The organism is Pedobacter sp. PF22-3 (assembly GCF_026239555.1).
In the GTDB taxonomy this organism is placed as follows: Bacteria; Bacteroidota; Bacteroidia; order Sphingobacteriales; family Sphingobacteriaceae; genus Pedobacter.
This window is the reverse complement of record NZ_JAPIVP010000013.1, coordinates 1-57,671: the sequence shown is the minus strand read 5'-3', so window position 1 is coordinate 57,671 and position 57,671 is coordinate 1. Positions and strand designations below refer to the sequence as shown.

At 38.8% G+C, this 57,671-nt stretch carries 41 protein-coding genes (1 of these 41 running past the window's edge); 31 read left to right on the top strand and 10 right to left on the bottom strand.

The genetic code is table 11. The features are described from left to right. From OQX63_RS16460 to OQX63_RS16420, 9 genes are all read left to right on the top strand, one after another. Positions 1-175: the 3' end of a DUF5007 domain-containing protein gene (locus OQX63_RS16460; protein WP_265851913.1), read on the top strand. It extends 950 nt beyond the left edge of the window; only the last 175 of its 1,125 coding nucleotides appear in the window; its start codon lies beyond the left edge, outside the window; it ends in the stop codon at positions 173-175. A gap of 21 nt (positions 176-196) precedes the next feature. Further along, complete coding sequence (locus OQX63_RS16455) at positions 197-3,343, top strand: SusC/RagA family TonB-linked outer membrane protein (protein ID WP_265851912.1); 3,147 nt, start codon at positions 197-199, stop codon at positions 3,341-3,343. A gap of 11 nt (positions 3,344-3,354) precedes the next feature. Continuing rightward, positions 3,355-4,875: a RagB/SusD family nutrient uptake outer membrane protein gene (locus OQX63_RS16450; RefSeq protein ID WP_265851911.1), complete on the top strand. Its 1,521-nt coding sequence runs from the start codon at positions 3,355-3,357 to the stop codon at positions 4,873-4,875. 16 nt (positions 4,876-4,891) lie between these two features. Beyond that, positions 4,892-5,632 (top strand): fasciclin domain-containing protein, encoded by a 741-nt coding sequence (locus OQX63_RS16445; RefSeq protein ID WP_265851910.1) that lies wholly within the window; start codon positions 4,892-4,894, stop codon positions 5,630-5,632. Between the two features lie 31 nt (positions 5,633-5,663). Then, the gene (locus tag OQX63_RS16440; RefSeq protein WP_265851909.1) at positions 5,664-7,286 is read left to right on the top strand and encodes a DUF5008 domain-containing protein; all 1,623 of its coding nucleotides are present in this window, start codon (positions 5,664-5,666) and stop codon (positions 7,284-7,286) included. Positions 7,287-7,324: 38 nt separating this feature from the next. Beyond that, complete coding sequence (locus OQX63_RS16435; protein ID WP_265851908.1) at positions 7,325-9,019, top strand: alkaline phosphatase family protein; 1,695 nt, start codon at positions 7,325-7,327, stop codon at positions 9,017-9,019. Positions 9,020-9,050: 31 nt separating this feature from the next. After that, positions 9,051-10,487, top strand: a complete 1,437-nt coding sequence (locus OQX63_RS16430) for a PA14 domain-containing protein (RefSeq protein ID WP_265851907.1) — start codon at positions 9,051-9,053, stop codon at positions 10,485-10,487. A 13-nt stretch (positions 10,488-10,500) separates the two neighbouring features. Beyond that, the gene (locus tag OQX63_RS16425; protein ID WP_265851906.1) at positions 10,501-11,334 is read left to right on the top strand and encodes a PKD domain-containing protein; all 834 of its coding nucleotides are present in this window, start codon (positions 10,501-10,503) and stop codon (positions 11,332-11,334) included. A gap of 424 nt (positions 11,335-11,758) precedes the next feature. Beyond that, positions 11,759-14,188 carry a glutaminase domain-containing protein gene (locus OQX63_RS16420; RefSeq protein WP_416276538.1) on the top strand — a complete coding sequence of 810 codons (2,430 nt, stop codon included), beginning with the start codon at positions 11,759-11,761 and terminating at the stop codon, positions 14,186-14,188. A gap of 754 nt (positions 14,189-14,942) precedes the next feature. Here OQX63_RS16420 and dinB read toward each other — a convergent pair. Further along, on the bottom strand, positions 14,943-16,043 hold the full coding sequence (dinB, locus tag OQX63_RS16415) for a DNA polymerase IV (RefSeq protein ID WP_265851904.1): 1,101 nt from the start codon (positions 16,041-16,043) through the stop codon (positions 14,943-14,945). Between the two features lie 65 nt (positions 16,044-16,108). Here dinB and OQX63_RS16410 point away from each other — a divergent pair, with 65 nt between their 5' ends. Then, positions 16,109-16,462 carry a DUF6717 family protein gene (locus tag OQX63_RS16410; RefSeq protein WP_265851903.1) on the top strand — a complete coding sequence of 118 codons (354 nt, stop codon included), beginning with the start codon at positions 16,109-16,111 and terminating at the stop codon, positions 16,460-16,462. A gap of 185 nt (positions 16,463-16,647) precedes the next feature. Here the strand turns inward: OQX63_RS16410 and OQX63_RS16405 are convergent, their stop codons facing one another. Continuing rightward, entirely contained in the window at positions 16,648-17,007 is a 360-nt protein-coding gene (locus OQX63_RS16405; protein ID WP_265851902.1) for a response regulator, read from the bottom strand. Between the two features lie 286 nt (positions 17,008-17,293). Between OQX63_RS16405 and OQX63_RS16400 the strand changes: the two genes are divergently transcribed. From OQX63_RS16400 to OQX63_RS16345, 12 genes are all read left to right on the top strand, one after another. Beyond that, on the top strand, positions 17,294-18,304 hold the full coding sequence (locus OQX63_RS16400) for a LacI family DNA-binding transcriptional regulator (RefSeq protein ID WP_265851901.1): 1,011 nt from the start codon (positions 17,294-17,296) through the stop codon (positions 18,302-18,304). Between the two features lie 436 nt (positions 18,305-18,740). Further along, entirely contained in the window at positions 18,741-21,707 is a 2,967-nt protein-coding gene (locus OQX63_RS16395) for a SusC/RagA family TonB-linked outer membrane protein (protein ID WP_265851900.1), read from the top strand. A gap of 22 nt (positions 21,708-21,729) precedes the next feature. Continuing rightward, positions 21,730-23,334 carry a RagB/SusD family nutrient uptake outer membrane protein gene (locus tag OQX63_RS16390; protein ID WP_265851899.1) on the top strand — a complete coding sequence of 535 codons (1,605 nt, stop codon included), beginning with the start codon at positions 21,730-21,732 and terminating at the stop codon, positions 23,332-23,334. An 18-nt stretch (positions 23,335-23,352) separates the two neighbouring features. Continuing rightward, entirely contained in the window at positions 23,353-24,369 is a 1,017-nt protein-coding gene (locus tag OQX63_RS16385) for a SusE domain-containing protein (RefSeq protein WP_265851898.1), read from the top strand. Between the two features lie 57 nt (positions 24,370-24,426). Continuing rightward, positions 24,427-26,340, top strand: a complete 1,914-nt coding sequence (locus OQX63_RS16380) for a glycoside hydrolase family 13 protein (RefSeq protein ID WP_265851897.1) — start codon at positions 24,427-24,429, stop codon at positions 26,338-26,340. An 88-nt stretch (positions 26,341-26,428) separates the two neighbouring features. Beyond that, positions 26,429-27,115 (top strand): beta-phosphoglucomutase, encoded by a 687-nt coding sequence (gene pgmB / locus OQX63_RS16375; protein ID WP_265851896.1) that lies wholly within the window; start codon positions 26,429-26,431, stop codon positions 27,113-27,115. Between the two features lie 71 nt (positions 27,116-27,186). Beyond that, the gene (locus OQX63_RS16370) at positions 27,187-29,505 is read left to right on the top strand and encodes a glycoside hydrolase family 65 protein (protein ID WP_265851895.1); all 2,319 of its coding nucleotides are present in this window, start codon (positions 27,187-27,189) and stop codon (positions 29,503-29,505) included. Further along, positions 29,502-31,310: an alpha-amylase family protein gene (locus tag OQX63_RS16365; RefSeq protein WP_265851894.1), complete on the top strand. Its 1,809-nt coding sequence runs from the start codon at positions 29,502-29,504 to the stop codon at positions 31,308-31,310. Before OQX63_RS16370 ends, OQX63_RS16365 begins: the two co-directional genes overlap by 4 nt. 233 nt (positions 31,311-31,543) lie before the next feature. Continuing rightward, positions 31,544-32,920, top strand: a complete 1,377-nt coding sequence (locus tag OQX63_RS16360) for an MFS transporter (protein WP_265851893.1) — start codon at positions 31,544-31,546, stop codon at positions 32,918-32,920. A 158-nt stretch (positions 32,921-33,078) separates the two neighbouring features. Continuing rightward, on the top strand, positions 33,079-35,010 hold the full coding sequence (locus OQX63_RS16355) for an alpha-amylase family glycosyl hydrolase (RefSeq protein ID WP_265851892.1): 1,932 nt from the start codon (positions 33,079-33,081) through the stop codon (positions 35,008-35,010). 165 nt (positions 35,011-35,175) lie between these two features. Further along, entirely contained in the window at positions 35,176-36,735 is a 1,560-nt protein-coding gene (locus OQX63_RS16350; RefSeq protein WP_265851891.1) for a S10 family peptidase, read from the top strand. 781 nt (positions 36,736-37,516) lie between these two features. Further along, positions 37,517-38,479 (top strand): acetyl-CoA carboxylase carboxyltransferase subunit alpha, encoded by a 963-nt coding sequence (locus OQX63_RS16345; protein ID WP_265851890.1) that lies wholly within the window; start codon positions 37,517-37,519, stop codon positions 38,477-38,479. 205 nt (positions 38,480-38,684) lie between these two features. Here OQX63_RS16345 and OQX63_RS16340 read toward each other — a convergent pair whose 3' ends face one another. The 3 genes from OQX63_RS16340 to OQX63_RS16330 all read right to left on the bottom strand — a co-directional run bounded on the left by OQX63_RS16340 (position 38,685) and on the right by OQX63_RS16330 (position 45,749). Then, positions 38,685-39,239 carry an REP-associated tyrosine transposase gene (locus OQX63_RS16340; RefSeq protein WP_265851889.1) on the bottom strand — a complete coding sequence of 185 codons (555 nt, stop codon included), beginning with the start codon at positions 39,237-39,239 and terminating at the stop codon, positions 38,685-38,687. Positions 39,240-39,469: 230 nt separating this feature from the next. Further along, a complete protein-coding gene (locus tag OQX63_RS16335) occupies positions 39,470-42,508 on the bottom strand; it encodes a DUF2723 domain-containing protein (RefSeq protein ID WP_265851888.1) in 3,039 nt (1,012 codons plus the stop codon). Positions 42,509-42,722: 214 nt separating this feature from the next. Then, positions 42,723-45,749: a DUF2723 domain-containing protein gene (locus tag OQX63_RS16330; RefSeq protein ID WP_265851887.1), complete on the bottom strand. Its 3,027-nt coding sequence runs from the start codon at positions 45,747-45,749 to the stop codon at positions 42,723-42,725. Between the two features lie 369 nt (positions 45,750-46,118). Here OQX63_RS16330 and OQX63_RS16325 point away from each other — a divergent pair, with 369 nt between their 5' ends. From OQX63_RS16325 to OQX63_RS16310, 4 genes are all read left to right on the top strand, one after another. After that, positions 46,119-47,060: a ribose-phosphate pyrophosphokinase gene (locus OQX63_RS16325; RefSeq protein WP_090504927.1), complete on the top strand. Its 942-nt coding sequence runs from the start codon at positions 46,119-46,121 to the stop codon at positions 47,058-47,060. A 153-nt stretch (positions 47,061-47,213) separates the two neighbouring features. Beyond that, a complete protein-coding gene (locus tag OQX63_RS16320; RefSeq protein WP_147230699.1) occupies positions 47,214-47,798 on the top strand; it encodes a 50S ribosomal protein L25/general stress protein Ctc in 585 nt (194 codons plus the stop codon). 161 nt (positions 47,799-47,959) lie between these two features. Beyond that, the gene (gene pth / locus OQX63_RS16315; protein WP_265851886.1) at positions 47,960-48,520 is read left to right on the top strand and encodes an aminoacyl-tRNA hydrolase; all 561 of its coding nucleotides are present in this window, start codon (positions 47,960-47,962) and stop codon (positions 48,518-48,520) included. A gap of 477 nt (positions 48,521-48,997) precedes the next feature. Continuing rightward, positions 48,998-49,168 (top strand): hypothetical protein, encoded by a 171-nt coding sequence (locus tag OQX63_RS16310; RefSeq protein ID WP_265851885.1) that lies wholly within the window; start codon positions 48,998-49,000, stop codon positions 49,166-49,168. A gap of 289 nt (positions 49,169-49,457) precedes the next feature. On the opposite strand, the gene OQX63_RS16305 is transcribed toward OQX63_RS16310, so the two are convergent. Both OQX63_RS16305 and OQX63_RS16300 read right to left on the bottom strand, forming a co-directional pair. After that, positions 49,458-50,123 (bottom strand): tetratricopeptide repeat protein, encoded by a 666-nt coding sequence (locus OQX63_RS16305; protein ID WP_090504919.1) that lies wholly within the window; start codon positions 50,121-50,123, stop codon positions 49,458-49,460. A 123-nt stretch (positions 50,124-50,246) separates the two neighbouring features. Then, complete coding sequence (locus OQX63_RS16300; protein ID WP_265851884.1) at positions 50,247-50,639, bottom strand: hypothetical protein; 393 nt, start codon at positions 50,637-50,639, stop codon at positions 50,247-50,249. Positions 50,640-50,759: 120 nt separating this feature from the next. Here OQX63_RS16300 and recF point away from each other — a divergent pair, with 120 nt between their 5' ends. After that, entirely contained in the window at positions 50,760-51,863 is a 1,104-nt protein-coding gene (gene recF, locus OQX63_RS16295; RefSeq protein WP_265851883.1) for a DNA replication/repair protein RecF, read from the top strand. Continuing rightward, positions 51,856-52,146 (top strand): DUF721 domain-containing protein, encoded by a 291-nt coding sequence (locus OQX63_RS16290; RefSeq protein WP_090504909.1) that lies wholly within the window; start codon positions 51,856-51,858, stop codon positions 52,144-52,146. Before recF ends, OQX63_RS16290 begins: the two co-directional genes overlap by 8 nt. A gap of 98 nt (positions 52,147-52,244) precedes the next feature. Here OQX63_RS16290 and OQX63_RS16285 read toward each other — a convergent pair whose 3' ends face one another. The 3 genes from OQX63_RS16285 to OQX63_RS16275 form a co-directional block, all read right to left on the bottom strand. After that, a complete protein-coding gene (locus tag OQX63_RS16285; protein WP_265851882.1) occupies positions 52,245-52,421 on the bottom strand; it encodes a hypothetical protein in 177 nt (58 codons plus the stop codon). Between the two features lie 271 nt (positions 52,422-52,692). After that, positions 52,693-53,466, bottom strand: coding sequence for an FKBP-type peptidyl-prolyl cis-trans isomerase (locus tag OQX63_RS16280; RefSeq protein WP_265851881.1), 774 nt, complete (start codon positions 53,464-53,466; stop codon positions 52,693-52,695). 134 nt (positions 53,467-53,600) lie between these two features. Further along, positions 53,601-54,020 carry a nucleoside-diphosphate kinase gene (locus OQX63_RS16275; protein ID WP_039479466.1) on the bottom strand — a complete coding sequence of 140 codons (420 nt, stop codon included), beginning with the start codon at positions 54,018-54,020 and terminating at the stop codon, positions 53,601-53,603. A gap of 262 nt (positions 54,021-54,282) precedes the next feature. On the opposite strand from OQX63_RS16275, the gene OQX63_RS16270 reads away from it, so the two are divergent. From OQX63_RS16270 to OQX63_RS16260, 3 genes are all read left to right on the top strand, one after another. Then, complete coding sequence (locus OQX63_RS16270) at positions 54,283-55,293, top strand: DHH family phosphoesterase (protein ID WP_265851880.1); 1,011 nt, start codon at positions 54,283-54,285, stop codon at positions 55,291-55,293. A gap of 47 nt (positions 55,294-55,340) precedes the next feature. Continuing rightward, positions 55,341-56,330, top strand: coding sequence for an FKBP-type peptidyl-prolyl cis-trans isomerase (locus OQX63_RS16265; RefSeq protein ID WP_265851879.1), 990 nt, complete (start codon positions 55,341-55,343; stop codon positions 56,328-56,330). A 197-nt stretch (positions 56,331-56,527) separates the two neighbouring features. Further along, positions 56,528-57,496: an FKBP-type peptidyl-prolyl cis-trans isomerase gene (locus OQX63_RS16260; protein ID WP_265851878.1), complete on the top strand. Its 969-nt coding sequence runs from the start codon at positions 56,528-56,530 to the stop codon at positions 57,494-57,496. Positions 57,497-57,671 lie beyond the last annotated feature (175 nt).

The window sequence follows — 57,671 nt, the reverse complement described above, 5'->3', positions numbered from 1 at the left end:
ATCTTACGCCAGGGGCGGATCAAGGGCAAAAGCAGAGCTGAGTTACTCCCGGATTGGTTTTGGTGGTACACGTACCGTGGGCAGTTTCGGCGTCGATTTCGCTATTTATAAGGCTGGCGACTGGGAAATCGTCTTTCATTTCAAAAATGAGAACCCAAAATTTGCTAACGAATAGTTGATCAATAAAGTTAATATTATGAAAAGAAATATACTTTTATATACATTACTTATTGTATGTATAATATGTTGTACGAATGCCTATTCGCAGGAAAAAAACATTATTGTAAATGGCAGGGTACTCGATAAAGATACCAAACAGGGGGTGCCAGGCGTATCTGTTGTTTTGCAAAGCACAAATAAAGGCTTAACGCAAACCAATGGCGATGGAAAGTTTTCGGTTAACGTACCTGTTGGCGGAACACTGTTGTTTAAATTTTTAGGGTACAATACCGCATCAGCCAAAATTACCGGTCAAACCAATATTACGGTTACCATTAGCGAAGACCGTAAAGATCTGAATGATATCATTATTGTAGCTTATCAAAACAGACCAAAAGAAACAACCGCTGGATCGGTAACGGTGCTTAGCGGTAAAGATGTTTCCGATGTTCCGGTATCAAACATTGAGACGCTTTTACAGGGTAAAGTACCGGGGTTAAATATCCAGAACAATACCGGTGCTCCGGGTTTTAGGGGATCGGTACAGCTTCGTGGTTTATCCAGTTTAAGCATTTCAGGCAGTGGCAACGATTCATTTTTACAACCCACATCGCCATTGTATATTATAGATGGTGTGCCTTTGGATGCAGATAGGGCGGCAGAGTTTGGTTTTCAAACGCAGGGTCCTGGTGTAAGTCCACTTTCGCTGATCCCTCAGGAAGATGTTGAAAACATCCAGATCCTGAAAGATGCGCAGGCGACTTCCATGTATGGATCCAGAGGTGCTTATGGGGTAATCATCATCACCACTAAAAGAGGTAACTCTAAAGTGCCGCGGATTAAATATGTATCGAACTTTTTCGTTAATGCTCCGCCTAAATTACGCGAAACATTAGGTGGTAATTCCGAACGTCAATTAAAAATCCAGCAGATTATTTTAAACGCAGAAACCATAGATCAGATCAGGGGAATTAGCAATACACCTTTTCTTGCCGATAGTTTAAATGCCTACTGGAATAATTCTACTGATTGGCAGGATGTATTTTATCAAACAACCTTTAACCAAAGTCATAACCTGGCTTTAGATGGCGGCGACCAAAAATTTAATTACAAAGCCAATATGGGCTATTATTCAGAAAAAGGGGTAATTAAAAATACTGGTTATAATCGTTACAATTTAAATATGAACATGGAGTTTAAACCGAATGATAAATTTAGATTTTTCGGTTTCGTTAATGGCTCGGTGGGTAAACAGAATAAAGGTAACGGTGCCGGCTTACTTCAATCGGGGGTAGCTTCAAACGGTCAGGCCTCAACACTTTTACCGCCTCCATCTTTTTACCAGGCTTCTGGCGGGGTATTATCTGCTTTGCAAACACTGAATGATAATAACTCTAGAAATTTACGGGCAAATATTGATGCCCGTTACGAATTTATACCTGGTTTGGCAGCATCTTCTACCTTGAGTTACGATTATACTTCAGATACCGAAACTACATTTACACCGGCTGCGGCCAATGGATCATTTGCCAAACTTTATGATTATAACGGCAGAAATTTCCAGTTGTACAATAGAAATGCAATTACCTACGCTAAAACATTGGGCGATAAGCATAATTTCTTTATCAATACATTTAATGAAATTTATAAACTAGGTGCCCAATCATCCATAAGCCGGCAGGAAAGAATTCCAAATGATCAGCTTCAGGGGCCACTCGGTTACGATGGTTATTATTCAAGAGGTGGCGGGGTGTTAAGTAGTTATAAAAATGCTACAATTGCCTCTTTTGCAGGATCACTATCTTATGATTATGATAAAAAATATGTAGCCGAGTTCTCTTACCGTTTAGATGGTACTTCATCAAGTGGTTTGGAAAATCCATATTCTAAAAACTCTTCAGTAGGTTTAAGGTGGAATTTTAATAAAGAAAACTGGTTAATTGATCAAAAATGGCTAGACTATGGTAGTTTAAGGTTAACATGGGGCCAAAATATTGTACCTACAGGTAATCTTCAAAGTATTTATGGTATTTATAACCTGAATGGAAATTATAACAATACGCAAACCATCGGTATCGATTACGATTTAATTCCAAATCCGGCTTTAAAGCCAACCACTACAAGTCAATACAATATTGGTTTTGATATTGGTTTCCTGAACAGATTTTCAATCGTTGTAGATAGTTATTTCAAAAAGGTAGATAATTTATTGTTCGATCGTGTTTTATCAAATACTACAGGTTTTAACAAACTAGCAAGTAACGATTTGGGTATCGCCAACTATGGTACCGAGGTCAACTTAATTGTAAAAGCCATTACCAGCAAGGATTTCGATTTATCTTTTTCAATAAATGGCGCATATAACCGTGATGTGTTGTTAAAATTGCCTGAAGAGTATAACGGACAGTATATCCGCTTCGATGGTTCTGGTTATCTGCAGCATAATGTTTTCCGAGTAGGCAGAAATACCTTATCAAACTATTTGCGAATTAACCAGGGCGTATACAAAACAGATGCAGATGTACCGGTAGATCCGGTTACCGGAAAAAGGTACCAAACCAACAACACCTTCTTTTACGGTGGAGACCCGATTTTGAAAGATGTTAATGGCGATTACATTCTGGATGGCCGTGATTACGAAATTACCGGAAACTCACAACCATTGTTTACAGGTGGTTTATCCCTCACCATGAGGTATAAAAAGTGGGGCTTAAACGTGTATGCCAGTTACACAGCCGATAGGACAATCTTAAATAATGCCCTTGCTGATCGTATTGCCATTATGCGAAATCCTTATGCATTAAATGCCGTGGTACCTTTAGGCGATTTAAATATCTGGCAGCGCCCTGGTGATGTGGCTAAATACCCATACCCTTATGATTTTGCCCGTTATGGAAATATTCAGCCACTTAGAGCCGATCAAACCTTATGGCAGGAAAGTGGTAGCTATCTGAAAATTAATAATTTAACGCTGTCTTACATGTTCGATAAGAAGTTGATCCGCAGGTACGGACTGGCCAATTTAAGGATCTTTGGTTCTACCAATAACTTAATCACATTTTCTAAATATAGTGGTCCAAATCCAGAAAACGTAACCGCATTAGGGCGCGATATTTCTAACGGTTACCCTGTACCACGTACCTATAACATTGGTTTAAACTTAGAACTTAATACAGGCAACTAAAAATATTTATTATGAAAAAAGTTATTATTTACACTTTGGTTATTGCAGCATGTTTTTGCCTGCCTTCATGTAAAAAGTTTTTAAACGTACAGCCTTTAGATAAACTAACAGGGAACAACTATTTCCAGACTAAAGAGGATGTTGTTGCCAATATTTATGATCTGTCGAGGATTGTTTTTAGCAAAATAAACGAAACACATTATGTTGGTGCAGTTGGAGAATACAGATCGGGCGAGGTGTTGCACGAAAGCCAGTCTGATAATGCCGCTTCACGCGAATATGTGGAGTACTTAGGCCGAAACGATCTGTTAAACCTGATCAGAAGGGGGCAACCCTGGGACTATTACAATTTTGATAGAATAACCGATTGGAGTGGTTATTACAGGGCAATTCAAGGTGCCAATATTTTGATTGCGAAATTAGATGAAGGTGTTCCTGGTGTTACTGATACCGAAAAAGGACAGTTTAAAGCTGAAGCTGCATTTATTCGTTCACTTTGTTACTTTACCATGGTGCGGTTATTTGGCGATGTTGTGTATTATACTGATGCATTTCATTCTACATCACTACCCCGCGAAAATTTTGTATCCGTATTAAATAAATGTATTGCCGATTTAAACAGTTATAAAAATCAGATTCCATTTACCTATGGCGATCCTGCTCTAAAAGGGGTTCGTGCAAGTAGAGGCAGTATCATTGCCTTAATGATGGAGATGAATATGTGGAATGCAGGTTTTGATGGTGCTAACGCTAGAAAATATTATCAGGCTACTGCAGATTTAGGGAAAGAATTGGTTGCCAGTAACGCTTATCGGTTATTACCACTTTCAGATTGGTCAACAGTGATCAAAGGCCGTTCAGATGAAAGCCTGTTCGAATTTTATCAAAGTATAAATTATGGTGATGCCGTGCTGAATGTTGCACCTATTGCCGATATGTTTTTGCATTATCCGTACAAAAGACCAGAATATACCCACCGTGTAAGTTTTGCTTATTACCGTGGCGAATACATGCAGAAACTTTTTCAGGATGGTGGCGACAAAAGAATTACTACCTGGTTTAATGAAGATATTTTTGCCGACAATGGCAAGTTCATGATGTTAAAGTATGCCAAAAACTCTTTTATAGTAGGAGAGGAAGATGCCAATCCTGACAACACCTTTATGATTTTTAGGTACGGTGGAGAACTCCTGCTTGCAGCAGAAGCGCTGGCCAATATTGATGAAGATGCCGAGGCCATAAGATTGGTTAATCTGGTAAGAGCACGTGCTGGCGCATCCCCGTACACCTCTTCAAACGGAGATCTTAAAGAATTTATCTTTTACGAACGTTCAAGAGAGCTGATTGGAGAAGGTCAACATTATTTCGATTTGGTTAGAACGAAGAGAATCCTGAACAGTCAGTATTCTTACAACGTGCTCACGTCAGATAAATTTAGTCGTGGTGCCTGGACCTGGCCAATTAATTCTGGTGCACTAAACAACAACCCCTTTATGAAATTGAATGATTACTGGGTTAATGGTGGTAATTAATTATAATAAAAGAGATATGAAAAAGCTAATTTTTGCTTGTGCTGCTTTACTGCTTGTATTAAATGCTTGTAAACGTGATGAATATTATCGTGATGGAGGCCTGGCTAATCCTAATTTTAATGGGAATATGCTTCAATATTTACAGGCTAAAAAAGTACCTTTTGATACCATCGCCCAGATTGTAAAGCTGGCGGGTATGGAAAGCAACTTTTCTAACGAAGACTTTACTTTTTTTGCGCCTGATGATGAGGTAATTAAAAAAACAATCGGCACAGTTAAAACCAATGGGTTAAATAATTTTCTTTTTTATTCAGGAAAAGATACCGTTAAAACGCTGGATCAGATTAGCCCGGTAATCTGGAGGAGATATCTGCAACGCTACATGTTTAAGGGTGTGAATAGGTTAAAGGACTATCAGCAGATCGATTTTGATGTTAAGAGCGTTTATCCGGGTGGTTTGTATTATTCTTTTGGGGGTAATATCTCAAATATCGGGGTAACCTATGCTACTGCAAACAATATCAAATACATAGGCTACCGCCAATTAAACTTAACTTATATTCCTGATGCTTCAAAACCTAATGATAATTGGTACATCAATAAGGTGGCATCATCTGATATAAAACCTACCAATGGCGTTGTACACACTTTGGCCTATAATGACATAAGAGGCGGCGCTTATTTTGGCTTTAACGAGAGTGATTTTTTTAGTGATGTATATTTTAGCGGTTTAGCGCCTTCTAATTCCTCAAAATAAGTCATAACTGTTTTTACCTCAAGAAAATTAAATGATGAAAAAGATTAAATTTATATTCACAATAATCACTTTACTTGCCTTAAGCTTTCAAGGGTGTAAAAAGGCTGATGATGTGATCCCTGACCCTTATGCTGATGCTAAATCGCCTTTAGGAGTAGCCATCTCTCAAACCGATGTTCCTGTTCCTGCTGTTGGGGTCGTAGGTACCTCTGTGGTCATCAAAGCTTCGGGCTTTGATAAATATAAAGATCAATTGACCTTTATGTTTAACGGCGAAAAGGCCGAGGTAGTTAATGTAACCGCCACAGAAATTACAGTTAAAGTTCCGGAAAGCGGCAGTTCGGGCGTAACATCCATCGCCATTGGCGATCAGTTATTTATTGGTCCAACTTTTACTGTAAAGGGACTCATTCAGATCGATCCTACCTTTAAAGCTGTAGCGGGTACCAACGGTTATGTAAGTCAGGTATACGAAATGGTTGATGGAAGAGCTATCGTTGTAGGTAACTTTACCAATTTTGATAACAAAGGTGGGGTGGTTCCAATCAATCGAATTGCCAGAACATCCATTGACGGAGAATACGATCGTACTTTCCGTACCGGAAAAGGGGCAAATGGTCCATTATATAGGGTTTTGGAAATTGGGGGTCGCTTTATTATTGCGGGTAGTTTTAGCGGATTTAACCAGCGTACCGAAAATATCAGCAACATTACCAGCTTGTTCACCACTGGAGCAATAGATACGGTAAAAATCCAAACGAAAAGAAAACCAACGGTTACCGATACGGTTACGCAAAAATGGTTCCCGAGGTTTAACGGTGGTACAAATGGTTATATCAACCGTTTATATGCCCATCAGGGAAAAATTTTAGCAACAGGTAATTTTAGATTTTACGTAAAAAGAACTTATGATAAGTTTAACTACGACTTATCAAGGGATACGGTAATATTGGATAGTACAGATATTCGCCAGGTTTTGCGCTTTAATTTAGATGGTAGCCTTGATAAAACATTTCGTTTTAATACTACAACCAATAAAGGGAAGGAAAGTGGAAATGGAAATATCGATAGTTATATGCATACGGATGCAGATAAATTGGAAAAACTGGTGGTATTTGGGAGCTTTAGTACGTTTGATGGTCAACCGGCCAATCGTATCGTTCGTTTAAACCCTGACGGAAACCTCGATCCCTCTTTTACGCCCGGCTCAGGGGCAGATAATACCATAAGTTCATGTACTTATAATGCTACTACAAAAAAATATGTGATTACTGGAATCTTTAGCCAATACAATGGTAAACCAGCATTTGGTATGGCGGTTTTAAATGATAACGGAACTTTAGATGAGACATTTGCTTCCAGATCATTTGAAGGTGGTTTTCCTGGTTTCGCCAAGCAGCTTAATAACGGATTAATTGTAGCAAGCGGGAACTTTATAAAATACAATAACATTACCAGAAATGGTTTTATGGTATTAACATCGACAGGGACATTGGCAAAAGGATACAATTCTACCGGTCCTTTTAATGGTGGCTTATCTGATGTGATCGAAACCAAATCTGCAGATGGTAAAAAAGCATTATTGTTAATTGGTGAATTTTATCGTTTTGATAATTTACCGTTATATCACATCATTAGGGTAACCATCGAATAATAGATTAAGCTAACCAGATATAAATTAAGATGATTATAATGAAAAAATATAGATTATTGATTGGCTTAATCGCAACAATCATAACCACGGCCATATTTTCCTGCAATAAAGAGTTCGATAGAACCATTGGGGATAAGAATGCCAGCGATACTACAACCGTTAAATACGGAAACCGAAAGGTACTTTATTTGGTGGTTGATGGGGCGAGGGGGCAATCGGTTTTAGATGCCAATACACCAAATATAGATGCAATTTTACCACATGCTATTTACACTTGGGTAGGTTTAAGTGATCCTGAAGCAACCTCAAACGCAAGTAATTGGGCAAATATGTTAACCGGGGTTAAAATGGAAAAACATAAGGTTACCAATAATGAATTAACGAATAACAATCTGCAGAATTACCCTATTATCTTTAACAGGATTAAAGAGGCAAGTGCAAAATCGAAAATCGTAACCTATACCCCTTCAGCAGTTTTTAAATCGTTAAACACGGGGGCTGATGCCAGTAATTTGGTTGCAGATGATGATGCCGTTAAAGCTGGTTTAATCAGCAATATCGGCAGCGATACCGCATCAGTTATCGTCGGTCATTTTACAGGGATTAATGCAGCAGGGGCAGCATCCGGGTATGATGTTTCTTTTCCGGCATACAAAGCAGCGATAGAAAAATTTGATACTGCAGTAGGAGAACTCCTTGCTGCACTAAAGAAAAGGCCTAATTATAACAATGAGCAATGGCTGGTTGTTATTGCATCAAGTGCTGGTGGGCAATATACCTTACCTGCAAATGCTGATGACCAAACCATTTTTAGCCAGCCCAAAGTAAATTCATTTGTAATTTATTATGCGCCAACCTACAACAAACGAATTTTAACAAAGCCATTTACCGGTAACCGGTATTTAGGTAAAACCATCCGTTTTAAGGGACAAGATGTTAGGGCACAGGTTGATGCCGCTGATGCTAATGTTTATAACATTGACGATACCACAAAGGTGACCATAGAACTTAAGGTTAAAAAGAACGAAGACAAGTTTTTCTGGCCAAGCGTTTTGGGTAAACGTAATGAGTGGTCGAGCGGCCACCCAAGTGTAGGTTGGGTAATTTATCTGGAAGAAGACTATTGGTATTTTGAATGGCGGGGTACTAAAGATGGAGATTACCACCAATGCAGGGGCGGAAGTTTTCCAAAGGGGAAATGGACAAACTTAACAGCAAAGATAGAGGTGCGCAATGGACAAAGGTTTGTTCGTACCTACACCAACGGTAGCTTTAATAATGAGGTCGAAATTACCGGTTCAGGCTCGTTGGCAAATGCTAATCCTTTAAAATTGGGATATTTAAATGGAAATGGGCACGGAGAGCCTGATGTGTATGTAAGTGATATCCGCTTTTTTAAATTTTCTGTTCCAGATGGTATGATTGGCAATTATGCCTGTCAAACTTCAATAGATCAAAGTCACCCATACTTTAATTTTCTGGTAGGATACTGGCCCGCAACAGATGGTAATGGCAATATCATGGCCGATATAAGTTCTCAGGCACATGATTTCAAATTTCAGGGCACCTATGACTGGGAGAGTTTTAACGATCTGATCTGCCCACCTGCTCCAGAAACACTGGCCATATTTGTTCCTCAAACAGCAGATATCCCGGCACAGATTATAAACTGGTTAAAAATTGCCAATAAACAAACCTGGGGGCTTGATGGCCGCGTTTGGCTAGATCAATAACAGATTTGCTGATCATTTAAAATAGTATAAAATGAAAAAAATTATATATATCGCATTGATAAGTTTAGCCATTATTGGCATTTATTCTTGTCGCAAATCAAAAATAGAAGATTTAACATTGCCCGATCCCAATACCAGGAGTATAACAGGAGAAGGTATTGTTGCCGGGAAGGTATCTATAGATAACGAATACGTTAAGGTGCCTTTTAAAATTTCTTTGACCGGCGTTGCAGAAGAGGCCTTTCAGGTGGGTTTAACTTTAAATAACGATACCGTTACGCAGTTAATTAATAATGGAACCATTACAAATGCAGTACTTATGCCATCTACAGCAGTAGAGTACCCTAATGTAATTAACGTGGCTTATGGGACCGATAACAGTGAAGGTATTGCCATTGTGCGCCGCTCTGTATTGGAGCGTAATTATGGGAAAAAAGTTGTTTTTGCACTAAGGCTTTCAGCTCCGGGCAAAGGAAATAAGATTGCTGCCGGCAAATCTACCATTATGGTGATCATCAATACTTCTGACTTGTTAAAAACTACCGATTTACATTACTTAACATTAAAAAATGCAGGTATCTATAACTTGGTGTACCAGGGAGATTACATTGTGGGGCCTGCAGGGGTAACTATTCCACTTATAGTAAATTTAGAAAACCAACCTTCAACGGCTTTCAACATTAAAATAAAAGAGAATATCGATACCATTGCTACTTTGGTGGGCAACGGAACTTTGCCTGTTGATGCCATACACCTGGCTGCTAAAGATTACAGCGTTGATACCTTGGTTCGGTTTGCCACAGGTGCTTCGAGTGCGGTTGTCAGACTTCAGATTCCATGGCCGGTTTTTGATGCCAACATTGTTGCCAATAAGAAATTTGCATTCGCCTTTAGTATTAGTGAAGCCACTAACCATGTGATTCACCCTACCAGGAGCAAAATAATAGTGGTGGTAGATCCAAACGTAAATTTGGATAATAACTCGTACATCACAGGAAACGGCACTGGTTTAACGGCCAAATATTATACAGACACCCAGTTAGATCCGGATGACGGACGTGCACCATTTTTGACGAGGATAGATGAGACCATTAACTTTAGTGGCGATGGATGGCCGGATAATGTAAAAAATGCTGCCGGAAAACAATTAAGCAGAGATAATTTTGCAAGTAAATGGAAGGGCGAGTTCCTGGCACCCGTACGTGGTACCTATACTTTTTATCAAACCCGCTGGGATGATGGCTCAAGGTTATATGTAAATGGTGTTGCTTTGGTAGATGATTATACCACTCAGTGGGATAAAGATTCGCGTAAGGGCACTATCTTTTTAGAACGCGGTAAACGTTACACTATTGAGGCACATCACCGTGAAAATGTTGGTGGGCAGCAGGCTTATCTAGAAATAGAAGTGCCGAATGTTTTATCAAAAAGGGTAATACCAAAATCTCAATTATTTCCAACGCCTTAAATATTAATTAGATATGAAAAATAATGTAAAAAGATCATGCAGTATCCTATCTCTTTTAATACTTATTGTAATCACCACAGTAAAGTGTAAGAAGGATGCAGAAGAGGTTGTGCCTGTAGTGGATGAACCTAAACCAACAGCAGGTTTTGACTATACAGTTGCCAGTCCGACCAAGTTTTTAGAATACCAGTTTACAGGTAGCTCTACAAATTATAAAACTTTGTTGTGGCAATTTGGAGATGATAGTACTTCTGTTTCGGTCAATCCAAAACATGTCTATCGTTTCCCAGGCAAATATAAAGTAACCTTAACCGCCAGAAATGGCCAGGGTTATTCTGCCTCAAAAGAAGTGCTTTTAAATATTGTCGATCCGAATTTCGATCCAACCAAAATCGGGGAAAATTATATGCAGACGGTTGGAGGCATATTCTCGGTAAACCTAGAAGCCGGTGCCGGCCCCAATTCTGATGAGGGATCTAAAAAATTGGTTGATGGAGACATCACGACCAAATTTTTACAGGCGGGTTTTGATGGTACGCAAAGATGTACTTTCGAACTTACAACACCGCAGGTAGTTGGCGCTTACACCTTAACCTCGGGTAACGATGCTGAAGATCGCGACCCACGGTATTGGATTTTGCAGGGATCAATAGATGGTATCCAGTATACCGACTTACACACCGTAACCACTTGTCCTTGGGCCAATTCTGGCGATAGACGTGTGACGAAAAGATATTATTTTGACAACTTTGTAGCCTATAAATTCTATCGTCTTTACATCAAAGCCAATAGGGGAAGCCGTATATTTCAGCTATCCGAATGGACCATCAATAAAAAACAACCCTAAATAATTGGCGCTCCAAACCATTTGAATAATACATGAAGCTTAAAAACTTCATGTATTTTTTTGAAAAAAAAGTTAAGTTTTTATTAGGATTCAGGCAATTAAAAACTCAACTCCTTAATGGCTAAGGTCACTTGATCCGGTAGCTATCGGATTTATTTTAGGGTCTATTTAGCAGAAAAGCAGCAGATCTCCAAAGAAGTCAAGTTTCCCGGCATTATGGTCGTTAAAGCTTGACTTCTTTAGATTCTGTTTAAATGTCGTTCGGACAATTAAAATTGGCTTCTCTTGCGAAAAGTAAATTATATTTTATACTTTAGTAAAACGTTTAACTAACGTTAAATCTAACCAAAATATACGATCAGATTTCAACACACAAATTATGAACAGAACCAACATTTTAAAAGTCTTAGGTATACTCGGCTGTATGTTTGCAGGCAGTTTGCTAAAGGCGCAGGATCGAAAAGCCCCGGCTTATCCCTTAATTACACACAATACCTATTTCAGTATCTGGTCTACCACGGATAAACTAAATGAATCTTCTACCCAGCATTGGACGGGCGCCGATCATTCGCTTTTAGGAATGATTAATGTTGATGGTGGTATTTATCGTTTTTTAGGTAAAGAAAGTACCGCCTATAAAACGGTTGTACCTGCTTCATATGAAAAAGCTTATGATGTAAAGTATACAGAAACCGAGCCTCAGGGCGATTGGAAAGCTGCAAACTACCCGGCCAGCAACTGGCAAACAGGTAATGCACCTATAGGAGACGATGCCAAAAACGTGAAAACATTATGGAAATCGCACGATATATGGGTGAGGAGAACCTTTAATGTCGCTAATCCTGCATCAATAAACGAACTGTTTTTAAAAATCAATCACGATGATAACATCGAGGTTTACCTGAATGGAAAGAAAATCTACACGAAAGAAGGTTGGACCAATGATTTTAAATATATTGCTTTAGGCAAAAGCGATAAAAGTGCTTTAAAAGCCGGATCAAATGTAATGGCCATCCACCTGATCAATACTGCGGGAGGTCGTTTCCTTGATTTTGGTTTAGTAGATAAATTAAAAGACAATGCCGAAAAAGTACAGATCGCCAGGCAAAAAAGTGTCGATATTAATGCGACGCAAACGATTTATAACTTTACTTGTGGTAAAATAGATCTTAAATTAACTTTCACTTCACCATTGTTGATGAACGATTTGGGTTTATTTGCACGCCCGGTTTCTTACGTTTCTTATCAGGTAAAAGCAAATGATGGCAAAACACACCAGGTAAAAGTATACCTGAGTGCCTCATCAAACATTGCCGTTTATCGTCCTACACAAGAGGTTAAGGCCAGTAAATACAGCACGGCCAAATTATCGGTACTAAAAACAGGTACGGTAGAACAGCCAATTCTTCAAAAAGCGAGTGATGATATGCGTATTGATTGGGGTTATTTCTATGTAGCTGCACCAAAAACCAGCAATGCCATCCAGTTTGTAACAAGCGAAAAAGATGCTGCTGACGCTTTTAGAAAAGATAATTCTGCTTCAACAGCTAAACAGGGTAAGATGCTCGCTTTAAATACCGTTATCCCTTTCGGTACTGTAGGTAAAGCTGCGGTAGAAAAATATGTTGAACTGGGTTATGATGAAATTTACAGCATTCAATATTTTAATAAAAATTTAAGGCCATGGTGGAATACCTCGGGTAAAGAAACCATCGAAGCACAATTAACGGCTGCGGCTGACGAATACAAAAAAGTGATCGAGAAGTGTGAAGCTTTTAACCAGACTTTATATGCAGATGCCTTAAAATCTGGCGGTAAAGAATATGCTGATTTATGTGTGTTAGGTTATCGACAAAGTATTGCTGCACATACATTGGTAAAAAGTCCACAAGGTGAAATTTTATGGTTATCTAAAGAAAATAATAGTGGTGGTTTTATCAATACCGTTGATGTAACTTATCCATCTGCACCATTATACCTGATTTATAACCCTGAATTATTAGAGGGCATGTTGAATGGTATTTTCTATTTCAGCGAAAGTGGAAAATATCCTCATCCCTGGGCGGCACACGATTTAGGAACCTACCCGTTGGCCAACGGACAAACTTATGGCGAGCCGATGCCTGTAGAAGAATCAGGTAATATGATCATCCTAACTGCTGCGATTGCCAAAGTAAAGGGAAATGCCGATTATGCCAAAGCGCACTGGAAAACCCTGACTACCTGGGTTGATTATTTGACAAAAGAGGGCTTAGACCCTAAAACACAATTATGTACCGATGATTTTGCCGGTCACCTGGCCCGTAATGCCAATTTATCTGTAAAAGCAATTGTAGGTATAGCCTGTTATGCCCAAATGGCCCAAACATTGGGTTATGATGATATCGCTAAAAAATATAGGGCTATTGCCGAAAGTATGGTGCCGAAATGGATGGAAATGGCCGATGCGGGCGATCATTATGCCCTAACTTTCAATGATAAGAATACCTGGAGCCAGAAATATAACCTGGTGTGGGATAAGGTTTTAAACTTAAATTTATTCCCTCAAAAAATATATGATACCGAGACCAAATATTACCTGACGAAACAAAATAAATACGGAATTCCTTTAGATAGCAGAAAAGCTTACACTAAAAACGACTGGATTTTATGGACCGCTACTTTTGCGCCAACACAAAAAGAGTTCGAGGCTTTGGTGCATCCGGTTTACAAACATGCTATCGAAACCGAATCGAGAGTGCCGTTAAATGATTTTTATGATTCAAATACCGGTATCCGAGATAACTTTAAAGCCAGAAGTGTAGTGGGCGGTTTTTATATGAAAATGCTTTCTGATAAATTAAATACTAAATAATAACTCACCCCTCCATTAAATTAACAATCAAAGGTTCTGCATTAATTTGTAGAACCTTTTTTTGTTCTCGATATGCCACGTTTCCTCAAGTAAGATCGGCATATTTTTAGCAGTAAAGTCCTTAAAATAAATAAATTAATACGAGCGACATTTGGATTTAACGGTATATAGATACTCGAAAAATCGTCATTGCTGTATCGAAGTATCATTTCGACCGCAGTGGAGAACCCGAAGGCTCAGCGAAGCTAAATCTTTTAAACTAGGTTTTAATAGTTCGGTTGAAAAGATCTCTCCATTTCGCTGCGCTACAGTCGAGATGACGAATTTTTTTTGGGGAGTCTGTCATTTATAGCGTAGTTGAAGGGTACTTACCAGCAATTTATAAAGTTCAAGAAGTCTTCGACTACGCTCAAACTGACAATTGTGTGGCGCTTAACTTAATGAAATTGTGCTGCCGCCATTGTCGGGTTTAGGAACCAGGTTTTGTGCACCCTAAACCCCCAAAATGAAATACCGTATTACTGGCTTAGCCCTGGTTGAAGCGTTACCCTGCAGCAACGAGGCACGAGGCAGCGAAGCGGAAAAGCGGAAAACAGGAAGAAACTTTATGTGCTGTACAGGCCTTGCGCTCCAAATGAAAACTGATCGGCTTAGTCCTGTCGGTTGGTATTTTACCGTACGGTTTTGTCAGCATGTTTCTATCAGGAGACAGACTTCGGCCGAAAAAGTCATCCCTTAATGATGGTTCGTGGTTCTAAAACTCAAATTCCAATTGGTTATTCTCTGGCTTTTCTATCTCCACATCATCATAAAAGCGCGATAAGGTAATGCCCAACAACCTGACCTGGGTTATGCCGATTGCTGCCTCTTCCAAAAGTTTAATCGCCTCTGCATAAATTACTGCTGCTTGGTTAATCGGTGTGGCGAAGGAACGGCTGCGGGTAATGAGTTTAAAATCCGCAAACTTGATTTTTAGGGTTATTGTTTTTCCGCTTAGCTGGTGTTTTTCCAGGCGTTTGGCCACGGTTTCACTAATCTGTTTCAGCAGATCGTGCATCACGGCATCATCATTGGTATCTTCTGAAAAAGTATCTTCTGCACCTACCGATTTTGCTTCGCGGTTTGCCCGAACAGGCCGTTCGTCTATCCCACGAACAATTTTATAATAAAATCTTCCCGATTTCCCGAATTGAGCAATGAGCTGTGCTTCTGTTAGTTTTTTTAAATCTGCACCTGTATTAATCTGCATGGCCTTCATTTTGGCACCGGTAACTTTGCCAACACCAAAGAATTTTTCGACCGGGAGTTTTTCCATAAAAGCTTCGATCTTGGAAGGGCCAATAAACGTTAAGCCGTCGGGTTTGTTCATGTCTGAAGCCACCTTGGCTACAAATTTATTGATCGATACACCTGCCGAAGCTGTTAAATTTAACTCATTTTTAATGGCATCTTTAATCGATTGTGCAATATCAAGAGCCGAGCCGATGCCGAGTTTGTCTTCCGTTACATCCAGGTAAGCCTCATCCAACGATAGGGGCTCTATTAGATCCGTATACCGACTAAAAATTTCCCTGAGTGCTTTCGAAACTGCAGTATAGGCATCAAAACGAGGATATACGAAAATGGCTGTCGGGCAAAGCTGGTAAGCCTTACTCGATGGCATTGCCGAGCGGATTCCATATTGCCTGGCTTCGTAACTGGCTGTAGAAACCACACCACGACTGTCTGGCTTACCGCCAACCACTACAGGTTTTCCACGATATTCAGGGAAATCACGTTGCTCTACAGATGCATAAAAAGCATCCATGTCAATATGAATTATTTTTCTTAAAACCGGTGGAGTTAAATCAGACATGGAATGATCTAAATTTCGTGAATTTTATCAGGATTATTGGGCTAGATTTTTTTTCTTTACAAAATATGGAGAGAACAATTCGTTTTTATAAGAATGCAAAACACGAATGGTATGCCGATATACCCGAATGGGGCGGGGCAACAGAAGATTTGCAAATGGTAGAAGGTGCTGATGAGTTGTTAAACTGGGTAGCTGCTGCTGAAAATGAATGTAAATTATTAATGGCTGATGAGCATATTGATCATGCCGAAATTTTACATCTTGTGTATGCACGCGAAGAGAATTTGGGTGGTGGCGGTGACTATCTGCTGGAACAGTTTCGGGGAGAATTTAAGCACCATAAAATTTGGCTTTGTGGTGTAACAGAGTTTGTTTTTAAGCAATTACCCGAAAAGATTTATTTTGTGGAGATTGATTAACAGAAAATTTGACCATTAAGATTCTATATGTAGGCCTTACTTAAGCTCGTCATCCTGAACTTGTTTCAGGATCCATTTAACTGCAATGCTGTTAATATTGATTCATCATTATTAATTTTCCAAATAGAATCATCGTTCAAAAGACCCTGAAATAAATTCAGGGTTACAGTTCGGGTAGTATCAAGCTAATTCAACAAAATTTCTACTCTATTCAATAACGAATCCATCTCAAATGGTTTTTCCATAAAATCGTTTGCACCAGCATCCAGCGCAGATTGTCTGATATCCCTGCTGGCTGAAATCATTAAAATAGGGATTTCCTTAAATTGAGGATCGTTTTTAAGCTGTTTACAGATATCTCTGCCATCATATCCACTCATCCAGATATCAAGCATGATCAGGTCTGGTTTGTTTTTTACAGCGTCAATAACTGCTCCACCATCATATGTAAATTCAACAACATAACCCATTACTTCCAAAATCATTGTTATCGCGTCAACAATTCCTTCGTCGTCATCGGCAATGAGTATTTTCTTGTTCGCCATTTTGTAATTTTATTTCATATCGTTTGTTTTTCAACTGGAAATTGCAAATGATTGCGCATATAGTTTATTAATGCGTCAAAGATGCTTTTTGTTTTAAAAAAAAAGAATATTTATTTATAAAATTTAGAAAATGGGCTGACTAACTATTTTTCCGACTGTGATTTACGGTAGTATGCCGGGTTTACCATTAAAAAAGCAAACATGATTTTAAAGCCTGTGAAATATTTCGGACTTATAGTTTATATTTACAGCGTTTATTCAAACTACTAGGGTTTAACAGCCAAAAATGGACAGCATTAATATTAAGAAGTTAGCAGAGGCGTTAAATTTATCTACTTCTACAATTTCGCGGGCTTTTAGGGATAATAGTGACATTAATGGTGCTACAAAGGAGCGTATATTGGCCAAGGCGAAGGAATTAAACTACCAGCCCAACCATTACGCCAGTAATTTAAGGGAGCAAAAAAGTAAAACGATAGCAGTTATTGTACCCGAATTGGCCAATAATTATTTCTCACAGGCTATACATGGTATTGAGCGCGTAGCCAGAGAAAATGGTTACCATATCTTAATTTATGTAACGGATGATGATTACCAAAAAGAAGTAACTTTCATCCGCCATTTGCATAACGGCAGGGCCGATGGTATTATCATGTCGGTTTCCGGCGAGGCCAATGATCATAATTACCTCAATAAATTTGGGAGTAAAAGATTGCCATTGGTATTTTTCGACCGCATTTACGAAGATATTGATACCCCGAGGGTAATTACCAATGATTATGACAGTAGTTTTCTGGCTACAGAACATTTAATAGAGCAGGGTTGCAAGCGGATAGCTTACCTGGTGGTGAATAAAAGTTTATCAATAGGTAAAACCCGTATGCAGGGTTATATTGATGCACTGGCCAAATATCAGGTTACATTTGAAGAAAATCTTATTGTTGATTGCAGCAACAGTTATGAAGAAAATAGCCTGATCATTAAGGAGGCTTTAACGCAATTAAAACCCGACGGTATTTTTACCTCGGTAGAGCGTTTGGCTTTTGCCACTTATTATGCCTGCTACGATCTTAATGTTAACATTCCCAATGATTTAAAGGTGATCAGTTTCTCCAGTTTGGAAATTGCTCCTTTGTTAAATCCTTCACTTACAACCATCACCCAACCCGCTATTGAAATAGGGGAAAAAGCAGCTGAATTACTGTTTACCGTATTGGATGATCAAGCCAATAAAAACCGGCCAAATGAGGTGGTTTTAACATCCAAAATAATCAAGCGAAATTCGACTAATAAATAGACAAAAAAAGGCCAAAAACAGGGGTGTTTTTTAGTTCAAAATTTTCAAAAATTTTCTTCACTTAGTGTAAAACACGAAGAAATTTTGACGATTTTCGGGAACGTTCCCGAAAGATGACAGAATTTTGATCTATTTTTTTCGGGAACGTTCCCGAAAAAAGCAGTAAAAATAGCTTAGTGTAATAATTACACTTTAAATTTAAATTTGTAATTTTTAAATAATTGATATTTAGACAATTAAAAATTAAAAATTATTTAATATGGTTTTTTTATCTGTGTGGAAAAGCTGATTTTTAGCTTGATTTTCTTACGGCAATTTTAGCCTGAAATATATTTTTTAAATAAATTTTGAAATCTCATGAACAGCTGTAAATTAGGCCTATGTGTAAATCACTATAATATTTAACCAAATTTTTATACTTAAACGAGCTTCAAATATGAGAGTATTTTACCTGTTAAAACAGGGGCTTTTGGTGCTGTTGGTTTTTTCAGCATTAATGGTAAAAGCACAAACCGGATCGGTATCTGGTAAGGTGCTTGATGAAACCGGCCTACCATTACCTGGTGCTTCTGTAATTGTTAAAGGAACAACAAGAAGTACCTCGACCGATGCCGATGGTAATTTTAAACTGGTAGGATTATCGAATGGTTCGATAACGTTATCTGCAAGTTTTATCGGCTATCAAACCCTTGATAAAGCCGTAAGCATTTCAGCAAATGCAACTGTTAATTTTCAGTTGGTGCCCGATGCACAGAAACTTAACGAAGTTGTGGTAATCGGTTATGGTACTGCCGAAAAGAAAAACCTGACTGGTTCAATCACTACGGTCAATGCCAAGGATTTCCAAAAAGGTACCATTACTACGCCTGAGCAATTAATCCAGGGTAAGGTAGCTGGTGTAAACATCGTTTCGGGTGGTGGAGCACCAGGTGGCGGTAGTACCATTCGCATCCGTGGAGGTGCCTCGCTTAATGCCAGTAATGATCCTTTGATCGTGGTTGATGGTGTGCCATTTAGTGGTAACAGTATCGGTAATGCACCTAGTCCGCTTTCATTGATTAACCCTAACGATATCGAAACTTTTACCGTGTTAAAAGATGCAAATGCTACGGCCATTTATGGTTCAAGGGCATCTAATGGGGTAATCCTGATCACGACGAAAAAAGGGACATCCGGCGAACCTGTGATCAATTTCAGCACCAATAACTCCATTGCCAGCGTTGCTAAAAAAGTAAATGTGCTTACAGCCGATCAGGTGCGTGCCTTTGTAAATGCAAATGGTAGTGCAGCCCAAAAAGCATTGTTGGGTACGGCAAATACCGATTGGCAGAATGAAATTTACCAGAACGCATTCTCTACAGATAACAATTTAAGTATTGCAGGGTCTCTAAAAGGTGTTCCGTACCGTGTATCGGCAGGGTACCTTGATCAGGACGGAGTGGTGATTACCAGTAAACTAAAAAGGGCTACAGGTGCCATATCTGTTGCGCCCCGATTCTTTACTGATCACCTGAAAGCCGAACTGAACTTAAAAGGTTCTTTAAGCCAGTCGCAATATCCAAATGATGGTGCCATTGGTGCAGCTATTCAGTTCGATCCTACACAACCCGTTTATGCCAGCAATAACTATGGCGGTTATTTCGAATGGTTAAGTTCTAACGGTGTGCCTAATCCTAATGCACCGCGCAATCCGGTAGCCTTAATCAGGCAACAGGATAATAGTGGAAATGCTGCGAGAAGTTTTGGTAACTTAAAATTGGACTATTCTTTCCATTTTTTACCTGAATTACATGCCGTGGTAAATGTGGGTTATGATTATTCCAAAGGTCGTGGACGTACCATTGTACCTATCTATGCTGCACAGAGCGCATCAACCAGCGGATCATATTCAAACCGGTTAAATACCGAGATGAACAAATTTTCTGAAGCCTATTTAAGTTATGCCAAAACGGTAGAAAGCATCAAAAGTAAATTTGATGTAACAGCTGGTTACGGTTATTACGACGATGCAGTCACCAATTATAACTTCGCCACCTATAAAGGTACCGGAGAACTGTTAACCACACCTGTTTTCCCTTTTTCAATTGAGCAGAACAAATTGCTTTCTTACTATGGCCGTTTCAATTATACTTTAAACGATAAATACATTTTATCGGGTACCATGAGGGCTGATGCTTCCTCTAAATTTGCCCAGAACAACCGCTGGGGTTATTTTCCATCAGTAGGTTTTACCTGGAGAATTATCGGCGAGAATTTTTTGAAAAACAGCGAAACCCTATCAGATCTGAAACTGCGTTTAAGCTATGGCGAAACGGGTAATAAAGATGGTATCGGCAATTACGATTACCTATCCAAATACTACGCCAGTACGAACAATGGCCAGTATCAGGTAGGAAATAATTTCTACAACTATTATAGTCCGGCAGGTTATGATCCTGACTTGAGATGGGAAACCACAACCACTTATAATGCTGGTTTAGATTATGGTTTCCTAAAAGGTAGATTATATGGAAGCATTGATGTTTACTATAAAAAAACCAAGGATTTGTTAAGCACTGTAACCATTCCGGTAGGGACTAATTTTACCAACGTATTAACAACCAATGTGGGAAATATGGATGTAAGGGGTGCTGAGGTAAGCTTAAATTATGTAGCCATTAAAACAGAGAATACCAGTTGGGAACTGGGCATCAATGCCGCGTACAATAAAAGAGAGGTTACCAACCTAACCTTAAATCCAAATTCAGGTTTCAAAATTGATGCTGGCGACATTACCGGGGGTACTGGTATCCACCTAAAATATAATGCGGTTAATCAGTTACCGGGTTCATTCTATGTGTATAAACAGGTATACAATGCCGATGGCAAACCACTTGAAGGTGTTTATCAGGATCTGAACGGCGATGGTAGCATTTCGGCAGCAGACCAGTATTTCTATAAATCACCTGATCCTAAAGTAATCTTAGGTTTCAACACCTCGTTTACCTATAAAAAATGGACGGCAAGTACAGTATTAAGAGCCAATATCGGTAACTACGTTTACGACAATATTTCGTCAAACTTTGGTATCAGGAACAATGTATTAAGTACCCAGGGAATTCTTAATAATTCTACTTCAGATTTATATGTAACCAATTTCTCAGGAAGTTCTGGTGTACAATACCTGAGCGATTATTTTATCAAAAATGCTTCTTTCCTGAAAATGGATAACCTGGGTTTATCTTATAATGTTGGTAAGCTGTCGAAAACCGGGAGCGCAAACATGCGCATATCCGCAAACTGCCAAAACGTGTTCGTGGTTTCCAAATATAAGGGTATAGATCCGGAATTGGTTTCGGGTATCGATTATAACCTTTACCCTCGTCCACGTACCTATACTTTAGGCTTAAATGTTGGATTCTAATACTGAATAAAGAAATAGAGAAATGAAAAATTCATTTAAAACAATATTAGCATTGGGTTTCCTGGCAATCAGTTTAAATGCTTGTAAAAAAGAAGATTTAAACCTGACACCAACCAATGATGTAACCGCCGAGAATGTTTATGCAACGCCGGCAGGTTACAAAAACAGCTTAGTTAAGCTATATGCAACATATGCACTTACCAGTCCATCGGGATCGGATAACAGCGATGTGGGCGGTTTAAATGCAGGTTTTGCTGATTTTTTAAGGTTATTCTGGTCATCACAGGAGTTGGTAACCGATGAGGCCATCTGCGCCTGGGGCGATGTGGGTATTCCTGAACTGGATTACGGTACCCCGACCCCTGATAACCAGTTTTTGCGTGGTTTGTATTCCAGAAGCATTCTACAGATTACCTTCTGCAATGAGTTTCTCCGTGAAAGTACTCCTGAGAAATTAGCCAGCAGAAATATCACCGGGGCCGATGTCACTGCAATTAACCGCTACCGTGCCGAGGCCCGTTTCTTACGTGCCTATCAGTATTGGGTACTGATGGATGCTTTCGGAAATCCGCCGTTTATTACAGAGGATGATGCCATTGGTAAGGTAAATCCGAAACAGATCCAACGGGCTGCTTTGTTTACCTATGTAGAATCGGAATTAAAAGCCATTGAAGGCGATTTGGCCGATGCGCGCACCAATGAGTATGGGCGTGCCGATAAGGGGGCTGATTGGGCTTTACTGGCCAGGTTATACCTAAACGCCCAGGTGTACACCGGAACAGCTAAATATACCGAAGCCATTACCTACTCGAGTAAGGTAATCAATGCAGGTTACAGCTTAAAGGCAAATTATATGGATCTGTTCAAAGCTGATAATGATCTTAACAATACCGAAAATATTTTAACCATTAACTATGATGGTATCAACGGAACCAACTATGGTGGTACAACATTTTTGATTAATGCAGCAGTAGGTTTTACCGATAAATACATGAAAAGGAGCCCAGCAGATTATGGCGTTCCAAATGGGGGCTGGTCTGGAAACAGAACACGCCAAAACCTGCCTGCTTTATTTCCCGATACTTTAGGGAAATTAGATACAAGGGGCGTATTTGTAGGGGATAAAGCTACAGTTGACGAGGTAGGCGTATTTAAAGATGGTTTGCGTGTAACTAAATTTAAAAACATAACATCTACAGGTGCCATGGGCCGTTCGCTTAATGGAACTTTTAGCTCGGTTGATTTTCCCCTGTTCCGTTTGGCTGAACAATATTTGATTTACGGCGAAGCTGTAGCCCGTGGTGGTTCTGGTGGTAGTGCTGCACAAGCATTAACTTATGTAAACATAGTACGTCAACGCGCCTATGGCAATGCCACTGGAAACGTGTCGGCAGCGGCGTTAACGGTTGATTTTTATCTTGATGAGCGCGCCCGCGAATTATACTGGGAAGGTCACCGCCGAACAGATTTGATTCGCTATGGTAAATTTACAGGCTCAACTTATTTGTGGCCTTTCAAAGGTGGTGTACAAGCTGGTGCTTCTTTGCCTGCTTACCGTAATTTATATCCGCTTCCTTTAGCAGATCTGATTGCAAACCCAAATTTGGTTCAAAATACTGGTTATTAATATTTAATCTTAAAAGAGATGAAATCGATATTTCTCAAAACCCTGGCAGTTGGTCTTATGGCGGTTTCGCTATGGTCTTGTAAAAAAGACGAAACCCAAACCGTTTCAAATATTAGCCCCGCAGGAACATTAACAACATCAGCAACCACACTTAATTTGGTACAATCCAATGCCTCACAGGCAGCATTTACCTTAAGTTACCCAATTGCTACTTCAACCGGATACATAGTGCCGGTAAACACCAGCTTACAATTTGGTTTAAAGGGCACTAATTTTTCTCCGGTAAGAGAAGTGGCCGTGACTGCCAAGACCTATGCACCAACCATTACTGAAGTAAACAATATGATTTTGGCACTGGGAGGAAAGGTAGGAACTGCGGCACAGATTGAGGTGAGGCTAAAATCGGGTGCTGCAGTAAACGATCTAACTTATTCAAACGTAATTACCTTAACCGCTACACCTTATCTTGCCTCGGCATGGGTATATGTTCCTGGAGCATATCAGGGTTGGAATCCATCTACTGCAGATAGTTTGATCTCTGTTTCAAGCAATGGTATTTATACGGGAATGATCGCGTTCACACCCGGTAACCTCGAATTTAAAATTACCCCGGCAAAAAAATGGGATGTAGCTTATGGCGATGCTGGAAGTGGTAAGATCAGCACTGGTGCAGGCGATAACCTTAAATCGCCTGATGCGGTAGTGAAACAGGTAACTGTTGATCTGAACGCAGGTACTTATACCATTGGCGTTCCTAAAGAATGGTCGATTATTGGCGACGCTACCGTAGGTGGATGGGGCAATGATACCGATATGAAGGTAACCAATGATGGTAAAGCTAATTTTTATACCATTAAAACCACTTTAACTACCGGCGCTTTCAAATTTAGGTTTGCGCATGATTGGGCTACAAACCTTGGCGGTAGCTTAGGTACCCTTACAAATGGAGGTGATAATATTGCCGTTACCACTGCCGGAAACTACACTATCACTTTAGATGTGGCCGCAAAAAAAGCCACCATGGTTAAAAACTAATTGTTTATACATACCGCCCTGCAGCATTTATTGCTGTAGGGCATTTTAAGTTTTAGCATGATCAGACTTCATACCCTTAAAAAAAATCAGTTGCTATTTAACGCTCATACTAATACTTTTTTTAAAAAGATAAGCAGTACCGTTGCGCTTTTGTTTATCCTTTCTTTTAATAGCCTTTTCGCCCAAACACTCGAGCGTATCGAACCGATGTTTTGGTTTACCGATATGCACAACCCTAAACTGCAATTATTGGTACATGGCGATCAGATTGCCAATACAACTGTAACCTTAACTTATCCGGGAGTTAAACTGGTTAAGGTTAACAAAGTTGAAAACCCGAATTATTTATTTCTCGATTTAACCATTGCTCCGACGGCCAAAGCTGGGAAATTCCCGATTAATTTTGCCGTTAACGGAAAAAAGATATTTACTTACACCTACGAATTAAAAAACCGCGATAAAAGTGCCGGCAGAATTCAAGGGGTAACCAACAAAGATTTTATTTATCTGCTGATGCCCGATCGTTTTTCGAACGGTGATAAAAGCAACGATGTTGTTCAGGGTTTAACTGAAACCGCATTAAACCGCGACAGCATGTATTACCGCCACGGTGGCGATATCCAGGGGGTAATTAACCACCTCGATTACCTGAAAGATTTGGGCGTAACCACAGTTTGGATGACACCAGAAGTAGAAAATGATATGCCTCAGGCTTCGTATCACGGCTACGCAGTAACCGATCATTATAAAATAGATCCCCGCTACGGTACAAACGAACTTTACAAAAAGTATGTAGAGATTGCCCATGCCAAAGGATTAAAAGTGATTAAAGACATTGTACATAACCACATTGGCACCCACCACTGGTTTTATAAAGATTTACCCATGAAAAACTGGTTAAACCAATGGCCAACATACACCCAGACCAGTTATCGCGATCAGACCTTGATGGATATACATGCTTCAGCTGCAGATCGTAAACAAATGCTGGATGGTTGGTTTGTTCCTACAATGCCCGATTTAAATCAACGTAATCCTTATGTGCAAAATTACCTCACCCAAAACCACATCTGGTGGATCGAATATGCTGGAATTGACGGTTTACGTTTGGATACTTACGGATATAACGATCCGGTTTATATGGCCGATTGGGCTTTAAAAGTTCAGGCAGAATTTCCGCACTTATCTGTTTTTGGCGAAACATTGGTAACTGCAGTAGCGAACCAGGCTTTTTTTACAGGTGGTAACACCGTTAATCGTGGTTTTGATACCCATTTACAAGGCATTACTGATGCTACTTTAAAAGATGCAATTTATGAAGGGATAAATGGTAAAAATGGTTGGGTAGACGGAATTAACCGTTTATATGCCACTTTAGCGCACGATTTTCTTTATAAAAACCCCAATACCAACTGCATCTTTTTAGATAATCACGATATGAGCCGCTTCTACTCAATGGTTGGCGAAGATTTCGATAAATATAAAATGGGCATGAGTATCCTGTTAACCATGCGCGGCATTCCGCAGCTATATTATGGAACGGAAATCCTGATGAAAAACTTCTCCAATCCGGATGGGCTGATCCGTTCTGATTTTCCTGGAGGCTGGGAGGGCGACAAAAAAGATAAATTCGTTGCTGATGGACGTACCAAGAAAGAAAATGAGGCCTTCAACTTTGTTAAAACGCTGGCCAATTTCCGCAAAAATAGTCCGGCTCTACAAACAGGCAAATTAATGCAGTTTGTTCCCCAAGATGATATTTATGTTTATTTCCGCTACAATGCAGAACCAAAAGGCACTGTAATGGTTATTGTAAACAATACAGAAAAAGAAAAAACACTGAATACTGATCGTTTTGCCGAAAGAACAACAGGAATTACTTCCGCTAAAAACGTAATCACTGGGGAAAACATCGAATTCAAAAATATTAAAGTACCCGCTAAGACCACATTGGTGCTTGAGCTAAGATAGAAAAAGGTATTAGGTTGAGGGTTTAAGATATAGGATTTACATCTTGATACTTGATACTGATTACCTGATACAAAAAAATATAACAAAGATGCAAGAAAATCTCAAATCTCAAATCTCAGATCTCAAATCTCAAATCAAAGCTTGTTTATTTGATTTGGACGGCGTACTGGTAGATACTGCGGTTTACCATTATAAAGCCTGGAAACGTTTGGCCAATACCATGGGCTTCGATTTTACAGAAGAGCAGAACGAACAGTTAAAAGGCGTGAGTAGGGTAGAAAGTTTGAATAAGATTTTGGCCTGGGGTGATGTAGAAAAGACTGATGCAGAAAAAGAAGAATTGGCTACTTTGAAAAACAGTTGGTATGTAGGTATGATTACCAAAATGACACCTGCAGAAGTTTTGCCCGGAACAGTTGATTTCTTGACCGAGATTCACAAAGCAGGTTATAAACTGGCATTGGGTTCAGCAAGTAAAAACTCGGGAATTATTTTAGAAAAAACAAACCTTGCTCATTTCTTCGATGAAATTGTTGATGGTAATATGGTCACCAAATCAAAACCTGATCCGGAAGTATTTTTAAAAGGAGCCGAACTTTTAGGTTTTAAACCCGATGAATGTGTGGTTTTTGAAGATGCTGTTGCAGGGGTAGAAGCAGCAAAAAGAGGTGGCATGAAAGCCATCGGTATCGGCGAAAAAAGTGTGCTTAGCCAGGCTGATCTGGTAGTAAGCGGATTAGACAAATTAACAATTAAAGATTTAGAGAATTTATAGATTTATGGTGTAGGGTTTAGGGTTTAGGGCAATATGTCTCATATCTCAAATCTCACTTCTCAATACTAGCTATGAAAAACTACATTAAAGCGGATGAGTGGAATATTATCGAAGAAGGCTTTGATCCACATCTAAATAAAATTTCGGAAAGCATTTTCAGTTTGGGTAATGGACGTATGGGCCAGCGCGCTAATTTTGAAGAAACTTATAGCGGAGAAACCCTGCTGGGGAATTATGTTGCAGGAGTGTATTATCCAGATAAAACCCGGGTGGGATGGTGGAAAAATGGCTATCCAGAATATTTTGCCAAAGTACTAAATGCCGCAAATTGGGTAGGTGTCGAAGTAAAAATCGATGATGAAATCCTTGATCTGGCAACAGCTGAGGTAAGCGATTTTAAACGGGTGTTGAACATGCATGCCGGATACCTGGAACGTACCTTCAGCGCCAAATTAAAAAGTGGTAAAACCTTAAAAGTTAAATCAACCCGTTTTTGCAGCATTGCTGATGATGAAGTTGGTGCCATCCGTTATAGCATTACCCCGTTAAATTTTGAGGGCAAATTAACATTAATGCCTTTTATTGATGGGGATGTTAAAAATCAGGATAGCAACTATGATGAAAAATTCTGGGATAAAGTTGCTGATGAAATTTCAGGAACAGAGGCTTATATCAAATTAAGAACAAAGAAAACCGAATTTGAAGTTTGTACCGGAAGCAGCATTGAACTCTATAAAAATGAGGGAAAATTAGATTTTAATCCGGAAGCCATACGTAAGGAGAAATTTGTCGGACAAACTTTTTCTGTGGATGTTAAAGTAAACCAAGAGATTACTTTGGTGAAAATCGCGGCCAATTTATCTTCAGAAAATTATCCTAAAGAATCACTTTTAAAAGAAACAAAGTCGGTAATAACCAAAGCATCTGCTAAGGGTTTTGATACTTTATTAAAAGAACAAAGCGAAGCCTGGGCAGCGAAATGGGAAGAAAGTGATATCATTATCGAAGGTGATGTTTCGGCACAACAGGCTATCCGTTTTAATATTTTTCAGCTTTTCCAAACCTATACCGGTAAAGATGATCGCTTAAATATCGGTCCGAAAGGTTTTACAGGAGAAAAATATGGTGGCTCTACTTATTGGGATACCGAAGCCTATTGTGTGCCTTTTTACCTGGCAACTGCTCCACAGGATGTTAGTAAAAACCTGTTGGTTTATCGCCATAAACAATTGGGAAAAGCCATAGAAAATGCCGAAAAATTAGGTTTTGCAGCTGGTGCAGCATTGTATCCAATGGTAACCATGAATGGTGAAGAATGTCATAACGAGTGGGAAATTACTTTTGAGGAAATCCATCGTAATGGAGCCATCGCTTTTGCCATTTTCAATTACATCCGTTATACTGGTGATGAAAGTTATCTTTCAGATTATGGTTTAGAAGTGTTGATCGGTATCGCCCGTTTCTGGAAACAACGTGTTAACTGGAGCAACGATAAACAACAGTATGTAATGCTTGGCGTAACCGGACCAAATGAGTACGAAAACAATGTAAATAATAATTGGTATACCAATATTTTGGCTACATGGTGCATGAAATATGCAACAGAAGCTGCCGAAATTGTAAAAACACAACAACCTGAAAAATACAACAGCCTGTTAAAAAGTTTAAACTTCGATCAAAAAGAATTTACCGATTGGGCTGATATTATCGAAAAGATGTATTATCCAAAAGATGAAAAATTGGGGATTTTCTTACAACAGGATGGATATTTAGATAAAGAGCAAATTTTGGTAAAAGACCTTCCGGCCAGCGATCGTCCGATTAATCAAAAATGGAGCTGGGACAGGATTTTACGGTCATGCTTTATTAAACAGGCCGATGTTTTACAGGGCTTATATTTCTTTGAAGAAGATTACGACCTGGATACATTAAAACGCAACTTCGATTTTTATGAGCCGCGTACTGTACATGAAAGTTCATTGTCGCCTTGCGTACACAGTATTTTAGCTGCCAAATTAAATGATGAAGCACGTGCCTACGAATTCTACTTACGTACTGCGCGTTTAGATCTGGATGATTATAACAACGATACCGAAGACGGTTTACATATTACTTCTATGGCAGGAACCTGGATGAGTGTGGTAGAAGGTTTTGCAGGGATGCGCGTACGAGATGGCAAATTGCATTTTAATCCTTTCTTGCCGGGCAAGTGGAAATCTTTTTCATTTACCATCGGTTTCAGGGGCGCTACTTTAAAAGTAAATATTACCGAAAACAGCATCAATATCAAAAATAATGCAGGTGTTGATTTAGAAATCGGCATCAGAAATCAGTTCTTCAAGTTGGCTGGAAATGCCGAAATTGAAGTAAATAACGCCGAGTTGGTATGATTGTAGATGTAAAATATGAAATGGAAGATGTAATGCGAAGCAATCTTAAAACGGTGGCTTGCTTTGTTGCAATTTTCTTTTTATTTATTTCAACATCATCCTTTGCACAAAAACAGCGTACAAAAATGAACGATAAACAGATCGTTATATATCAGTTACTGCCCCGCTTATTTGGGAATAAGAATACTACCAATATCCCTTATGGTACCATCGAACAAAATGGTTCCGGTAAGTTTAACGATATTACCGATAAAGCCTTAGCTGGCATTAAAGAACTCCATGTAAACTATATTTGGTATACCGGTGTACTTGCCCATGCGAGTTTAACCGATTATACTGCCTATGGAATTAAACCTGATGATGCCGACGTAGTGAAAGGCAGGGCGGGCTCGCCTTATGCCATCCGCGATTACTACGACGTGGATCCCGATCTGGCAGTTGACATTAAAAACAGGATGAAAGAGTTTGAAGCACTGGTGAAAAGAACCCATGCTAAAAACTTAAAAGTGCTGATTGATTTTGTGCCCAACCATGTTGCCAGAAGTTATCATTCTGGTGCAAAACCAAAAAATGTGATCGATTTTGGTGCTAATGATGATAAAACTGTAGCGTTTAGCCCTAAGAATGATTTTTATTATATCCCTGGACAGGCTTTAGTGGTGCCTACAAACGGACAAAAAACACCACTTTCAGTACTTCAGGATGGTAAGCTTGAAGAGAATCCGGCAAAAGCAACAGGGAATAATGTGTTTTCAGCACAGCCTAAATACGACGATTGGTACGAAACGATTAAGTTGAATTACGGCGTAGATTATCAGAATGGCGAAAAACAATATTTTGATCCCATTCCACCGGTTTGGCTAAAAATGCGCGATATTTTAATTTTTTGGACCGATAAAGGAGTTGATGGTTTCAGGTGTGATATGGCCGAAATGGTACCCATTGCATTTTGGAACTGGGTAATCCCGCAGGTTAAAAAATTAAATCCGGATTTAATTTTTATAGGAGAAGCCTATAACCCAAAAGTTTATAAACAATATTTGGATGAAGGCAAATTTGATTACCTCTACGATAAAGTAGGTTTATATGATGGTTTGAAAAGGCTGATCAAAAACGAACCAAATGCAGATGTAAAAGACATCGGTTTCGTTTGGCAGCAAGAAAGTGTCGGTTTTGGCCATCGCATGCTGCGTTTTTTAGAAAACCACGATGAAGAACGTATTGCTTCTGACGGATTTGCAGGCAAGGCCGAGCTGGCTTTGCCTGCAATGGTAGTTTCGGCAACCTTGGGCGGAGGACCTGTGATGCTTTATTTTGGTCAGGAAGTAGGCGAACCGGGAAAAGGGCAGGAAGGTTATGGTGGAGATGATAACCGAACTACCATTTTCGATTATTGGGGTGTGCCAAACCACCAGAAATGGATGAACGGTGGCTTGTTTGATGGCCATAAATTAAATGCTGCACAACAAAATTTAAGAACGTATTACAGTCAATTATTAAAAGTTACGTCAGCAAGTGATGCTGTAATTAACGGCAAAATTTATGAAGTGCCTGTTACCGGAAATATGAATAACCGCATGTATGCTTTTATCCGTTACACTGGCAAACAGCGTTTATTGGTAGTAGCCAATTTCGATCGGACAAAAACCTTAACCGCCAATATCAAAATTCCGGAAGAAATTTTAAAGGTTAAGAGTTCATCGCCCGTTACCGAACTGTTGACCGATAAAAAATTAGATATCCCGGCAGGAACAAGCATTCCAGTAACCTTGGCGCCGGTTAGTGCACAGGTGATAGAATTTTAAAGATTTTTGCTATGCATCTTGCGTTACGCGCTTAGCGGAAAAAACTAAAACTAACCACAGAGCACACAAAGTAACAGCACAGAGAAACACGAAGGATATTTATTCTCGGTGAACGCTGTCTCAAAACTCTACGTTCTCTGTGGTGAAAAATGAGACACTAGTTATCGTAGAATTTATTAAAGCAATAGAAAATAACGCCATGCGCCCTTCACTAAACGCTTAAACTAAACAAAATGAGCTTAAAAACAGTATTCGAGAACCCTAAATTAACACTTGCACAGATCATTAACATGAGTGTTGGTTTTTTCGGGATTCAGTTCGGTTGGGATTTACAAAGGGCCAACATGGGGCGTATTTACGAAAATCTGGGCGCCCATCCAGATCAGGTTCCACTATTGTTTTTGGCAGCCCCTTTAACGGGTTTATTGGTGCAGCCCATAATAGGTTACCTGAGCGATCGTACCTGGCATCCAAAATGGGGTAGAAGAAGACCTTATTTTATGCTTGGGGCCATTGTAAGCAGTATTGCATTAATTTTTATGCCACATAGCAGCGTGCTGTGGATGGCAGCTGGTTTACTTTGGATTTTAGATGTTTTTGGAAACATTGCAATGGAACCTTTCCGCGCTTTTGTTACCGATAAATTACCAGATAGTCAGGTGAACCGCGGGTTCATTATGCAGAGTATGATGATTGGTTTGGGGGGCAGTGTGGCTTCGGCGTTACCATGGATCATGAACAATATATTCCATTTAACCAATACTGCAGAAAAGGGTAATATTCCGGAAAACGTAAAATTTTCTTTCTATATCGGCGCTTTTTTCTTTTTTGCCGCTGTATTATGGACGGTGCTTACCACTAAGGAATATCCGCCTCAGGATGTAGATTTTAAAGAAAAAGTAAAAGAAAGCAATAAAGGTTTTGGTGGAGGTGCAAGAGAAATTTTTCATGCCTTAACCAATATGCCAAAAAGGATGCAGATTGTTTCTTTGGTTCAGTTTTTTACCTGGCCAGGCCTGTTTTTAATGTGGTTTTATTATACCACAGCTGTAGCGGTGAATGTTTTTGGGGGTAGAGATGCTGCCGATCCGGTTTACGCGCATGGCGCAGATTTTGGCAGTTTAACGCTTGCCTATTATAGCGTAATTACTTTTCTTTTTGCACTGGTGCTGCCTAAAATTGCCGATGCATTGGGCCGTAAAACCACGCATGCCCTTTGTTTAATTTGTGGTGCCATAGGTTTAATTAGTGTGGCCTGGGTGCACGATAAAAACATGCTGTACTTATGCATGACGGGGGTAGGCATTGCCTGGGCAAGTATCCTTTCTATGCCCTATGCCATGTTAAGTGGATCACTGCCCAAAGATAAAATAGGAATATACATGGGAATTTTCAACTTCTTTATTGTACTGCCAGAAATTATAGCTTCCCTGGGTTTTGGTTGGTTAATGCGTAATGTATTAAATAACGACAGGCTTTTAGCCGTACAGTTAGGTGGAGGACTGATGATCCTGGCCGCAATAATCTGTTATGTATTCATCCGTGAACCTAAAAAAACAGACGAAGTTTTAGCTTCAAAACTTGGAGTAGAAGAAAACAGGTCTGTCTAAAATACTGCTTCATGGTTTGTGTCCTCACAAGACCATTATTCATATTTCGGTCTGTGGTGACACAGACCGAGTAGGATAAGTCATATCTATCTCCCTGGTTTGTGTCTCCACGAACCAGAATAAGAACTTCTGTATTAAACTTTAAAATCTCTAACCAAATGAAAAAAAATCTTAACCGCCTTGGTTCGTGTCTGCACGAAACAAAAAGAGTCAAAACGATTGTTTACCTATTGCTCTTCATAACAACATTTAGTGCGGCTTGCAAAAAAGCATCAGATGGTGGTTTAGAACCTACACAAACTGATCAAAAAGCCGATCTGCCAGCAGGTGCCAAAGATGGTGTGGTGTTTACCAATAACGGCACATCAGCTATGGTAACACTTTATGCACCCGGAAAAAAATCAGTATCCTTGATTGGTGAATTTAACGATTGGTCTACCACTGCCTTACCCATGAAAAATACCCCTGATGGAAATTATTGGTGGATTCAGGTCAATAATTTAAATGCGAATACAGAATATGCCTATCAGTTTTATGTAGATGGAAACCTAAAAGTTGCCGATCCTTATTGCGAGAAAATACTTGATCCTGATAACGATAAGTACATTAGTGCAGCAACTTACGCCAATTTAAAAGCCTACCCAACTGGTAAAACAACCGGGATAGTAAGTGTAATGCAAGCCAATCAGCCGGCTTATACCTGGAAAAACACAAGTTTCTCCCGTCCCGCAAAAGATAACCTGGTCATTTATGAATTATTGGTACGTGATTTTACCACTGATCATAATTATGCATCAACTTTGGCCAAACTCGATTATTTAACGGGTTTGGGAATCAATGCAATAGAATTAATGCCTGTAAATGAATTTGAAGGGAATTTAAGCTGGGGTTACAATCCATCATTTTATTTTGCGCCAGATAAATATTACGGTACCAAAACCGCATTACAGAATTTTATTGATGAGTGCCATGGCCGTGGTATTGCCGTGATTATGGATATGGTATTAAATCACTCTTTCGGTCAATCGCCAATGGTGCAATTGTATTTCGATGGCTCAAAACCTACAGCAAATAGCCCATGGTTTAACGTAGATGCCAAACATCCGTTTAATGTAGGTTACGATTTTAATCATGAAAGTGCGGCCACCAGAAAATTCTCGAAAGATGTAATGAAGTTTTGGATGCAGCAATACAAAATTGATGGTTTTCGTTTCGATCTTTCGAAGGGTTTTACGCAAAAGCAATCAACAGATGATGCACAGTTCAGGTTGTACGATGCCAGCCGGATTGCCATTTGGAAAGATTATAATGGCTACATGAAGAGTTTGGATCCTAATTTCTATGTGATTTTGGAGCACTTTGCAGAAGAATCTGAAGAAAAGGTATTGGCAGATAATGGTATGATGCTTTGGAATAATATGAATTATAACATGAATGAGGCTACGATGGGCTGGTTGGATAATTCCAATTTTCAATGGGGTTTTTATGCCAACCATGGCTTTGCTAAATCAGAAAATTTAGTTGGTTATGGCGAAAGTCACGATGAGGAGCGATTAAATTTTAAGAATATTACTTACGGCAACGCGTCTGGAAATTATGTAATTAAGGGAAACCTGGCCACCTCGTTAAAAAGAGAAGAACTTGTGGCAGCCTTTTTATTCAGTATTCCCGGACCTAAAATGATTTGGCAATTTGGGGAGCTGGGTTATGATATTAATATTGATTTTAATGGGAGAACTGGCGAAAAACCTATTAAATGGGATTATTATGGTGACCCTAACCGCAAGGCATTATATGATGCTTATGCCAAATTCATCAGGTTGAAAAAGAATAACAGTATTTTTAACTCAACTAACTCAACGTATGATCTTGCCGGCGGCATCAAATATATCAAGTTAACAGAAGGCACTAATACCGTTGTGGTGGTAGGTAATTTTGATGTAGTGAGCCAAACGGCCAATATCGATTTTGGTACGACTGGAGCTTGGGTTGATGCGGTTGGTGCCGGTATTAATTTAAGCACCAGCAATTATACGCGAACTTTAGCGCCTGGAGAATACCATATTTTTAGTAAAACAACATTGAAGTAATTAATTTCAGTCATTTATCCATCTCTGGTTATTTGTGTAAAATCATTAAGACTTGTTAAAAGCTGGTATTGCGGGTGCAGTATCGGCTTTTTTATGGTAACATTTATAATGTGCTTTTTGATTAACGCTACAATAGTTTGATATTTAGCAACCAAACCAAACGCAATGAAATTCAGATTTATACTCGCTACATTTTTAAGCATGGGTATTTTTGCACATGCACAGCAAGCACCAAGAAAAAGTCAGTCAAAGGAAAATGTAACTGCTGCGCAGGTTACTGTTAATGAAGACGCTAAATCTTCGGCAAACGAAAGGAACATTAAAGTGGAGAGCTCGGTAGTAACCAACCATTCGGTAAATATTGATGGCAAAGCTGTTCCGTATAAAGCTACTACCGGTACCTTACCGGTTTGGGATGAGGATGGCAAACCGATTGCTGGTTTATTTTATACTTATTACGAACGAAGTGATGTACAAAACCGGGATAGAAGACCTTTAGTAATCTCTTTTAACGGCGGTCCGGGGTCTGCTTCGGTGTGGATGCACATTGCCTATACCGGTCCGGTGGTTTTGAATATTGATGACGAAGGTTATCCTGTACAGCCTTATGGTTATAAAGAAAATCCATATTCTATTTTAGATGTGGCAGATATTGTATACATCGATCCGGTTAACACGGGCTATTCCAGAGCGGTGAGTAAAGATATTCCAACCAATAAATTCTTCGGGGTACGTGCCGATATCAAATACCTGGCCGAGTGGATTAATACTTTTGTAACCCGTAATAACCGATGGGCTTCGCCAAAGTTTTTAATTGGCGAAAGTTATGGCACTACACGTGTTTCAGGCTTAGCTTTAGAGTTGCAAAACAGTCAATGGATGTATTTAAATGGTGTGGTATTGGTTTCGCCAACCGAATTGGGTATTGAGCGCAGCGGTCCTGTTGATGCAGCTTTGCGTTTACCGTATTTTGCAGCAACCGCATGGTACCATAAAGCTTTGACAGCCGATTTACAAAATAAAGACTTAACGGCTATGCTTCCTGAAGTGGAAAGTTTTACCATTAACGAACTCATCCCGGCCATTTCGCAGGGAGGAATGTTGAGTGTGGATAAAAAGAAAGTAATCGCCGTAAAAATGGCTCGTTACTCGGGCATTTCCGAAAAAGTAATTTTAGATTATAACCTTAATGTACCAACCGATTTCTTTTGGAAAGAACTATTGAGGGATAAAGGTTTCACTGTTGGCCGGTTAGATTCGCGTTATAGGGGTATAGATAAAATGAGCGCTGGCGAAGGACCTGATTACAATGCTGAACTCACCTCCTGGCTACATTCTTTTACACCGGCTATCAACATGTATATCCGCAACGAGCTAAACTATAAAACCGATTTGAAATACAATATGTTTGGTTCTGTGTATCCATGGGATAAATCGGGAGATCAGACCGGAGATAATCTCCGGCAGGCTATGGCGCAAAACCCGTACTTACATTTATTGGTGCAATCGGGTTATTATGATGGCGCCTGCGATTATTTTAATGCCAAATATAGCATGTGGCAGTTAGATGCTGCGGGTAAACTGCAAGACCGTATGAGCTGGGAAGGTTATCGTAGCGGGCATATGATGTACCTGCGTAAAGATGATCTGAAAATGGCAAATAACCATATCCGCGAGTTTATTAAAAAAGCATTGCCTAAGCCGGGCGAAGCCGCTAAATTCTAAAATTTTAGAGTTGACAACTTTCTGTGCACATTGCTATTAATTTGTCAACTCTCCTCGCCGAGGTCCGTGTCTTCACGGAACTCTTTTTTTTGATTCAAGTGTTCTGCATTTTTTATTTTTTTGGAGCGCAGAGGCAGCACAATGATTATCGTTAATCCTGCTTTACATTACAAGTCCTCACTCGTGCCTCGTTTGAGGGCTTTTCATTTCAATCAGGGCTAGGTAGGTTAGGGCAGTGCACGGAAACCCGGCATGGTGGTCAAATATTTTTCTTTTTGAAAAACGTGAAACGTTCCTATGGAACGAAAAACATGAAATGTATTTTTCTGCTACCTATGACATGTCCCCGTGGGACGTTTTGGGTACCCGTGGTAAAAACGGTTAAATTAATCGTCCCAGTGGGACGATTCCTGGGTAGCCAATTGTATAATTGGCGTTTACGTTCCGTTAGGAACGTTTGGTTATTATCCGGTAATAATCTTTTAGTCAGGGTTCTTGTTTTCACGAACTTCTTTTAGGCAATGGCACGGAAACCCCGCGTAGCTGCAAAAACAGGTGTAATCTAAACCTGATCGGACCGATCCCGATTTTCATCGGGAGGAGGAAGAGCAGGACGGAACCCAACCCAATAACCACTGAAACTGCTTTCCAAAAAAAGAAATAAATCGTATTTATAACGCTCTTTTAGCAGCCTTGCTAACACGATTTACTCCGGTAAAAACGCAAACGAAAAACTGTTGGTTACAAACTAAAAATAATTACTTATTTTTGTGGTTCAATTATGCAGCAAATAAAAACATCATTCGATTTTGAAAAACCTATTGCCGATTTAGTTCAGCAGATAGAAAAGGTTAAGCAAGTTGCCGAAAAAACCAAGGTAGATATGTCTGCCACTTTGGACGAACTTGATGGTAAATTAGATGAAACTACCAATAACTTATATAAAAATTTAACCGGTTGGAACAAGGTTCAGATGAGCCGTCATCCAGATCGCCCGCAAACCCTTGATTATATCAATATGATCTGCGATGATTTTATTGAAATGCACGGTGATAGAACGGTTAAAGATGATAAAGCAATTGTTGGTGGTTTTGCTACCATAAATGGTCAAACGGTAATGGTTATCGGTCACCAAAAAGGTAAAAATACCAAAGAGCGCCAGTTTCGCAACTTTGGTATGGCCAATCCGGAAGGTTACCGCAAAGCCCTGCGTTTAATGCGTTTGGCCGAAAAATTTAATAAGCCTGTTATCTCTTTTATCGATACAATGGGTGCTTACCCTGGTTTAGAAGCCGAAGAGCGTGGACAAGGTGAAGCTATCGCCAGAAACTTACTGGAAATGTCTGTTCTACGCGTGCCGATTATCTGCATTGTGGTAGGTGAGGGGGCTTCTGGAGGTGCTTTGGGTATCGGTATCGGTGATAAAGTATATATGTTAGAGCACACCTGGTATTCGGTAATTTCTCCTGAATCCTGTTCCTCTATTTTATGGAGAAGCTGGGATTTTAAAGAGAAAGCTGCTGAGTGCTTAAAGTTGACTTCTGATGATATGTTTGGCAACAAACTAATCGATGGCATTATTCCTGAGCCGCTTGGTGGTGCACATCAGGATCCGGAGTTGATGGGTAAAACATTAAAAGAATATATCGTGAAAGATTTAGCCACTTTGGGTAAATTAAAAACCGATAAGCTGATTGAGCAAAGGATTGAGAAATTCTGTGATATGGGCGTAGTAAACGAATAATCATTAACTAAAATAAACTTGAATCCTGTTTGGCTATGCTAAACGGGATTTTTTTTTGTGGGTGCTCACGCTCGTTTCTAACGAGCGTGTAAATAGGATACCGTATTTTACGGTGTTAGTTATCGGTATATTTAGCTTGCTTTACGATATAATCGTAAAGCAATTGCTGCACTCGTTAGAAACGAGCGCAAGCATTCAATAAATATTAATCAATGTCTAGTAATTCAATTTCTATTAGTCCGCTAAGCCCATGATAATTAGTCGCGGAACTATAAATATAATGTTCGGGCTCTGATACAATTCCAGCTCTAACTGGATTTTGATGAATGTAATTTAGCTTTTGAAATGTAAAATCTCGACTGATTAATTCAACAGCATGGTAACCATCTTGCCAAACCTTATAATTCTCAATTCTTTTAAGGTATTTTCCTGCGAATTCAAACTTACTCAGCAGCCACTTTTTCCTGCTTTCATTTCCTGAATTAATCTCTTCGATAATCGCCCTATTTGTAAACTTTTTAAAATCTCTAATTATTTCAAAAAGCTTTATGTTTTTTCCGACAGATGCAATGAGGTGGATATGATTAGTCATTAAGCAATATGCATGCAGTATAAGGCCCTTGCTAGACTGGCAATACTTTAATGAATCTAAAATAATTTCTTTATAAGATGAGCGGGTGAATATATCTACCCAATCAACAATCGTAAAAGTTAAAAAATAGATGCCTTCCGGATCTCTTGCTTGGTATTGATCTGACATTTAATAAAAATATTTATTTATTCAGAAAAATCATAATTGCTCACACTTGTTCCAACGAGCATGTAGATAGTTGGTCATATTTACGATTTTATCCTAAATTTAAATTTATATCATCTTTTACGATGAAATCGTAAAGCTATTACTGCGCTCGTTAGAAACGAGCGCAAGCAAATAAAAAAGCAGCTACAAATTAATGCAGCTGCTTTGTAAGCTATTTCAAGATCCGTTTATTATTGCGGACCTTGCTGTGGGAAGAACACTGATAGGCGGCCTTCAAGGTTATTGAAGATTTTCTGCAGCTTATCGCTCAACTTATCCTGACCCGCAGCTTTACTCGTTTTAATCATCCGGTCCAGATAGTATAAGCCGGTTTGGATATTCTGCGATCCGGTTAAACCTTTTGATTGTGAAATATCAGCCAGGTAGTTCAATTCCTTATTGATGTAATCACCTGATTTGTCTAAAATCTCATTGGCTCTGGCGGTTTCACCTAATTTATATAAGTTTTCAGCCATATAGAATTTTACGACAACTGTACGGATGCCGAAGAATTTATCAGGCATTACCGCATAATATTTATCGACCACTTTTTTGGCCTCATCCATTTTACCTGTTTTAATTAAGCTGTTGGTTAAGCTACTGAAGAGGTTCGTAAAAATGAACGTATCATCTGATGATTGCGGATCTAAATATTTAGCAGTTTTCATATTTCCCCACTTAAATTTAGTCATCACATTATTGTACAATATAGGCGTGTTCAATTGCTCTGGTCTATCTTCTGATGCAGTTGTATCAGCTTTAAGCGGCATTAAGCGTAAAGCTAAGCCTTCGCTATATAAATATTTATCCAAGCCGTTATATTGCTCAGAAGGAACAGTAGAAGCAAAATAAATTGGGCGTTTCCAGTTGTTATGTGCCAGGATATCAAACATTGCCAAAGTTCCTTTGGTAACATAACCTTTATTAAATTTCCAATCCATTGTGGTGGTAATTTTTGAAGCATCAGCTGCAGACACTGTTCCTGTACTAATTACCTGCTGAGGATCTACCGTAATTTTAAGGTTTTTAGTTGGCAGGAAGTTAGATTTTGATCCGTCTTGCATCGGTACTTTATCGCTCTCATCGTTTGATAACAATAAATCAACTACATTTTTAAGCTCAACACTACCTGCAATTTTATAATCATCATATGGCATCACATCCCTTTCGCCCTGTACATACTGTTCAGGTTTCATGGTAATTGGCAATGGAGCTGATTCATTTTGTTTTTGTCTTAAGCCATTAATGTACCAATCTGTATCAAATAAACTTAAGTTTACAATACGAACATCAGGACGAACATTTTCTACCTCCTGGATATACCAAAGCGGGTAGGTATCATTATCACCATAAGTAAATAAGATGGCATTTGGTGCACAGGATTGTAAGTAATCCAAAGCAATATCATGAGGAACCAGTTTGGTAGAACGGTCATGGTCATCCCATCCCTGCTCAGCCATAATTACCGGCGCGGCCAATAAACCAATTACTGTGGCACCAATAGCCCCGGCCGTTGGCGTTAATTTTTTAAACAGCCACTCTTTAATCCCCAATGCCCCTAGCCCAATCCATATGGCAAAGGCATAGAACGATCCTACATAAGCATAATCCCTTTCGCGCGGTTCTAAAGGCTTTTGATTTAAGTATAATACAATCGCAATACCTGTAAAAAAGAATAACAAGGCCACTACACCAGCATCTTTCTGGTTGCGTTTAAAGTGCCAAAGTGCACCGATTATGCCCATAATCAATGGTAAAAAGAAGAAACGGTTGTACGCTTTATTATCAACAGTTGATGGTGGTAAATGACTTTGATCACCACGTAACCAGCTATCAAATGGCTTAATACCACTAATCCATTCACCTTCAAATCCGCTGCCCTGACCTTGCTCATCGTTCTGGCGACCAACAAAATTCCAGAAAAAATAGCGCATATACATGTAACCGATCTGGTAGCTGGCCAAAAACCCAACATTATCGACTACGTTCGGGTGCTTGCTATCATCTAAGTGCATCCATTCTTTATAAAAACTGGCATGTCTAGCGTCATCACTATACATACGAGGTAGTAAAGTGTTGTTGTTATATTCGTAATCGGTTTTTTTACCCGCCACTTCATATTTATCTTTACCTTTTCTCCAGATGGTTTTACCCTCCGTTACACCTGTTCTTTCAGAGTTATAGTTCGGTCCGTAGGCCAGTGGTCTATCACCATATTGCTCACGGTTTAGGTAACTTAAGAAAGAGAAAGCATCCTTAGGTGCACTGTTATTTAAATTCGGATCTGCCTTTGCCCTGATGATGATCATTGAGAAAGAAGCGTATCCGAAAATGATTAAAACGGTTGAAATTAAACCTAAGTTTAATAGTTTCTTTTGATGTTTGATCGAATAACGGATTCCCCAAACCAGGGCGCCGATCAATAAAATAGCGAAAAATAAAACACCAGTTCCAAAACCAAGACCTAATGTATTCACAAAGAACAGATCGAAATAAGCACCAAACGAAACTAAGTATTGGATAATACCATACTGAATTACTGCTAAAATTAAGATACCAACTATAAGTGTTTTGATAATTCCAGAAGTGGTTGCTTTATCGGTTCTTTTAAAATAGTAAACAAAAGCAAGGGCTGGTATAGTTAATAAGTTTAGTAAGTGGATACCAATTGATAAACCCATAATATAGGCAATAAACAGTAACCAACGGTCGGCCCTTGGCTCATCTGCATGTGCTTCCCATTTAAGAATGGCCCAGAATACAATGGCAGTAAACAGTGATGACTGTGCATAAACCTCAGATTCTACCGCCGAAAACCAAAAACTATCAGAGAAAGTATAAGCCAGTGCACCAACAGCCCCTGCACCCATAATACTAATCAACTTGCCTATAGTTAATTCTTCACCAGCTTTTAATATTGTTTTTTTAGCCAATGCGGTTATGGTCCAAAATAGGAATAAGATGGTTGCTCCGCTCGAAACAGCCGAACCTACGTTCATCCAGTAAGCAATTTTGGTTAAATCTCCAGCTGCAAAAATAGAGAAGAAACGTTGGATCATTAAGAACAAAGGCGCGCCAGGCTGGTGGACAACCTGCATTCTAAATGCTGAGGCGATAAATTCACCACAGTCCCAAAAACTGGCAGAAGGCTCTAAGGTTAAAACGTAAGTTAGTGTAGCAATTAAAAAGCAGATCCAGCCTACTATATTATTAACTTTTGAATAATTCATTGGTTTGTTTAATGATATTAAAAAATGTTTTCACATAAAAATGCTGCCGAAATTAACTATTCTAGTCGATAAAACAGGTAAATTTTTGCATTGATTTAACAATTTTTAACGGCTTAAGGGCTTTAACATAAAGGATTTTCATTTATTGGAAAGCAAAAACCCATAAGCAGAAAGATTAAATCTGCCTATGGGTTAAATTTAGAATGTTTTTTGCCTATCCTGCAGCAAATGGAGTAAACCTTACAATCAGATCGTTATATTTTTTTTCGAGGCTTTTGCTTAGACTTTCCTGTTTAAATGCCTCGGTTATTTTTACCATTTGGCCTAAATAACCCAGGTAGAAACGCACATCCTGTTCTGATGATAGCTGATTTTTGCTCTCCGAAACATCAGCCAGGTGAGTGAGTTCCCTGCCTACGTAATCGGCTGTTTTTTTGATCATGGCATTTGCACGGTTTAAATCATTTAACCGATATAGGTTTTCGGTAAAATAATAAGTGCTCATTACCTGGCGCATGCTGTAAAATTTAGCCGGAATTACTTCAAAGTACTTATTTGCTACTTTTTTGCTCTCGGCAATTTTACCCTCATTAATTAGCCCGGTTAATAAACCATTAAACATGTTCGATAACATGGTTACATCATCGGCAGATTGCCTGTCTAAATGGTTGGCATATTTCATGTTGCCGAAACCATACACATTCATCAGGTTGTTGTACATCGGTTTCAGGTTTACGCGATCAAAATCCTGTGTAATTGCAGTGTCGGGTTTTAAGGGGAGCAGCCTTTTGTTTAAACCTTCAGAATAAAGGTATTTATTAAGTCCCAAATACTGCTCGTTCGGCATGGCGCCGCTAAAATAAATCGGCCGTTCCCAGTTATTGTGCGTTAAAATATCAAATAATGCCAAGGTACCTTTGGTTACAAAATTCGAATTGTAAGTCCATTCCATACTGCTAGCTATTTTACCGGCATCTTCTTTTGGTACGGTTCCCGTATCTAATACTTGTTGTGGGCTTACGGCCAGCTTAAGGTTTTTGGTAGGTAATACATTGTATTTAGAACCATCTGTCATGGTTACTTTATCTTCGTCATGATCGGATAACAATACGTCTAAAATTTCCTGTAATTCAATATGCTGCGCAATCTTATAATCCTGATAATACATGATATCCCTCGTACCTTCCACATATTGCTCATGTTTTAAGGTGATAGGTAGGGGGCTAGATTCATTTTGTTTTTTTCGCATTCCATCAATATACCAATCAGTTGTAAATAAGCTTAAATTCACTACGCGCACATCGGGGCGGATATTTTCTACTTCCTGTGCATACCAAACCGGGTAAGTGTCATTATCGCCATAGGTAAACAATATGGCATTAGGCGCGCAGGATTTTAGGTAATTGACAGACATATCTCTCGCTACATGGCTATCAGAACGATCATGGTCATCCCAGCCCTGGTTGGCCATAATGATCGGAGCGCCAAACAAAGCTATAACGGTAGCCAAAATACTGGCACGCAAAGGTGTTAATTTCTGAAATACCCAATCCTTTAACCCAAATACCCCTAAACCGATCCAGATGGCAAAAGCATAAAACGAGCCTACGTAAGCATAATCTCTTTCGCGGGGCTCAATAGGGACAGAGTTTAGATAAACAACTATGGCCACCCCGGTGAATACAAAAAGCAAACCGATAATGCCTGCATCTTTTTGGTTACGCTTAAAATGCCAAATGGCGCCAATTAAGCCAATAATTAAAGGTAAAAAGAAAAACCTGTTGTAAGCTTTATTCTCTACGATGGATGGCGGAAGGTTTTTTTGACTCCCAAGCCTGATGGCATCCAATGGTTTTACGCCGCTAAGCCAATTTCCGTCTTTTCCAGCAAATTGTCCATCTTCATTATCCTGTCTGCCTACAAAATTCCACATGAAATAACGCATGTACATTTGCCCGGTCTGAAAAGAAAACATGTATTTTAGGTTATCCAGCAGGGTAGGTTTATGTTCATCATCAAAACCCATATAATTTTTGTAAAAATTAATATGTTCTGGTTTATCGCTGTACATACGCGGCAGTAAAGTTTTATCGGCAAAAATATATTCCGATTTGGTGCCTGCAGGTTCATATTTTTTATCGCCCTTGCGGATAATCTTGCCCGTTTCTTTAATTCCTATTTTTTCTGAATTGTAGTTCTCTCCATAAAGCAGGGGCCTGTCGCCGTATTGATCGCGACCCACATACCTCGAGAAAGAAAATACATTATCTACATTATAGTTGTTCAAATTTGGTTTAGCCTGTGCCCTGATGATCAGGAGCGCAAAAGAGCTATATCCAAATAGTAATAGAACGGTAAATAACATCACCAGGTTTAAAATCCTTTTATTTTTAAGGATAGAATAACGGATGCCATAAACCAGGCTGCCGATTATGAGCATTGCAAAAAACAATATGCCCGTTCCGAAGCCCAAACCCATGGTGTTGACAAAAAAGTAATCGAAGCTTGCGGCAAAAGATATTATGTATTGAATGATGCCAAATTGAACTACTGCGAGCACAGCAATTGAAACAAAAAATACCTTTAAAATACTTTGCCAATTAGGTGATGGATTCTTTTTAAAGTAATAAACAAATATTAAAGCCGGGATGGTAAGCAGGTTTAAGATGTGTACGCCAATGGAAATTCCCATAATGTAGGCTACAAAAAGTAACCAACGGTCTGATTTTGGTTCATCAGCCTGCGATTCCCATTTTAATATGCCCCAGAATACGATGGCTGTACAAAGCGACGACATGGCGTAAACCTCGGCCTCTACTGCAGAAAACCAGAAACTGTCGGAAAAAGCATAGGCCAAAGCCCCAACCAAACCGGCGCCCATAATCCCGATGATTTTTTGATTGGTGATTTCCTCGCTTTTTTTAATTACCGTTTTCTTGGCCAGTGCCGTAATGGTCCAGAACAAAAAGAGGATCGTACCAGCACTTGCAAGTGCAGAAGATATATTAACGAAGTAGGCTACTTTGGTTTTATCGCCTAAAGCGAGCGCCGAAAATAACCTTTGGATCATAGAAACTATCGGGGCACCAGGCTGGTGAACCACCTCCATTCGAAAAGCAGAAGAAATGAATTCGCCACAATCCCAGAAACTTACAGATTGATCTAAAGTTAAGATGTACGTGAGTGCGGCAATAATAAAACACAGCCAGCCTCCAATGGTGTTGATCCTTGAGTAATTCATAGTTTAATTTTAGTCTTTTGATAATAAATGATTTAAGTGGTTAGCAGTAAAAAAAGTCGTATAAAAAAAGAAAATGTTGCACGCTATATGATGATTTTTTTATCTTTGCATCGCAAACAGGAACAGCAGGAAAGAAATTAAAAATATTTTAAAATCACTCTTGCATATTTAAAATAAGGTTCCTACATTTGCATTCCCTTTCGAGGAGAATATCCTTGAGAAAGCTTGTCCGATAGTATAAGGGTAGTACAACGGTTTTTGGTACCGTTTGTCTTGGTTCGAATCCAGGTCGGACAACTAAAATTTAATAACGGATCATGTTTTAAATAGACATGATCCGATTTTTTTTAACCGTAACTACACGAACCCATGCCATTGCAGTTTAACCCGGTAAAGCTTTTTTCCGGAACAGGTTCTAAAGGATTATCACTTAAGATTGCCGAACATTACGGCAAGCCACTTGGTAGCGTAACCATTCACAAATTCAGTGATGGCGAGTTTCAACCTTCCTTTGATGAGTCAATCCGTGGTAGTGATGTTTTTCTAATCCAGTCTACTTATCAGCCCAGCGATAATTTAATGGAGCTTTTGCTTATGGTTGATGCGGCTAAAAGAGCATCGGCACATTATATTACAGCAGTTGTTCCTTATTATGGTCTAGCCCGTCAGGATAGAAAAGATAAGCCGCGTGTAGCAATCGGTGCCAAATTGGTGGCTAACTTATTAAAATCGGCAGGTATTCACCGTATTATGACGATGGATTTGCATGCTGCACAGATACAGGGTTTCTTTGATATCCCGGTTGATCACTTAGATGGATCGGTAATCTTTGTACCTTATATCAAAAGCTTAGGCTTAAAAAACTTAACTATTGCATCGCCAGATATGGGTGGTTCATACAGGGCACGTACTTTTGCCAAGTTTTTTAATGCTGAAGTAATTATTTGCGATAAACGCCGTAAACGTGCAAATGAAATCGAATCCATGTCGATTATTGGTGATGTAACCGGACAGGATGTCGTATTGATCGATGATATTTGTGATACTGCAGGAACTTTATCAAAAGCTGCGGCTTTGATTATGGAAAATGGTGCCGCAAGTGTAAGAGCAGTTTGTACACATGCTGTATTATCTGGCAAAGCAGTTGAAACGGTAGAGAATTCGGTATTAACCGAGTTAATCGTTACAGATACCATTCCGTTGAAACAGGAAAGTCCGAAAATTAGGGTGTTAAGTACGGCCAGTTTATTTGCAAGGGCAATTGCCAATGTAAACGAACATGGGTCGATTAGTGATCTGTTTAGGGTTTAGTGCAAAGTGTTTAGCGATAAGCGGTTAAAACGCCAGCCGCCAAACGCGAAGCGATAAAAAGAGTTTAAATAAGGTTGAAGGTAGAGGGTTTAAGGCTTAAGGTCTTGATACTTGATACTTAAACTGACTACTAATAAATAAATATAAATAAAAATGAAAACAATCGCAATTAGCGGTTCTCCAAGAGAGAACGTAGGGAAACGCGATGCCAAGGAACTTCGTTACGAAGGTAAAGTTCCGGCGGTATTGTATGGTGGAAAAGAGCAACAACACTTAGCTGTAGTTATTGCTGATTTAAGAGATGTTATTTATACCCCGGAAGTTAACTTTGTGGAAATTGATGTAAACGGTGCTAAAACTAAAGCTATCGTTAAAGATACTCAATATCACCCACTTACCGACGTATTAATGCACATCGATTTTCTTCAGTTATTCGACGAGAAAGAAATCGTTATGGAGATCCCGGTTAAATTAACAGGAACTTCTCCAGGTGTTAAAATGGGGGGTAAATTAATCCAGAAATTACGTAAACTACGTGTTAAAGCATTACCAGCTGATATGCCACAAAATGTAGAAGTAAGCTTAGAGAAATTAGAAGTTGGTAGTTTATTCCGTGTTCGTGACCTTAAAGGTGATAAATACGTAATCACTAACACTCCTGAAGATACGATCGTTTCTGTTGCAATGTCTAGAGCATTAAAACAAGCAGAAACTGAAGCTGCTAAAGGTAAAAAATAATCAGGATTCTTAGGATTTCCTGATTTTAAGATGAAGCGTTCCGATTTAAGTCGGGACGCTTTTTTTATTTGCCAGGATTAACCCGCCAAACGCTTAACGCTGATCGCCTATCTTTCCATAATCCATTTTCCATCTTCCATTAAACATTTTATCTTTGCCCCATGAAATATCTTATAGTTGGCTTAGGAAATATCGGACCGGAGTATGCACACACCAGGCATAATATTGGTTTTGATATTGCCGATGAACTGGTTAAAGGTTTAGGTGGTAGCTTCGATAATATCCGTTTGGCGTATTATGCTGAGGTTGGCTTTAAAGGCAAAAAACTGCATGTAATCAAGCCCACTACTTTTATGAACCTGAGCGGTAAGGCTGTTAACTATTGGATGAAGGAACTGAAAATAGCGCCAGAAAATGTACTCGTTATTGTTGATGATCTTGCATTGCCCCTGGGAAAGCTAAGATTAAAACTGCAAGGCTCCAGCGCTGGTCATAATGGACTAAAAAGCATAGAAGAAGTTTGTGGTGGACAAAATTATGCACGCCTTCGCTTTGGCATCGGAAACGATTACCCAAAAGGCAGGCAGGTGGATTTTGTATTGGGTTTGTTTGATAAAAATGAACAGTTAGAACTTCCTGCATTAATCGATAAAAGTGTGGAGCTAATTAAGAGCTTCGTTACCATTGGGCCTGCTCATACGATGACGGCTTTTAATAAATAGATGGTTAATTGTGTAAATCATGCTGTCATCCTGAGCGCAGCGAAGGATCTTTTACAATTTAAATCTGTAAAAAAAAAGGAGTGTGGTCAAGATTGCTTGAAGAGCAATTGCAGAAGCTCTTTTTAATGTTTGTCCCTGCTTTCCATTACAAGTTCTCGCTGCGTGGACTTTCCATTTCAATCAGGTCTAAAACGCAGTGTCTATGCTTCTATTGGAGGTAGAATTACATAGTTTTATATAAATTTCTTTTCTAGTCCAATACCTGTTGTGTAATTACAGCATCTTAACTGATTTAAAACATCTTCTATGTAAACGTTATCACGGAACGGATCAAGCTGCTGTCATCCTGAGTCTAGCGAAGGATCTTTTATTAGCTAAATATATAACCATATAAGTAAATATAAGAACATTTAAGCTTATATGCCCTTAAATGCCTTATATGGTGAATAAATAGGCAACTGCCTCTCTCTCTACACCATGCAACCCAAAATAGCATTACTGCCTGTGCCACCTAAACCTGATCGCAGTGGTTCCGATTTTTCATCGGAAGGAACGGAGAGCGGGGGCTGCAGTAACCTAAAAGCATCTGCACCTGATTTCCAGAAAAAAGATAATGGTTATGGTATAAGGCCATCTGTCGTTTGGTGAGCTACCAAGTAAGAAATAGAATGAATAGTCTCGGTGTGTCGTCATTTCGAGCGGAGTGCAACGCAATCGAGAACCACGTAGTGCTCAGCGAAGCTAAATCTATTTTCCAATTTAATCTGGCTCATAGATCTCTCCATTCCGCGATGCTCCAGTCGAGATGACGATCTTTCTATAAGAATATGTCATTGATAATTTAGTCGAAAGATCAATAATTGCAATTACGAAAAGCTTTAAACAAAAAAAGACCATCTTTCGATGATCTTTTCTGTAAATATGTTTTAGTTAGTGTTTATTTAACTTTTTCCTGAGCTCTTGCAATGTAAGCATCAATTAACTGTGCTTCTGCACTCTCCGGATATTGCGTTTTTACTTTAGTATAAGCATCAACAGCACCTTTGAAATCATTTTGGCTTTCGTTAACCAATCCTAATTTTTTTAAGAACATTGGTGAAGTAAATTTACTCGCTTTATCAGCCGCTTTTTTATAATAGGTTGCGGCTTGTTTATAGTCTTTCAATTCGCTGTAAGCATCACCTAATAAGCCTAAAGCCAATGGATCTGCAACCGGGCTGCCGGTAGCGCTATATTTGCTTAAAGCCTCTATGGCTTGCTTATATTCGCCCTTACGTAAATAAATACCACCTAAATAAAGGTTAGCTAGATTTGCCGATTTTGTGTTATCGTATTCTTTAGCAATCTGCTCAAAGCCTGGGTAACCACCTTCTCCTTTAACTGCTCTGTTCGATAATGAATCTACTCCAACAAATTGCTCTGCTTTGTACATTTTGCTGGCGGCTTCTTCAGCACGACCTTTTAAATACACGCCTTGATACCAAAGATATATTAAAACTAATAAAACTACAGCACCTGCAATAAACAGTAAGCTCTTATTATTCTCTTGTAAAAATGAACCTTTTTTAGTTGGTTGAATTGTCTGGTTATCTGTTGTAGACATGTTTGTTTAAAAAATTTAAGATTGCAAAAATACATTTTTCAATCAAAGTATCAACCTTTATTTTGAAGTATTTGATTAAACATTAGTTAATTAGGCGTTCAGATCGTAAAATCATCACGATCATTAGCGTAACAAGCTAATTAGTGTATTAAACCAGGTTTGGTTGTCGCTAAAAATCCCGGTGTGGTTAATGACCAGGTAAACGGTTTGGCTTTCAGAGTTGCTCACAATAGACCTGATTCTGATCGGCTGCCAAAATGCACCAAAGTTTTTGGCTGACGAAGCTGGGAATAAATCGTCGAAGCCCATATAGACCTCTTCTATATGAGATAACGGAAGCTCCAGTTGTTCATCTCCGGTAATAAAGATGCCATTAGAAGCTAATAAAATTTCGCCTTCGTGATTGTGAACGGGCTTTAAAAACGAAAATATATCAGCGATTTTTTTAATCCAGTTCGAATTTTTATCGTTGTTCAGTTCATGATCATAAGACCATAGAACATTTCCTTCTAACATTTTTTGTGCAACCATTGATTTCTCCTTGCGATGAAAGTACAATTTTTTTAAATCTTATTAACGTTTATTTTAAACAATGGGTTTTAAGAAGTTAAAAAACGGTAAATTTGTGACATATTTATGTGGTTAAAAAATATTACCCTTCTAAATTTCAAGAATTATACAGATGCAGATCTCCACTTCTCGGAAACTGTGAATGTGTTTACGGGTAATAATGGCGCCGGAAAAACGAATATGCTCGATGCGATTCACTACCTCTGCCTGTGTAAAAGTTACTTTAACCCCATAGATAGCCAGCAGATCAAAGCCAATGAAGAGGTTTTCATGATCCAGGGCGATTTTGACCGTAATGAAAAGAACGAAAAAATTTCTTGTGGTGTAAAGCGAAACCAGAAAAAGCAATTTAAACGCAATAAAAAAGAATATGAGAAACTGGCCGATCATATTGGCCTCTTTCCGGTTGTAATGGTCTCGCCCTATGATGTAAACTTGATTATGGAAGGAAGTGAGGAGCGGAGAAAGTTTATCGATAATGTGATCTCGCAGACCGATGCCCATTACCTGGATCAATTGATCATCTATAATCGTATTCTGTTAAACCGGAATGCTTTGTTAAAACAGATTGCCGTTACCAGAAAGTATGACCCTACGCTGCTCGAAATTTTGGATGAACAATTGGTTATGGCCGGCAATAAAATATTCGCCATCCGCAAAGCTTTTATGGATGAGTTTATTCCATTTTTTAACCAATATTATACATACATTACCGAAAATAAGGAAATCGTTGAGTTGAATTATCAATCGCAATTGAATGATGCTACTTTTGAGGAGCTATTGAAAAAATCAGTAGAAAAAGACCGTGTATTGGAGCGGACCACAACCGGTATCCATAAAGATGAACTGGCTTTTATCATCAGTGGGATGCCTTTAAAAAAGTTTGGCTCGCAAGGGCAGCAAAAGTCTTTTTTAATTGCCTTAAAAATTGCCCAATATGCTTATCTTGCTAAAAATAAAGGGTTTAAGCCTTTGCTTTTGTTAGATGATATTTTTGACAAGCTGGATGATAACCGCGTTCAAAAACTAATGCAAATGGTATCCCATCACGATTTTGGGCAGATATTTATTACAGATACAGGCAAACAACGAGTAAAATCAATTTTTGAAAAAATAGAAGTTGATGTAACTTTGTTTGAAGTAGATAACGGAACGATACAAAATGCGTAAACCCAATGATGTTACGGTTAAAGATGCCATCAGCAAAATGCTGGATGTGTATCGCTTGCGACGTAAGTTTGATGAAACTTCAATCTTATCTATCTGGCCAGAAATAATGGGTACAGCAATAGCCAACCGCACGAAACAAATTTATATTCACGATAAAAAACTGTTTTTGAGGATTGAATCTTCTGTCATCAAAAATGAGCTGATTATGGTGCGACAGGGAATCATTCAGAAATTAAATGAGCATGCCGGTAGCGAGGTGATTACCGAAATGGTTTTTCTATAAGACATAATAAAAGGACAAAAGATTAATTTTTGCCCTTTATATTTTAATAGGGATGATAATCCCGACTAAGTAATGTAGACTTTTTACTCAAGAGTAAACTAACTCCTGCCTCCGCCAAATATTTTGGACAAAATCCAGATCACCAGCGCAACCACTACTACAACTACAATTACGCCTACCCAAACGCCGGCTTTAAATATACCTTCTACCAGTTCACAACTGCTTAAGGTGGTGCATAAAAATGCAATCAGTACTAAAGGGAATGCTTTTTTCATATTCATGTTAATTTGTAATAGCTAACATCGAATATTCAAGAAAGTTTTAATTGCGGGTTTATTTAGCTCCATTCTAAAGAAATTGTTGTTTAGAGGTGTCAGATGTTACCATCTGACATAGTATCAATCACTTTTTTGATGGGGTTATTCAATAAAAAAACAGTCAGAAGGTAACATCTGACTGCACATTAAAATCTTATTGCATTAAGATTTAAAAAAAAATCGTCATCTCGATCCGATAGCTATCGGATCGAGATGACGAATAGCGTTTTTATTTTCCGTTAACCTTTAATAGCTCAACTTCAAAAATCAAAGTGCTGTAAGGTGGAATATCCTGTCCTGCACCACGTTCGCCGTAAGCCAGATTGTAAGGGATGAAAAATTTATATTTTGAACCTGCTGGCATGAGTTGTACGCCTTCTGTCCATCCCGGAATCACACGGTTCAGTGGGAAAGAAATCGGCTCGCCTCTGTCGTAAGAGCTGTCAAATTGTTTTCCATTCAACAATGTGCCTTTGTAGTGTACCAGTACCGAATCTGTAGCTTGTGGTTTAACGCCTGTACCAGCAGTTAAAACTTCGTATTGTAAGCCACTCGCAGTTGTTTGTACACCTGCACGTTTTTTGTTCTGTTCTAAAAAATCTTGTCCTTCTTTCATAATTGGTGCATATTTAATTTTATTTGCTGCTTCTTCAGCTTTGTTTTTTACTGATGATGCCTTTGCCAGTGCTTCATTTATACATTGTTGGGCCTGTTGTTGGGTTAATACAACCTTGCCGCCGGTAAATGCATCTTTCAGGCCTTTTAACAACACTTCGTAATTTAAGGTAGAAAGGCCAGTTGTTTTTAAACCGGCACCAATTGAAGTGCCAAAAGCATAACTGGTAGAGTCTAAGGCAGATTGTAGGCCACCCATTTTTAAAGTTGATGTTTTAGTTACCGCGGTCGGTTTTTTGGTAGCAGGTTTTTTTGTTGCTGTTTTGGTTTGTGCATAAGATGCAACAGCGATACCAGATAAGCATACCGCTAAGAAAATTCGTTTCATTATTTGTGTTATCGTGTAATTAATTCCACCAGGTTTAAATGATGGATTATATTTAAGGCCGAAAGATACAAAATAGATAAAACAATAAAACCCCGAATATTCGGGGTTTTATTGTAAATTTTTTGTGTTGGTAATTAGAAACGTTCGTCTGCTTTGAAGAAGAAGTTACCCTCAATTTCTGCATTTTCATCAGAATCTGAACCGTGAACAGCGTTTGCATCAATCGATTTTGCATATTTCTGACGGATTGTGCCTTCTGCAGCTTCAGCTGGGTTAGTAGCACCGATCAATTTTCTGAAATCTTCGATCGCGTTGTCTTTTTCTAAAATAGCCGCAACGATTGGTCCTGAAGACATAAAGCTTACTAAATCTTTATAAAAAGGACGCTCAGCGTGAACTGCATAAAACTGACCAGCAGTTTCCTCAGTAAGTTTAGTATATTTTAATGCAATGATTTTGAAACCAGCATTAGTAATGTCGTTAATGATTGATCCGATATGGCCGTTTGCTACTGCATCAGGCTTGATCATGGTAAAAGTTCTGTTAGTGCTCATTGTGCTTTTGATATCAATTTTTTTTGCAAAATTACGTTTTAATTGATGAATAATCAATAAACATCAATTTAAGATTTTAAAATGCATTAAACAGTTATTGGCTCAATAATCCTGTTAATTTTAATTTATCCTTCAGCCTTAGCATTTTTAAATTGTAATAAATCCTCAAAATCTTCCAATCCTAATTTTCACATGATCCTGTTAATCCTAAAATCTTTAAATCCTAATCAAAATTTACTTAGCTTTGCAGCGCAAAAAACATATGCTTACACTAACTGAATTAAAAACATTATTGGCTACGCCACAACGAATTGTGATCACTACGCATCACAAACCTGATGGCGATGCAATGGGATCATCCCTGGGTTTATATGGATATTTAATTCAGAAAGGCCACCATGTAAAGGTAATCACCCCAACCGATTACCCTACTTTTTTGCATTGGATGCCAAATAATAGCGATGTAATTATTTTTACAGAGGCGCAGGAAAAGGCAGCACAATTGGTGGATGAAGCCTCGCTCATATTTTGTCTTGATTTTAATACCCTAAGCCGTATTAATGAATTGGGCGAATTGGTTAGGGCTGCAGGTGCCAAAAAGATCATGATTGATCATCACCTCGAACCTGAAGATTTTGACGATTACCGCCATTGGGATATTAATGCCTGTGCTGCTGCACAATTGGTTTATGATTTTATTGTAAATCAGTTACAGGATGGCGAACTGATTAATAAAGATGTAGCTTCTTGCCTTTATACGGGTATAATGACCGATTCGGGATCTTTCCGCTTCTCGTCAGCAACAGCTGAAGTATACCGTATTGCTGCAAATCTGATCGATTTAGGGGCAGACCAATCGAAAATCCATGAGTTGGTATACGATAACTCGAGCGAAAACAGGTTACGCTTTTTAGGTTACTGCCTGTCTAATAAACTAGAAGTCTTAAGAGATTACAATACTGCGATCATTTCGGTTAACAAAGAAGAGTTGGCGCAGTACCATAGCATTACAGGCGATACGGAAGGTGTGGTAAACTATGCCCTTTCTATCAATGGCATCCGCCTGGCAGCCTTAATTGTAGAACGTACCGATAAAGTTAAATTATCTGTAAGGTCTACAGGCGATTTTCCAGCCAATGAAATCTGTAAGAAATATTTTAATGGCGGTGGGCATAGAAATGCGGCCGGTGGTGCATCAGAAAAACCTTTAGCTGATGTAGTAAACGAATTTAAATCGATATTAGCAGAATATAAAGAACAATTGATCGCTTAGAAAACAAGAAATAAAACAATAAAAATTTTAAAAAGTCAAATTAATAAATGAAAAAGGGAATTATTATTCTAGCAGCAGCCACTTTAGGTTTAGCAGCATGTAAACAAGAGAAAAAAGGAGCTGGTGGCTTACTATATACTATTCACCACTCGGCAGGTAACGAAAAAATCAAAGAAGGTGATATCGTTAAAATGAATTTTATTCAGAAAAACGATAAAGATTCAGTTTTATCAAGCACTTTCGATAGCGAAACACCTGCAGTATTTCCTGCACAGAAAAAAATGTATGCTGGCGATATGAACGATGTTTTAACGTTGTTTGGAGAAGGTGATAGTGCTACTTTTAAAGTAAACCTGGATACGATGGCATTTCATAGTAAACAACCTAAACCAGAGCAGTTCAAAAATGATAAATACATTACTTTTACGGTAAAAATCGAAAAAGTATTTAAAAAGAAAGCTGGCGAAGCTGACTCTACTTTTAACAAAAGAGCTCAGGAGTTTTTCCAGGCTGATTATAAAGCTAGTTCTGAAAAAAAGAAAGCTGCTGAACCAGCTAAGTTAAAAGCTTATTTAGAAGATACTAAACTGGCTACAAAAACTACTGCTAGTGGTTTGCATTACATAATCGAAAACCCAGGAAGTGCAGAAAAACCAGCTCTAGGCGATACCGTATTAATTGATTATACTGGTAGAGTAACTAAAAAAGGTAAAGACGGTAAATACAAAATCTTCGATACAAGTGATGAGAAACTGGCTAAAGCAGAAAACGAATTTAAACCAGGTAAACCTTACGGTCCTCAGAAAATGCCAGTTGGCGGTACAATTCCAGGATTTACTGAAGCTTTACAGTTAATTGGTAAAGGTGGTAAAATTAAAGTGATTATCCCTTCTAACTTAGGTTATGGCGAGCAAGGTGCACCACAAGTTGGTATCATGCCTTTCAGCCCAATTGCTTTTGATTTAGAGATCAAAGATATTATTAAAGGAAAACCAGCAACTTCAGCTCCGGTAACGGCTGCTCCGGTTAAAAAATAATTTTTAAAATATATTTTAAATCCTGCTTATTAAGTTAAGCAGGATTTTTTTTTGCCTAATTTTTTTTGACGTTGAAGCGAGAAATAAAACTTTGCAAAGATTCGTAAAAACTTATTATAGCCTATCTTTGTCTGATCAGATGAAGTAGCCTGCTATCCAAAAACCGATTGTAGGCTAATTTTTAATTAAAATATTAAATGAAAAAAGGAATAATTATTCTCTTGGCAGCAGCATTAGGCCTGTCTGCCTGTAACAAGTTCGAAAAGGGTGAAGGAGATATGACTTACAAGATCTATAAAAGTGAAAGTAAGCCAAAAATTCAGGAAGGCGACTACGTAAAGTTAAACGGCGTTCAAACAGTAGAAACCAATACCAATCCAGATTCGGTAATGGTAAATACTTATGATAATGAGCGTCCTGCTTTTTTTGCCATTAGCAAATCGATGTTTAAAGGCGATTTGGCCTCTGGATTGAAACTGCTTGGCGAAGGAGATAGCGCCGTTTTTAAATTGAACCTGGATTCGATGGAGAAATATTCAGGCCAGCCGAAACCTAAAGGATTAAAATCGAACATTGCTTCGTTTACCATTAAAATTGAGAAGGTTTTACACAAAGGGAAAGATGCCGACTCTATTTTTGAGGCAAAGAAAAGACTTTTTTTCGAAGCTGAATACAAAGCATTAAATGAGAAAAACAAAACAGTAGAACCTGCCAAAATAGCTAAGTACGTTGAAGAGAATAACCTAAAGGTAACTACTGCACCATCTGGCTTGCAGTATGTAATTTACGCACCTGGCAATTCAGAAAGAGCAACCTTAACAGATACGGTATTAATGGACTATACTGGTCAGTTTACGAATAAAAAATCGAACGGGACATTAAATGTTTTTGATACTTCAAATGCTAAAATTGCAAAAGAGGCCGGAATTTTCTCTGAAAATGTACAATATGTACCAAGAAGCTTGCCATTAGGCCAATTGCCACAAGGGGTTATCCAGGGTATTCAGCTAATCGGAGTTGGCGGTAAGATCAAAATGATTTTGCCCTCGAAATTGGGTTTTGGCGAAAATGGCGGCGGACCAATTAATCCATTTACACCATTGGTATTTGATGTAGAGCTGAAAGGTATCATCAAGCCGAATGCGGCAGCGCCACTGGCGAAATAAAGTTGATCAGACCTTATAGGTTTCGAAACCATTAGACCTCGCAGGTTTTTAAACAGCATCGCCCTCAATAAGGCTGCTAAAAAACAATATAAATTACGAATTAAACCTGCGAGGTCTACAAAAAAGACTGATCACTGAAAATTGTAAACTGATTTGGGCGTTACCCAAGCTGCGC

What these genes read in the sequence shown, in the direction of transcription:
- OQX63_RS16455 (WP_265851912.1), top strand. Translation starts at nt 197, where the DNA reads ATGAAAAGAAATATACTTTTATATACATTACTTATTGTATGTATAATA.
- OQX63_RS16450 (WP_265851911.1), top strand. Translation starts at nt 3,355, where the DNA reads ATGAAAAAAGTTATTATTTACACTTTGGTTATTGCAGCATGTTTTTGC.
- OQX63_RS16445 (WP_265851910.1), top strand. Translation starts at nt 4,892, where the DNA reads ATGAAAAAGCTAATTTTTGCTTGTGCTGCTTTACTGCTTGTATTAAAT.
- OQX63_RS16440 (WP_265851909.1), top strand. Translation starts at nt 5,664, where the DNA reads ATGATGAAAAAGATTAAATTTATATTCACAATAATCACTTTACTTGCC.
- OQX63_RS16435 (WP_265851908.1), top strand. Translation starts at nt 7,325, where the DNA reads ATGAAAAAATATAGATTATTGATTGGCTTAATCGCAACAATCATAACC.
- OQX63_RS16430 (WP_265851907.1), top strand. Translation starts at nt 9,051, where the DNA reads ATGAAAAAAATTATATATATCGCATTGATAAGTTTAGCCATTATTGGC.
- OQX63_RS16425 (WP_265851906.1), top strand. Translation starts at nt 10,501, where the DNA reads ATGAAAAATAATGTAAAAAGATCATGCAGTATCCTATCTCTTTTAATA.
- OQX63_RS16420 (WP_416276538.1), top strand. Translation starts at nt 11,759, where the DNA reads ATGTTTGCAGGCAGTTTGCTAAAGGCGCAGGATCGAAAAGCCCCGGCT.
- dinB (WP_265851904.1), bottom strand. Translation starts at nt 16,043, where the DNA reads ATGTCTGATTTAACTCCACCGGTTTTAAGAAAAATAATTCATATTGAC.
- OQX63_RS16410 (WP_265851903.1), top strand. Translation starts at nt 16,109, where the DNA reads ATGGAGAGAACAATTCGTTTTTATAAGAATGCAAAACACGAATGGTAT.
- OQX63_RS16405 (WP_265851902.1), bottom strand. Translation starts at nt 17,007, where the DNA reads ATGGCGAACAAGAAAATACTCATTGCCGATGACGACGAAGGAATTGTT.
- OQX63_RS16400 (WP_265851901.1), top strand. Translation starts at nt 17,294, where the DNA reads ATGGACAGCATTAATATTAAGAAGTTAGCAGAGGCGTTAAATTTATCT.
- OQX63_RS16395 (WP_265851900.1), top strand. Translation starts at nt 18,741, where the DNA reads ATGAGAGTATTTTACCTGTTAAAACAGGGGCTTTTGGTGCTGTTGGTT.
- OQX63_RS16390 (WP_265851899.1), top strand. Translation starts at nt 21,730, where the DNA reads ATGAAAAATTCATTTAAAACAATATTAGCATTGGGTTTCCTGGCAATC.
- OQX63_RS16385 (WP_265851898.1), top strand. Translation starts at nt 23,353, where the DNA reads ATGAAATCGATATTTCTCAAAACCCTGGCAGTTGGTCTTATGGCGGTT.
- OQX63_RS16380 (WP_265851897.1), top strand. Translation starts at nt 24,427, where the DNA reads ATGATCAGACTTCATACCCTTAAAAAAAATCAGTTGCTATTTAACGCT.
- pgmB (WP_265851896.1), top strand. Translation starts at nt 26,429, where the DNA reads ATGCAAGAAAATCTCAAATCTCAAATCTCAGATCTCAAATCTCAAATC.
- OQX63_RS16370 (WP_265851895.1), top strand. Translation starts at nt 27,187, where the DNA reads ATGAAAAACTACATTAAAGCGGATGAGTGGAATATTATCGAAGAAGGC.
- OQX63_RS16365 (WP_265851894.1), top strand. Translation starts at nt 29,502, where the DNA reads ATGATTGTAGATGTAAAATATGAAATGGAAGATGTAATGCGAAGCAAT.
- OQX63_RS16360 (WP_265851893.1), top strand. Translation starts at nt 31,544, where the DNA reads ATGAGCTTAAAAACAGTATTCGAGAACCCTAAATTAACACTTGCACAG.
- OQX63_RS16355 (WP_265851892.1), top strand. Translation starts at nt 33,079, where the DNA reads ATGAAAAAAAATCTTAACCGCCTTGGTTCGTGTCTGCACGAAACAAAA.
- OQX63_RS16350 (WP_265851891.1), top strand. Translation starts at nt 35,176, where the DNA reads ATGAAATTCAGATTTATACTCGCTACATTTTTAAGCATGGGTATTTTT.
- OQX63_RS16345 (WP_265851890.1), top strand. Translation starts at nt 37,517, where the DNA reads ATGCAGCAAATAAAAACATCATTCGATTTTGAAAAACCTATTGCCGAT.
- OQX63_RS16340 (WP_265851889.1), bottom strand. Translation starts at nt 39,239, where the DNA reads ATGTCAGATCAATACCAAGCAAGAGATCCGGAAGGCATCTATTTTTTA.
- OQX63_RS16335 (WP_265851888.1), bottom strand. Translation starts at nt 42,508, where the DNA reads ATGAATTATTCAAAAGTTAATAATATAGTAGGCTGGATCTGCTTTTTA.
- OQX63_RS16330 (WP_265851887.1), bottom strand. Translation starts at nt 45,749, where the DNA reads ATGAATTACTCAAGGATCAACACCATTGGAGGCTGGCTGTGTTTTATT.
- OQX63_RS16325 (WP_090504927.1), top strand. Translation starts at nt 46,119, where the DNA reads ATGCCATTGCAGTTTAACCCGGTAAAGCTTTTTTCCGGAACAGGTTCT.
- OQX63_RS16320 (WP_147230699.1), top strand. Translation starts at nt 47,214, where the DNA reads ATGAAAACAATCGCAATTAGCGGTTCTCCAAGAGAGAACGTAGGGAAA.
- pth (WP_265851886.1), top strand. Translation starts at nt 47,960, where the DNA reads ATGAAATATCTTATAGTTGGCTTAGGAAATATCGGACCGGAGTATGCA.
- OQX63_RS16310 (WP_265851885.1), top strand. Translation starts at nt 48,998, where the DNA reads ATGCAACCCAAAATAGCATTACTGCCTGTGCCACCTAAACCTGATCGC.
- OQX63_RS16305 (WP_090504919.1), bottom strand. Translation starts at nt 50,123, where the DNA reads ATGTCTACAACAGATAACCAGACAATTCAACCAACTAAAAAAGGTTCA.
- OQX63_RS16300 (WP_265851884.1), bottom strand. Translation starts at nt 50,639, where the DNA reads ATGTTAGAAGGAAATGTTCTATGGTCTTATGATCATGAACTGAACAAC.
- recF (WP_265851883.1), top strand. Translation starts at nt 50,760, where the DNA reads ATGTGGTTAAAAAATATTACCCTTCTAAATTTCAAGAATTATACAGAT.
- OQX63_RS16290 (WP_090504909.1), top strand. Translation starts at nt 51,856, where the DNA reads ATGCGTAAACCCAATGATGTTACGGTTAAAGATGCCATCAGCAAAATG.
- OQX63_RS16285 (WP_265851882.1), bottom strand. Translation starts at nt 52,421, where the DNA reads ATGAAAAAAGCATTCCCTTTAGTACTGATTGCATTTTTATGCACCACC.
- OQX63_RS16280 (WP_265851881.1), bottom strand. Translation starts at nt 53,466, where the DNA reads ATGAAACGAATTTTCTTAGCGGTATGCTTATCTGGTATCGCTGTTGCA.
- OQX63_RS16275 (WP_039479466.1), bottom strand. Translation starts at nt 54,020, where the DNA reads ATGAGCACTAACAGAACTTTTACCATGATCAAGCCTGATGCAGTAGCA.
- OQX63_RS16270 (WP_265851880.1), top strand. Translation starts at nt 54,283, where the DNA reads ATGCTTACACTAACTGAATTAAAAACATTATTGGCTACGCCACAACGA.
- OQX63_RS16265 (WP_265851879.1), top strand. Translation starts at nt 55,341, where the DNA reads ATGAAAAAGGGAATTATTATTCTAGCAGCAGCCACTTTAGGTTTAGCA.
- OQX63_RS16260 (WP_265851878.1), top strand. Translation starts at nt 56,528, where the DNA reads ATGAAAAAAGGAATAATTATTCTCTTGGCAGCAGCATTAGGCCTGTCT.